The organism is Frankia sp. BMG5.60, from assembly GCF_059428125.1.
Genome location: NZ_CM182091.1, coordinates 5,409,221 through 5,466,891, shown reverse-complemented (window position 1 = coordinate 5,466,891; position 57,671 = coordinate 5,409,221). Strand labels below are relative to the sequence as shown.

General features: G+C 69.0%; 53 protein-coding genes and 3 pseudogenes (1 of these 56 cut by a window edge). 31 read left to right on the top strand and 25 right to left on the bottom strand.

The window, feature by feature from the left end; all coding sequences use genetic code 11:
• The 3 genes in view from dpdJ to AC5R91_RS22435 are tightly spaced (at most 4 nt apart) and all read left to right on the top strand, a layout consistent with a single transcriptional unit that may run on beyond the window.
• Positions 1–2,788, top strand: partial view of a protein DpdJ gene (gene dpdJ / locus AC5R91_RS22445; protein WP_495393290.1) — the 3' portion only. It extends 1,649 nt beyond the left edge of the window; only the last 2,788 of its 4,437 coding nucleotides appear in the window; the start codon falls outside the window, past its left edge; the stop codon is at positions 2,786–2,788.
• 4 nt (positions 2,789–2,792) lie between these two features.
• Positions 2,793–3,308, top strand: coding sequence for a phospholipase D-like domain-containing protein DpdK (dpdK, locus tag AC5R91_RS22440; RefSeq protein WP_495393289.1), 516 nt, complete (start codon positions 2,793–2,795; stop codon positions 3,306–3,308).
• Positions 3,305–5,353 (top strand): hypothetical protein, encoded by a 2,049-nt coding sequence (locus AC5R91_RS22435; protein ID WP_495393288.1) that lies wholly within the window; start codon positions 3,305–3,307, stop codon positions 5,351–5,353. Before dpdK ends, AC5R91_RS22435 begins: the two co-directional genes overlap by 4 nt.
• 22 nt (positions 5,354–5,375) lie before the next feature.
• Here AC5R91_RS22435 and dbpB (AC5R91_RS22430) read toward each other — a convergent pair whose 3' ends face one another.
• From dbpB (AC5R91_RS22430) to queC, 7 genes are read right to left on the bottom strand one after another with little or no spacing between them, the layout of a single operon-like run.
• Entirely contained in the window at positions 5,376–6,527 is a 1,152-nt protein-coding gene (gene dbpB / locus AC5R91_RS22430) for a DGQHR domain-containing protein DpdB (RefSeq protein WP_495393287.1), read from the bottom strand.
• Positions 6,524–7,762: a tRNA-guanine transglycosylase DpdA gene (gene dpdA / locus AC5R91_RS22425; RefSeq protein WP_495393286.1), complete on the bottom strand. Its 1,239-nt coding sequence runs from the start codon at positions 7,760–7,762 to the stop codon at positions 6,524–6,526. The genes dbpB (AC5R91_RS22430) and dpdA overlap by 4 nt, the downstream gene beginning before the upstream one ends.
• Positions 7,759–8,880 carry a DGQHR domain-containing protein DpdB gene (gene dbpB / locus AC5R91_RS22420; protein WP_495393285.1) on the bottom strand — a complete coding sequence of 374 codons (1,122 nt, stop codon included), beginning with the start codon at positions 8,878–8,880 and terminating at the stop codon, positions 7,759–7,761. Before dbpB (AC5R91_RS22420) ends, dpdA begins: the two co-directional genes overlap by 4 nt.
• 8 nt (positions 8,881–8,888) lie before the next feature.
• A complete protein-coding gene (locus AC5R91_RS22415; RefSeq protein ID WP_495393284.1) occupies positions 8,889–9,842 on the bottom strand; it encodes a hypothetical protein in 954 nt (317 codons plus the stop codon).
• A complete protein-coding gene (queD, locus tag AC5R91_RS22410; RefSeq protein ID WP_495393283.1) occupies positions 9,839–10,195 on the bottom strand; it encodes a 6-carboxytetrahydropterin synthase QueD in 357 nt (118 codons plus the stop codon). The genes AC5R91_RS22415 and queD overlap by 4 nt, the downstream gene beginning before the upstream one ends.
• Positions 10,195–10,833 carry a 7-carboxy-7-deazaguanine synthase gene (gene queE / locus AC5R91_RS22405; protein ID WP_495393282.1) on the bottom strand — a complete coding sequence of 213 codons (639 nt, stop codon included), beginning with the start codon at positions 10,831–10,833 and terminating at the stop codon, positions 10,195–10,197. Before queE ends, queD begins: the two co-directional genes overlap by 1 nt.
• Positions 10,834–10,835: 2 nt before the next feature.
• Positions 10,836–11,528 carry a 7-cyano-7-deazaguanine synthase QueC gene (gene queC / locus AC5R91_RS22400; protein ID WP_495393281.1) on the bottom strand — a complete coding sequence of 231 codons (693 nt, stop codon included), beginning with the start codon at positions 11,526–11,528 and terminating at the stop codon, positions 10,836–10,838.
• Positions 11,529–11,762: 234 nt separating this feature from the next.
• Between queC and AC5R91_RS22395 the strand changes: the two genes are divergently transcribed.
• Positions 11,763–13,019 (top strand): IS701 family transposase, encoded by a 1,257-nt coding sequence (locus AC5R91_RS22395; RefSeq protein ID WP_495392234.1) that lies wholly within the window; start codon positions 11,763–11,765, stop codon positions 13,017–13,019.
• A gap of 287 nt (positions 13,020–13,306) precedes the next feature.
• A complete protein-coding gene (locus AC5R91_RS22390; protein WP_495393280.1) occupies positions 13,307–14,335 on the top strand; it encodes a transposase in 1,029 nt (342 codons plus the stop codon).
• Positions 14,336–14,447: 112 nt separating this feature from the next.
• On the opposite strand, the gene AC5R91_RS22385 is transcribed toward AC5R91_RS22390, so the two are convergent.
• The gene (locus tag AC5R91_RS22385; protein WP_495393279.1) at positions 14,448–14,711 is read right to left on the bottom strand and encodes a hypothetical protein; all 264 of its coding nucleotides are present in this window, start codon (positions 14,709–14,711) and stop codon (positions 14,448–14,450) included.
• Between the two features lie 277 nt (positions 14,712–14,988).
• On the opposite strand from AC5R91_RS22385, the gene AC5R91_RS22380 reads away from it, so the two are divergent.
• From AC5R91_RS22380 to AC5R91_RS22370, 3 genes and pseudogenes are all read left to right on the top strand, one after another.
• Positions 14,989–15,297, top strand: a complete 309-nt coding sequence (locus AC5R91_RS22380; protein WP_495393278.1) for a helix-turn-helix domain-containing protein — start codon at positions 14,989–14,991, stop codon at positions 15,295–15,297.
• Positions 15,231–15,392, top strand: a pseudogene (locus tag AC5R91_RS22375) (helix-turn-helix domain-containing protein); the annotation flags it as partial. The gene AC5R91_RS22380 and the pseudogene AC5R91_RS22375, both read left to right, overlap by 67 nt.
• A gap of 100 nt (positions 15,393–15,492) precedes the next feature.
• Positions 15,493–15,930: an IS630 family transposase gene (locus tag AC5R91_RS22370; RefSeq protein WP_495398033.1), complete on the top strand. Its 438-nt coding sequence runs from the start codon at positions 15,493–15,495 to the stop codon at positions 15,928–15,930.
• Positions 15,931–15,998: 68 nt separating this feature from the next.
• Here AC5R91_RS22370 and AC5R91_RS22365 read toward each other — a convergent pair whose 3' ends face one another.
• Positions 15,999–16,991 (bottom strand): IS30 family transposase, encoded by a 993-nt coding sequence (locus tag AC5R91_RS22365; protein ID WP_495393277.1) that lies wholly within the window; start codon positions 16,989–16,991, stop codon positions 15,999–16,001.
• An 84-nt stretch (positions 16,992–17,075) separates the two neighbouring features.
• Between AC5R91_RS22365 and AC5R91_RS22360 the strand changes: the two genes are divergently transcribed.
• Positions 17,076–17,369 carry a transposase gene (locus AC5R91_RS22360; RefSeq protein ID WP_495393276.1) on the top strand — a complete coding sequence of 98 codons (294 nt, stop codon included), beginning with the start codon at positions 17,076–17,078 and terminating at the stop codon, positions 17,367–17,369.
• Positions 17,366–18,091, top strand: a complete 726-nt coding sequence (locus tag AC5R91_RS22355) for an IS3 family transposase (protein ID WP_495393275.1) — start codon at positions 17,366–17,368, stop codon at positions 18,089–18,091. The genes AC5R91_RS22360 and AC5R91_RS22355 overlap by 4 nt, the downstream gene beginning before the upstream one ends.
• 9 nt (positions 18,092–18,100) lie before the next feature.
• Here AC5R91_RS22355 and AC5R91_RS22350 read toward each other — a convergent pair whose 3' ends face one another.
• Both AC5R91_RS22350 and AC5R91_RS22345 read right to left on the bottom strand, forming a co-directional pair.
• Positions 18,101–18,946: an IS5 family transposase gene (locus AC5R91_RS22350; RefSeq protein WP_495392703.1), complete on the bottom strand. Its 846-nt coding sequence runs from the start codon at positions 18,944–18,946 to the stop codon at positions 18,101–18,103.
• Between the two features lie 140 nt (positions 18,947–19,086).
• Positions 19,087–19,851 carry a reverse transcriptase domain-containing protein gene (locus tag AC5R91_RS22345; protein ID WP_495398032.1) on the bottom strand — a complete coding sequence of 255 codons (765 nt, stop codon included), beginning with the start codon at positions 19,849–19,851 and terminating at the stop codon, positions 19,087–19,089.
• Between the two features lie 179 nt (positions 19,852–20,030).
• Between AC5R91_RS22345 and AC5R91_RS22340 the strand changes: the two genes are divergently transcribed.
• Positions 20,031–21,272: an IS256 family transposase gene (locus AC5R91_RS22340; protein WP_495393274.1), complete on the top strand. Its 1,242-nt coding sequence runs from the start codon at positions 20,031–20,033 to the stop codon at positions 21,270–21,272.
• A 72-nt stretch (positions 21,273–21,344) separates the two neighbouring features.
• Here AC5R91_RS22340 and AC5R91_RS22335 read toward each other — a convergent pair.
• Positions 21,345–21,638: pseudogene (locus tag AC5R91_RS22335) on the bottom strand (reverse transcriptase domain-containing protein); the annotation flags it as partial.
• Between the two features lie 706 nt (positions 21,639–22,344).
• Here AC5R91_RS22335 and AC5R91_RS22330 point away from each other — a divergent pair.
• Positions 22,345–22,599, top strand: coding sequence for an IS3 family transposase (locus tag AC5R91_RS22330; protein WP_495393273.1), 255 nt, complete (start codon positions 22,345–22,347; stop codon positions 22,597–22,599).
• 51 nt (positions 22,600–22,650) lie between these two features.
• On the top strand, positions 22,651–24,078 hold the full coding sequence (locus AC5R91_RS22325; protein WP_495393272.1) for a tetratricopeptide repeat protein: 1,428 nt from the start codon (positions 22,651–22,653) through the stop codon (positions 24,076–24,078).
• A 16-nt stretch (positions 24,079–24,094) separates the two neighbouring features.
• Here the strand turns inward: AC5R91_RS22325 and AC5R91_RS22320 are convergent, their stop codons facing one another.
• Together AC5R91_RS22320 and AC5R91_RS22315 are read right to left on the bottom strand one after the other, a co-directional pair.
• Positions 24,095–24,844 (bottom strand): SDR family NAD(P)-dependent oxidoreductase, encoded by a 750-nt coding sequence (locus tag AC5R91_RS22320; protein ID WP_495398031.1) that lies wholly within the window; start codon positions 24,842–24,844, stop codon positions 24,095–24,097.
• 83 nt (positions 24,845–24,927) lie between these two features.
• Positions 24,928–26,112 carry a helix-turn-helix domain-containing protein gene (locus tag AC5R91_RS22315; protein WP_495393271.1) on the bottom strand — a complete coding sequence of 395 codons (1,185 nt, stop codon included), beginning with the start codon at positions 26,110–26,112 and terminating at the stop codon, positions 24,928–24,930.
• A gap of 223 nt (positions 26,113–26,335) precedes the next feature.
• Here AC5R91_RS22315 and AC5R91_RS22310 point away from each other — a divergent pair, with 223 nt between their 5' ends.
• From AC5R91_RS22310 to AC5R91_RS22300, 3 genes are all read left to right on the top strand, one after another.
• On the top strand, positions 26,336–26,659 hold the full coding sequence (locus AC5R91_RS22310) for a recombinase family protein (RefSeq protein ID WP_495393270.1): 324 nt from the start codon (positions 26,336–26,338) through the stop codon (positions 26,657–26,659).
• Positions 26,656–27,075 carry a helix-turn-helix domain-containing protein gene (locus AC5R91_RS22305; RefSeq protein WP_495393269.1) on the top strand — a complete coding sequence of 140 codons (420 nt, stop codon included), beginning with the start codon at positions 26,656–26,658 and terminating at the stop codon, positions 27,073–27,075. Before AC5R91_RS22310 ends, AC5R91_RS22305 begins: the two co-directional genes overlap by 4 nt.
• Positions 27,076–27,500: 425 nt before the next feature.
• Positions 27,501–30,797 (top strand): NAD-glutamate dehydrogenase domain-containing protein, encoded by a 3,297-nt coding sequence (locus AC5R91_RS22300; protein ID WP_495393268.1) that lies wholly within the window; start codon positions 27,501–27,503, stop codon positions 30,795–30,797.
• Between the two features lie 123 nt (positions 30,798–30,920).
• Here AC5R91_RS22300 and AC5R91_RS22295 read toward each other — a convergent pair whose 3' ends face one another.
• Positions 30,921–32,135: a serine hydrolase domain-containing protein gene (locus tag AC5R91_RS22295; RefSeq protein ID WP_495393267.1), complete on the bottom strand. Its 1,215-nt coding sequence runs from the start codon at positions 32,133–32,135 to the stop codon at positions 30,921–30,923.
• A gap of 494 nt (positions 32,136–32,629) precedes the next feature.
• Here AC5R91_RS22295 and panC point away from each other — a divergent pair, with 494 nt between their 5' ends.
• The 9 genes from panC to AC5R91_RS22250 all read left to right on the top strand — a co-directional run bounded on the left by panC (position 32,630) and on the right by AC5R91_RS22250 (position 42,726).
• Positions 32,630–33,514 (top strand): pantoate--beta-alanine ligase, encoded by an 885-nt coding sequence (gene panC / locus AC5R91_RS22290; RefSeq protein ID WP_495393266.1) that lies wholly within the window; start codon positions 32,630–32,632, stop codon positions 33,512–33,514.
• Entirely contained in the window at positions 33,511–34,920 is a 1,410-nt protein-coding gene (locus AC5R91_RS22285) for an aldehyde dehydrogenase family protein (protein ID WP_495393265.1), read from the top strand. The genes panC and AC5R91_RS22285 overlap by 4 nt, the downstream gene beginning before the upstream one ends.
• A 147-nt stretch (positions 34,921–35,067) precedes the next feature.
• Positions 35,068–35,841 carry a methyltransferase gene (locus AC5R91_RS22280; protein WP_495393264.1) on the top strand — a complete coding sequence of 258 codons (774 nt, stop codon included), beginning with the start codon at positions 35,068–35,070 and terminating at the stop codon, positions 35,839–35,841.
• A complete protein-coding gene (locus AC5R91_RS22275) occupies positions 35,838–37,121 on the top strand; it encodes an MFS transporter (protein ID WP_495393263.1) in 1,284 nt (427 codons plus the stop codon). The genes AC5R91_RS22280 and AC5R91_RS22275 overlap by 4 nt, the downstream gene beginning before the upstream one ends.
• A 17-nt stretch (positions 37,122–37,138) precedes the next feature.
• The gene (locus AC5R91_RS22270) at positions 37,139–38,530 is read left to right on the top strand and encodes a histidine kinase (protein ID WP_495393262.1); all 1,392 of its coding nucleotides are present in this window, start codon (positions 37,139–37,141) and stop codon (positions 38,528–38,530) included.
• Positions 38,531–38,535: 5 nt separating this feature from the next.
• On the top strand, positions 38,536–39,543 hold the full coding sequence (locus tag AC5R91_RS22265; RefSeq protein WP_495393261.1) for a C-terminal binding protein: 1,008 nt from the start codon (positions 38,536–38,538) through the stop codon (positions 39,541–39,543).
• A gap of 62 nt (positions 39,544–39,605) precedes the next feature.
• Complete coding sequence (locus tag AC5R91_RS22260) at positions 39,606–40,466, top strand: isocitrate lyase/phosphoenolpyruvate mutase family protein (RefSeq protein WP_495393260.1); 861 nt, start codon at positions 39,606–39,608, stop codon at positions 40,464–40,466.
• On the top strand, positions 40,463–41,632 hold the full coding sequence (gene aepY, locus AC5R91_RS22255; RefSeq protein ID WP_495393259.1) for a phosphonopyruvate decarboxylase: 1,170 nt from the start codon (positions 40,463–40,465) through the stop codon (positions 41,630–41,632). The genes AC5R91_RS22260 and aepY overlap by 4 nt, the downstream gene beginning before the upstream one ends.
• A complete protein-coding gene (locus AC5R91_RS22250; RefSeq protein WP_495393258.1) occupies positions 41,614–42,726 on the top strand; it encodes a phosphonoacetaldehyde reductase in 1,113 nt (370 codons plus the stop codon). The genes aepY and AC5R91_RS22250 overlap by 19 nt, the downstream gene beginning before the upstream one ends.
• A 54-nt stretch (positions 42,727–42,780) precedes the next feature.
• Here AC5R91_RS22250 and AC5R91_RS22245 read toward each other — a convergent pair whose 3' ends face one another.
• On the bottom strand, positions 42,781–43,701 hold the full coding sequence (locus AC5R91_RS22245; protein ID WP_495398030.1) for a D-2-hydroxyacid dehydrogenase: 921 nt from the start codon (positions 43,699–43,701) through the stop codon (positions 42,781–42,783).
• An 80-nt stretch (positions 43,702–43,781) separates the two neighbouring features.
• Positions 43,782–45,002 (bottom strand): aminotransferase class III-fold pyridoxal phosphate-dependent enzyme, encoded by a 1,221-nt coding sequence (locus tag AC5R91_RS22240; protein ID WP_495393257.1) that lies wholly within the window; start codon positions 45,000–45,002, stop codon positions 43,782–43,784.
• 536 nt (positions 45,003–45,538) lie between these two features.
• Here AC5R91_RS22240 and AC5R91_RS22235 point away from each other — a divergent pair.
• Together AC5R91_RS22235 and AC5R91_RS22230 are read left to right on the top strand one after the other, a co-directional pair.
• Complete coding sequence (locus AC5R91_RS22235) at positions 45,539–46,351, top strand: ferritin-like domain-containing protein (protein WP_495393256.1); 813 nt, start codon at positions 45,539–45,541, stop codon at positions 46,349–46,351.
• A 124-nt stretch (positions 46,352–46,475) separates the two neighbouring features.
• Positions 46,476–46,742 carry an acyl carrier protein gene (locus tag AC5R91_RS22230; RefSeq protein ID WP_495393255.1) on the top strand — a complete coding sequence of 89 codons (267 nt, stop codon included), beginning with the start codon at positions 46,476–46,478 and terminating at the stop codon, positions 46,740–46,742.
• 113 nt (positions 46,743–46,855) lie between these two features.
• On the opposite strand, the gene AC5R91_RS22225 is transcribed toward AC5R91_RS22230, so the two are convergent.
• Complete coding sequence (locus tag AC5R91_RS22225) at positions 46,856–47,404, bottom strand: YbaK/EbsC family protein (RefSeq protein WP_495393254.1); 549 nt, start codon at positions 47,402–47,404, stop codon at positions 46,856–46,858.
• 147 nt (positions 47,405–47,551) lie between these two features.
• Between AC5R91_RS22225 and AC5R91_RS22220 the strand changes: the two genes are divergently transcribed.
• Together AC5R91_RS22220 and AC5R91_RS22215 are read left to right on the top strand one after the other, a co-directional pair.
• Positions 47,552–47,848 carry a YiaA/YiaB family inner membrane protein gene (locus AC5R91_RS22220; RefSeq protein WP_495393253.1) on the top strand — a complete coding sequence of 99 codons (297 nt, stop codon included), beginning with the start codon at positions 47,552–47,554 and terminating at the stop codon, positions 47,846–47,848.
• Positions 47,849–47,942: 94 nt separating this feature from the next.
• Positions 47,943–48,644, top strand: coding sequence for a cyclase family protein (locus AC5R91_RS22215; RefSeq protein WP_495393252.1), 702 nt, complete (start codon positions 47,943–47,945; stop codon positions 48,642–48,644).
• 47 nt (positions 48,645–48,691) lie between these two features.
• Here AC5R91_RS22215 and AC5R91_RS22210 read toward each other — a convergent pair whose 3' ends face one another.
• From AC5R91_RS22210 to galU, 6 genes are all read right to left on the bottom strand, one after another.
• Positions 48,692–50,536, bottom strand: a complete 1,845-nt coding sequence (locus AC5R91_RS22210) for a SepX/GlpR family protein (RefSeq protein WP_495393251.1) — start codon at positions 50,534–50,536, stop codon at positions 48,692–48,694.
• A 584-nt stretch (positions 50,537–51,120) separates the two neighbouring features.
• Complete coding sequence (locus AC5R91_RS22205) at positions 51,121–51,756, bottom strand: GNAT family N-acetyltransferase (RefSeq protein WP_495393250.1); 636 nt, start codon at positions 51,754–51,756, stop codon at positions 51,121–51,123.
• A gap of 6 nt (positions 51,757–51,762) precedes the next feature.
• A complete protein-coding gene (locus tag AC5R91_RS22200) occupies positions 51,763–52,299 on the bottom strand; it encodes a MogA/MoaB family molybdenum cofactor biosynthesis protein (RefSeq protein ID WP_495393249.1) in 537 nt (178 codons plus the stop codon).
• Entirely contained in the window at positions 52,296–52,886 is a 591-nt protein-coding gene (gene moaC, locus AC5R91_RS22195; protein WP_495393248.1) for a cyclic pyranopterin monophosphate synthase MoaC, read from the bottom strand. The genes AC5R91_RS22200 and moaC overlap by 4 nt, the downstream gene beginning before the upstream one ends.
• Complete coding sequence (glp, locus tag AC5R91_RS22190; RefSeq protein WP_495393247.1) at positions 52,883–54,196, bottom strand: molybdotransferase-like divisome protein Glp; 1,314 nt, start codon at positions 54,194–54,196, stop codon at positions 52,883–52,885. Before glp ends, moaC begins: the two co-directional genes overlap by 4 nt.
• Positions 54,197–54,471: 275 nt before the next feature.
• Complete coding sequence (galU, locus tag AC5R91_RS22185) at positions 54,472–55,404, bottom strand: UTP--glucose-1-phosphate uridylyltransferase GalU (protein WP_495393246.1); 933 nt, start codon at positions 55,402–55,404, stop codon at positions 54,472–54,474.
• Between the two features lie 380 nt (positions 55,405–55,784).
• Here galU and AC5R91_RS22180 point away from each other — a divergent pair, with 380 nt between their 5' ends.
• Together AC5R91_RS22180 and AC5R91_RS22175 are read left to right on the top strand one after the other, a co-directional pair.
• Positions 55,785–56,525, top strand: coding sequence for a 5-formyltetrahydrofolate cyclo-ligase (locus AC5R91_RS22180; RefSeq protein ID WP_495398029.1), 741 nt, complete (start codon positions 55,785–55,787; stop codon positions 56,523–56,525).
• A gap of 44 nt (positions 56,526–56,569) precedes the next feature.
• Positions 56,570–56,710, top strand: a pseudogene (locus AC5R91_RS22175) (FmdB family zinc ribbon protein); the annotation flags it as partial.
• Positions 56,711–56,724: 14 nt separating this feature from the next.
• On the opposite strand, the gene AC5R91_RS22170 reads toward AC5R91_RS22175, so the two are convergent.
• Positions 56,725–57,054, bottom strand: a complete 330-nt coding sequence (locus AC5R91_RS22170) for a hypothetical protein (protein WP_495398108.1) — start codon at positions 57,052–57,054, stop codon at positions 56,725–56,727.
• Positions 57,055–57,671: the final 617 nt, after the last annotated feature.

Below are 57,671 nucleotides of genomic sequence, written 5' to 3'. Positions count from 1 at the left end.
GGGCCGGTTCGACGACGGCCAGTCGTGGGACCTAGTCACCAGGATCGGGCACGTTCTCACGCCTTCGGCCGACGAGAACGGGCTTGTGATCTCCCGTACGACCTCCCAGGATGTCGGCGTCGACGTCGCCTCCGACGTCGTGGTGGCGACGGCGTCGTTGGAGGTCGGCTTCAACGACGAGCGGGTCGGCCTCGTCCTTCAGCACAAGGCGCCCCGCGACGCCGCCGCGTTCCTCCAGCGTCAGGGCCGCGCGGGCCGTACCCGCGGGATGCGTCCGATCACCGTAGTCACGCTCTCAGACTTCGGCCGCGACCGGCTCGCCTACCAGGCCTACGACACCCTGTTCGCGCCGGAGATCACGTCGCGGCACCTGCCGGTCGGCAATCGTTATGTGCTGCGCATCCAGGCGACCGAGGCGCTCCTCGACTGGCTGGGCCGCAGATTGGCCCGCGAGGGCACCCGGATCGATCCTCGGCAGGCCCTACGGGCACCCAAGAAACTGCCGGCACCAAACCGCCCGGGAGAGGCCGCTCTCGTCAAACTCCTCGATGGTCTGCTTAATGAACCTGATCTGCAGGACGACCTCGCAGACCATCTTCGTTACGCCCTGCGGATCGAACGTGACGAGGCGATCGCGCTGTTGTGGGAGCAGCCGCGCGCGTTGCTCCTCGGCGTCGTGCCGACGGCTCTTCGCCGGCTGCGCAACGAATGGCGGGTCAGTGCCCCCGACCTGGGCGCCAAAGCCGGAACACTTCTTCCCGAGTACCTGACCTCGACGTTGTTCATGGCGCTCAACGTGCCCGAGGTGTGGCTACAACCGCCCTTCGACGATGTCGACGCGGAGGCGATGCCCATCGAGGCAGCCCTACGCGAGGCCGTCGCCGGCCGGGTCAGCCGTCGCTACGGATATCGCTTCCAGGGCCATCGAACCTGGCTCCCGCTGCCAGATCCGAGCGCGGGCGGAGTTGTCGACCTTGGCGACATCGTGACCTCATGGGTCCGACTGGGGCAGTGGCCTGGCCCAGACGGGCCGATCAACGTCATCCGTCCGCAGACCATCGATCTCCGCCAGCCGCCGAGGACCGTCCTGGACCAGTCCCAGGGCACGCCCGAATGGATGTCCGAGATTAGGCCGCCCGTCGCCGGGATGACGGGGGGAGAGATCCCGACGCCGTCCACCTGGGCGGAGCGTGTGAGTGGGGTGGAGTTTGCCACCCACGCGGCCGGGAATCCGGCCGAGGTCCGGCGGCTAACCTTCGGTGCCCAGTGCGACACGCGCTACGAGTACGGTCGGCAGGAGTCCACTCGCGTGCGCTACGCCTTCGACGGGGAACCTGCGGCCCTGGGCTTCAGCCTGACCGTGGACGGAATCCGGTTTGATGTGCGCCCGCTGAACCTGGCCGATCCAGCTGTCGAGGCACATCTGGCCTCGCCGGCTTGGCGGCGGATCGCCTTCTCGACTGCGCTGCGGGAGGACCCCGACCTTGACGACGTCGCCAACGGGTTCCAGCGCGACTGGATCGTGCTGGTCTACCTGACAGCGTTCGTGCTCACCGCCATCGAAAGCGGTCAGGCGTCCGAGGTGGTCCACAACCGGCTAAGCAAAGGAACCTGGGCCAGCGACGTCGAACGCATCTTGCAGACCCTTTACCGGGATACGAACGGCGGTGGCCAACTCGAGCAGAGGCTGATCACGACGCTGCGGGAACTCAGCGACATCGAACGCGTCCAGCAGTGCGTCGACATGCACGCCGAGTTGCTCCACCGCGACGATACGGCGGTCCTCGCAGGTGACCTGGCCCAGCGCGCCTACCGCGACACGCTGGCCGCGGCCCTGCTCGTGGCCTGCCAGCGCGCGTGCCCCGATGCCCAAGAGAACGACCTCATCGTCGATGTGGTCGAGGGAGACGAAGGAAGTCAAATCTGGCTGACAGAGACCACCATCGGCGGCGTCGGTATCGTCGAGCAGCTCGCTCACTACTACGCGGAGAACCCGCGCCGATTCTGGGGACTGGTCGACAACGCGTTAGAGCCCGGGGACCTGGAATACGTCGACGCCACCCTGACGACACTGGTCCGGCACGTCGTTGATGTGCCGTCTGGAGACCTCACCACCGCGATGCGGCGCCTGCGAAACGCCCCAAGTTCGGAGGAGGCCGATCGCGCGCTGGCCGATCTTCGGCGTTTCTGGGCCGCTCTGGACGGCAATCCCCGGCACGCGGCCGTCGCCGCCCTGTCCACCCGCCTTCTACGGCCGGGAAGCGATGATGCCACCGACCGGAAGACCGATGCCATTGTGCGAGCGTGGGCGGGGTACGAGAAGCGGTTCGGCCTGGAGATCGATCCGCAGATCATCGCCTACATCGTGGCCGAGGGCCGGGTTCCCGGGATCTCGAAGGGCGAGTTGACCGCGGACCAGGTGTTCAGCGTGCTCTGGCCACGCGGCAACCGCGCCAGGACTGCCCATCTGGAGCACTGGCAGCCCTATGCGGGCACCGCGGTCCTCGACCGGCTGCTCGTGGCCGCCGCGCACAGCCGACCGCTGCCGTCCATCGACGTCACTGCCGAGGACTGGCGAGACAGGTACCGTGCGGCGTTGCCACACCATGGCGCGGTCGAACTGACGGCGCCGACATCTGCGGCGCCCCGGATTGCCGCAGCGGTTCGAGAAGTGCCTTGCATCGACGTCGAACACGACGTCTTGCGAACCTACGGTGAGGTCAAAGCACTCCGGCGGATCGGCACCGTACTACGGGTCCGTATCGAGTTGCGAGAGGCGGCGCAGTAGCACGATGGCTGAACGGACCATCCGGACGTCCGGAACCACCGGCATCACGGTCGAGTCGCTCCTCACAGCCGTACTCGCAGCCGAGTTGCTGGCTCCGAGCCCCGAACTGTGGCTTGTCTCGCCGTGGATCAGCGACGTCCCCGTCCTCGACAACACCCGGGGTGATTTCGACGCGCTCTTCCTTGAACCGACAGCCCGGGTGTACCCGCTCTCCCACGTGCTCGCCCAGTTGACCAGAACAGGCGCGATGGTGAAGGTGGCGACTCGGCCCGATGATCACAACCAAGCGTTCCTCAGCCAATTCAAGCGGCTTGCCGACGAGGCACATGGCTGCGTGATCCTGGTCGAGAACGTGCACGAGAAGACGCTCTGCGGACTGGACTGGATGCTGACGGGATCCATGAACTTCACGATCCGCGGCTTACGCGTGAACGACGAGGCAGTCACCTACCGAACCGATCTTGGTGCCGCTGCGGCCGCTCGGATGGACTTCTCCGCCCGGCAGTGGACGGCACAGTGATCACAGCACCCACCTCCGAGCAGATTGAGTCGTTCCTGGCCGCGTTCTTCGGGCCGGGAAACGACGTGCCGCTCATCGAGGATCAGACCACCGAATTTGGCAAGTGGCTCGCGCCGTTCCTGCGGCTCGTCCGCGAGCCGTCCGATGTCCCCGTCGTCCTACCGCGGCGTGCGCCGGACCGGCCAGATCGTCGGATGGCCTACGTAATCGCCTGGGACCAGGCGCACGCGGCGCTGACCGCCGAACTGCTGACCGCTTTCGTCGGCCCAACCTACTCCTACTTTGACGGCCTGCCCGTTCATCTCGACCGCCATGACCCGGTCGAGCGCGCCATCGCCGACTTCGTCGGACCCGACACGACGTTCAGACTGCTCAGCCCGACGCCGAACATCGAGGGCCCTGCCTGGCGCGCACTGGCCCAGATGCAGCGAACCGTTGCGCACCGGCCGGCCCGTGCCTGGCATGTCCCGAAACCGATCGGGCGGTTGCTTGGCGAGTTCGAGGTCGCGCTCGCCGCCGGCGACAGCGCCGCCTCGGCCGCCGTGCTCGAGCAGCTTGCCGAAGCGGGTGGCCTGAGCGGCGCCAACCTGAACAATTTGCGCATCAAGCGGCTCGCGCGGCTGGGCCGGGACGCCGAACTGCTACGGTTGCCGGCGCTCACCGACGTCGCCGCGACCGACCCACCCTTGCCGATTCGCGACGCGATCCTTGCCGCCCTCTACCGACGGGTCGTCGCCGACGCGCTCGACCGCGACGATCATGAGACGGCCCGCACTGGCCTTCTGGATACGGGCGGCGCGGTGCCGGCCGACCTGTGCGTCGGGCTTACGGAGTTGAGCGCGGACGCATTGTGGGTGGTCCTTCTCGCGGCCGACCTCCGTGACGACCAGCATGCGCTGGCCGCGTTGCTCGACACGGACCTACGCGCCCGCCTCGACCGTCACACGGACCTGCTCGCGTGGGTCGAGCAGCGACGGTCTGCAACGGTGCCCGCGCCCCGGCAGCCCGACACCGATCAGACGCCGGTCACTCTGGGGACGGGCGGTGAATCACCGTCAGTCGCTCCGCCGGCCGACGGCAATGGCCAGCTTCCCACATCGTGGGTCGAGTTGGCGCACGCGAAGGCTACTGGCAGCCATGCGGCGGACACGGTGCTCAGCCAGGAAACGTGGCGGTACTGGCCAAGCCCGCACGTCGTCGACCAGGATCTCGCGGACGCCATCACCGGCCTCAACGACGCCGAGTGCGAGCGGATCTGGCAACTGCTCGGCGCCTTCCTTGACGCCGATGACTTCGGTACGCCCGCCGCACACACTGCCTCCGAGTTCCTCCAGGTGGCGCTCCTACAAAACCGGTTCAGCCCAGCGGATCTTTCCGGCATTGTTGCGCTCACCGAGATCGTGCTCCGATCCGGCCCGGACCGGTTGACTTATTGCCGGCTCCTGGACGATCTGTGTGACGAGGCCGACCGGTGGGTGAGCACCGACCGGGCCGTCGTCGTGCTGGACCTCGCTGATCTGCTGGCGAGGATGCCCCACCCGGACACGGAGGCGCGGCTGCGTCTGGCGCTCCGGCTGCTCCGGCCGCTGGCAGCCCATGCCACCCGCCTTGAGGGCGACCAGTTTCAACTCGCGCGACAGCTCGATGGCGAACTCGGCACGGGTCTCGCCTGGGCCGAGCCGGCGGTCGACGATCAGGCGGCACCCGGCCAGACACTCGTCGGTGTCGTCGCGAAGGTCCTGCTCTACTCGCTCGATGAGGCGGCGCTCGACCGTGCCGAGACGGTTCTCGCCCGGATCGCGCCGGGGGCCAGCATCACGACCGCCCATGCCAAGGTCGGATCATCGCAGTTGAAGCAGCAGGCGCACCATGCGGACGTCATAGTCCTGGCCACCCGGTGCGCCAAGCATGCCGCCACCGGCTTCATTCGCGTGAACGCCGACGCTGCGGCGATCATCAGGGAAGCTGATGGCAGCGGGTCCGCGTCCCTCCTGCGCGCCGCGACCGCGGCGCTGAACGCCTGGCTGTCGCAGCGCGATTCTTGACCGGTGGTTGGTCGCCGCCGTCCTATCGGGGACGGCGGCCGGCCGCCGCCTCGTAGCGGGCGATGAGGTAATCCTGCAGGCGTGCGATGTCGCGGGACGTGTTCTCGACGCCGTTCCAGGGACGCGGGCCGTCGGCGAAGTGCCAGGTCCCCTCGGTCCAGGCGCAGTCCTCGGCGATCGACTTCAGCGGGGCGGCGAACTCCGCCTCGCTGACGATCTCGTCCGTGTCACCGACGGCGTGCGCGATTTCGTCCATGAGCGCGCCCATACCGAGGATGCCGACGCCGTGCATGAGCCGCGACCTACGCGGTGGTTTGTTCCAGGCATTCGGGAAGACCTCGGCCACCGCGCCCCAGAAGTTGTCTAGGATCGAGATCATGTAGCCGTAGTTCGGCCCTCCGGAGTCGCCACGGTAGGGATAGAGCGCCCCGTTGCTCAGACTGTTCTCCAGCATCCGCAGGATTGAATTATCCTTGATTATCCCGTCCGGATTAGTTGGCATCTGGATCATCCGGTACAGCGGTGACGTCTTCGAGAAATTCAGCCGCTCGACGAGCGTCGCAGGGATCTGCCGGCCCATGAGTTTCGCCGGCAGCGCGCCGGACGCCTCGGGGAGGAGTTCGTGGATCAGCCCCTTGGGCAGCGGCTTCGTCGCATTGACGAGGATGAACTGGGATCGCTGGTCGGCCTGTGTCCCGGCGATGAACGCGGTGACGCAGACCGGGAACTCGTCGAGCCTGGAGTCGCGGATGGCGGCGGTGCGCTGCTGGCCGTCGACGATGAACCCGGGCTTGGTTGCCTCATCGCCGTACACAACCGGGATGATGATCGTTCCGGTCCGCACGAATGCCGGGCGGTCACCGGCGACCTCGTCTGGATGAAACTCGACTCGTTCATCGAACGCTACCACGATCGCGTTGGGCAGCATCGGGCTCGCGTCCGTATCGAGATACCGGCGGATCGCGCCGACGTGGGCCTGGCTCTCCGGGCGTTGGTAACCGTGCAGCGTCGCGGTCTCGTCTCGGCGCACCCGGGAAACGGTCGCGATGTGGTCGAGGTGCTTTCCGTCGATGGCAAAGGTATAGACGCGGCGGTCCGGACCTTGCTGAATTTCCAGCGCGGGCAGGCGCAGTAGGGTGCTGATCTCCAACTGGTGCACGGGCTTCTGCGTCACGTGAGGTCCTCTCCGAGTTGGCTGCGCAGTCGGCCCCTGAATACATGCAAATTGTGGAAGCCGCGTCTCTTATTGCGTTCACTGCCGCGAAATATGATTATTTCGATACCCAGTTCCTTGCACAGCGCGCAGTCGCAGTCGCGCCAGGGCATTTCCAGTAGCGTCCGGCGGTAGGCGTCACTGCGGTCGACCTTGCCGTCCCAGACTCGACCGTAGTCTCGTAGCGCCGCCAGGGCGTGATCGAGAGTGGCGACCCCTTCTTCATAGTCGCCCAGCAGGCGCAGGGCCGCCCGCTCTAGGGATATCGCCGTCCGCTGATCGACTTCACCGGAAGCAATGCGCTTGCGCAATTTCACGTTGCCTTCGACCTGCGGCACCCGCAGGGCGATATAGGCGCCATCCGGAGTGTAATAATTGTTGCGGTCGTCTTTGAAAGACTGGCGGAACGGCGAGGTACTGTCGAAACTTGTGACGCCGTGGCTGGCGAACGTGAGGATGTCATCGAGCCGGGTAATGCCAAGCATATGCAGTTGAGTATCGGGCCGTCGAACGTCATCCACGGCACGCAAACACTCGAGGATCTCGCGTGTCTTCAGGGGCACCATGCCGCCCATTGCGATCCGCCGGTAGCCAATGCGCTGCAGGACGACAACCGCATCTGCGTAGGACTGGGGGCTCCACCCTTGGGCAACGCCAAAAGGCACGAAGTCGACCCTCCGGCTCTGGCACCGCTGCCAGAAGTCGTCGGCCAGGCTGAGGGTGATGTCCTGGCGGCGGGCCCATTCGGTGGCTCGTTCGTCATCACGGCTGGCCTGTGGCTCGTACTGGAAGATGACGTGGTCGACCGAGATGCCGAAGTCGAAGCCGCACCCGTCGTAGAAGTCGATCACTTCATCGACGCTGTAGGGCGGATATGTCTCCTTGACGTAGGAGAACGCTCCGCAGTCGCCGATGATCGGTAGCGACCCGTGAGCGTGGTCGAGGCGGAAGAACCGGCGCGCGCCTTCCCGGTAGAGCCGCCGACGCTGAACTCCGGTGTATTTGCCTGCGCTGCCGTCCGAGTACCCGTCCACGATCGACTTTGAGACCAGCAGACCATGGAAGGGCGGTGGGTCCAGCGCCTCATGGGCATAGAGATCATCCCGTTGCCGGACGCGCAGCGGGTCCCGGTACTCGGTGAGGAAATCAAAGCCAGGATCGATCTGGTCCTGGCTGTCTGGAAAGAAGAACTTCATGCCTGCGCTGCCCGCACCTCGACGTGGACGCGGACGAGATAGTTCGATAGGGTCTGGATCTGACCGGGCACGTTCTCCACCGCGTCCCAGGCCAGGTTGATCTGGTCCCAGGTGCCGGAAGTCCAGCGACAGTATGGTGCGATGAGGCCCAACTGCCGACGGATCTCGGCGGGCGCGTCGCGACCACGGGGATCCACGATGACGAGAATTCGATCCATTAGGTGACCCATCGCGCGGATTCCGGCGCCGTGCATTAGCCGGCTCTCGGTGGAGGGTCTGCCCCAGGCGTCTGGGAAGACGTCGCGCACGGCGCTCCAGTAGACGCACAGCGCCTGATGAATACCGTCAACGTCGATTTGGTTGGTGGTTAGGTTTCGGAATGAATACAGGCAGCCACCGCTGGCGAGGCTCTTTTGGATCATCGAAACGATGCTGTTGTCCGCGATGATCGCCGTCCGGTCGCCCCTGGGCCGTCCGGAAGCACGCTTGATGAGCCGATGGAAGGGCGACTGGTCGTCCGTGTTGAGCCGGTCGCAGACCACCGACGGAGCCTTACGCACGCTCAGTCGCTGCGGCACCGGCGCGTCCACGGCGGGCAGCAGTTCGGTGACGAGGCTAAGCGGCAGCGGCCGGGTGTTGTTTACCCGGACGAACTGATCCCGTTGCAGCCCGACGGTGTCGGCCACGAACGCGGTGACTGGCACCGGGAAGTCGCTGCGCGCGGCGCGGGACAACGCAAGCGCGCGCTGCTGCCCGTCGACGATCCATGCCGGCTTGGGCTCACCTGGCGCGGCCAGTGGCAGGATCAGGGTGCCGGCGGTCGCGAGCCCGTCACTGGTGTTCGGGCCGCGACTGCCGACGAAACTCGCTCGGGAGGACAATGCGAGAATGATCGCGTTCGGGAAGATCACGGAACCCCTGTTGAGGTAGTCGATGATGTCATGGACGTGACCGCGGACCTCAGGCCGCTGATAGCCGATCAGTTGGCTGGCCTCGTCGCGGCTGACACGCGACACCTCGGCAACATCGAGAACCTCTGCCGCGGCCAGCGTGAACAGATACAGCGGGTGCCCTTCGGCTTGATCGATACGTAGTGCCCGCCGCCGCAGTTCGGTCACGGGCGCTGTCATGACCGGTGCGCCTCGCAGACCTCACGGTGCAGGTTCGCGAAGCGGTGCTGCTCGCAGGATTGACCAGCACCTCGCAGCTGCCGCAACAGTTGTGTGGCACTGGCATGCGCGTTGCCGTGAATGAATGCGATGACCTCAGCGTCGGACATCCGCTTGCCGGCGGGCCGGGGCGCCGGCGGGTCGATCGGCATGGCCGTGGCCAGGGCCCGTCGCAGCGCTGTGCGGTCGGTACCGGAGCCATGGTCGAGCAGATGCCTGGCGACGCGGACGTTGAGCGCCTGCAGGCTGCCTCCGACGGCGTGCCGCATCAACGCGGTGACGGGCACGACGAGGTCGCCGAGCTGTGGATCGGTGTTCGGCGGCCCGATGACCGACAGCGCGTCGGGGCCGAGGATCTTGGCTGCGGCGAGGATGTCCTCACCACAGGCCCGTTGGTACGCCTCCGATAGCACAGCGATGACAGTGGCCTCACGGTCGCAGTCGGCCAAGGTAGCGAAACTGCGTGGCTGGTCCGGTGCCGGCCCTGGCCAGGCGCTCAGGCGCTGCCACCAGTCAGACACCTCCCTCGCCGTCGTGCCGACGGAGTCAGGCGCCGAACCGGCGAAGGTGGCGCTGTAGGCGTGGATTGCAGCATCGGCAGGGATCAGTCCGTAGCCGGCCGACGCGACCCACAACCGCACCGTTCTGCCCTTCGCCGCATCGGCCAGCGCGCGGGCGACCTGCCAGTGCTCACCGGCATAGAGATCGATCGCCGGGCAGCGGCCGGTGACGCGTGAGTCGAGACGTGCGGTCCAGACCGCGAACCTGACCTCGGGTCGCTGCTGAATGATCGTCCGCAGTCGGAGGTTGGCGGGGATGGTGTGCCGTTTGCGGTTCGTACACGTGACGACCAGATGCAGCGGGCCTTTCCTTGCACTGGTCATCGCGCGATCCCACGCGAGTCGGGTCACCGCTCACCTCGGTACACGCAGCCGGAGGTGCACGTCTCCCGGACGACGATTTCGGAGAGCGGCAGGGTGTCGGCCAGTCGGTCCCACGCCCAGCGGGCGAGATTCTCGCTGGTCGGGTTCTCCAGACCAGGAATCTCGTTGAGGTAATAGTGATCAAGCTGGACGATCAACGGGTTGACGACGGCCTTGAGATCACCGAAATCCATCACCCAACCCAGAGTCGGATCGACCTCGCCGGAGATGTGGACCTCAAGCCGATACGAATGACCGTGCAGCCGGGCGCACTTGTGCCCTGCCGGCACGTTCGGCAATCGATGCGCGGCCTCGAACGTGAACTCGCGAAAGATCTCCATCACGGGATTCCCAGGTACTTGTGTGTCTGCAGACTAAGCTGCCACTGCGGGTGCGCCAGGCAGTACGTCACCGCTGCTGCCGTGTTCGCGTCGCGGTCCGGACCGTCCATAGGCTGCAACAGCAGCCGGGTGAAGGCCAGGTGCTCGAAGCGTGCGGGCATGGCGCCGGGCTGGGGGAACACCAGCTTCAAGTCGTCCCCTGAGGTGATGGCAAGGTTGGTGCCGGCCTTGGGGCTCACGCATACCCAGTCGATGCCTGCCGGCGCGGGCAGTGTGCCGTTCGTTTCGACGGCCACTTCGAATCCCTCGGCGTGCAGCGCCGCCACGGCGTCGTCGTCAAGTTGGAGCAGTGGCTCCCCACCCGTGCATACCACATAACGACGCGTCCGCGGATGGTCCGCGCCCTGCCAGGTCTTCGCGACCGCGCTGGCGAGTTCGGCTGCGGAATGAAAACGGCCGCCGCCAGGGCCGTCCGTACCTACAAAGTCCGTGTCACAGAATGTGCACACAGCCCGGTGACGGTCGGCTTCGCGACCGGTCCACAGGTTGCAATTGGTGAACCGGCAGAATACCGCCGGCCAGCCGGTATGACCGCCCTCGCCCTGAAGCGTGTAGAAGATCTCCTTAACCCGGTACACGATCAGGCCGCTGCCATGGCCGGATCTGTCATCCCGAGTTCCGCAAAGCCCCGGATACGGAGTAGGCATGAGTCGCAGGTCCCGCACGCCCGCCCGCCGACCGGGTCGTAGCAACTGTGAGTCAGGCTGTAGTCCACGCCAAGATCCAGCCCGCGGGCAATCGTCTGTGCCTTCGTCATCGCCACCAGCGGGGTGTGGATCTTGAGGTGCTGGGTCCCCTCGACGCCCGCCTTGGTGGCGAGGTCGGCCATGCGCTCGTAGGCCTCAATGAACTCGGGCCGACAGTCCGGGTAGCCGCTGTAGTCCAGGGCGTTCACGCCGATGAAGACGTCCGTGGCGCCAAGCGTCTCCGCCCAGGCAAGCGCGAACGACAGGAAGATCGTGTTGCGGGCGGGCACGTACGTCACCGGGATCTCCGGTCCGAGGTCTTCCGCGTTGGTGTGGTGTGGCACCGCGATCTTGTTGTCAGTGAGGGCCGACCCGCCGAACACCCGCAGGTCGATGTTGGCGATGACGTGACGGGCGGCGCCGAGCACCTTGGCGACCCGCGCGGCGGCCTCGAGTTCGACGGTGTGCCGCTGGCCGTAGCGAAAGCTCAACGCATATGGCTCGAACCCTTCGCTGCGCGCGATCGCTAGCACCGTCGTCGAGTCCAGACCACCGCTGAGCAGCACAACCGCCTTCGGCTTACCCATCGCCCGCCCCTAACCCAGGAAAACTGTATGAGAGGTGAAGTTGACCTCGGTGCAGTTATTGCTCCGGACTGACACGGTATCACGCGGGCGATCAAGGCCACTCGCCGCTACGACTCCGCCACGTTTGTGTCCTGTTCAAGCCGACAGTGCCGGTCGCTGGAGCTAGTAGGACTTTGTTAGGTCTTTGATCGTCTGGTTTGGCTGTTGGGATCTTCGCCTGGTTCGCTGCCTGCTGTGACGCCGGAGGAGATGGAGCAGGTGCGTCCGGTCGTGGAGGAGTTCGCGGCCCGGATGTTCGCGGACCTGCCGCGTAAGGACCAGCGGGCCAAGGGCGAGGCGTATCTGCGTGGGCTGATGCTGGACGGGAAGCGCAAGAGCCTGGTCCCGATGGCCGAGCGCCTCGGGGTGGATCATCAGGGGTTGCAGCAGTTCCTGCGGAACTCGACCTGGGAGCATGGTGAGGTCCGTGCCCGGCTGGCGGGCTGGGCGGTGGACTTCGTGGCCCCGCAGGCGCTGGTCGTCGACGACACCGGTTTCCCGAAGGACGGGCCCGCCTCGCCCGGAGTGGCCCGGATGTACTCCGGGACGTTGGGCAAGGTCGGGAACTGCCAGATCGGGGTGTCCGTGCACGCGGTCACCGACTGGGCGTCGGCGGCGCTGGACTGGCGACTGTTCCTGCCGGCCAGCTGGGACGACACATGCTGCGATGATCCGACCGAGGCCGCGGCGGTCCGCGCTCGCCGGACCCGGGCCGGGATCCCCGCCGACGTCCGGCACCGAGAGAAGTGGCGCCTGGCGTTGGACATGCTCGACGAGTTGGCCGGCTGGGGCGTGCCCGCCCGGCCGGTCGTCGCTGATGCCGGGTACGGCGACGCCGCGCAGTTCCGCCAAGCCCTGACCGACCGGCACCTGGTCTACGTGCTCGGGGTGACCCCCACCGCCACCGCGCACCTGGCCTCGGCCGCACCGGTGACCCCGCCGTACTCCGGGACCGGACGCCGCCCGGTCCCGGCCTACCCGGACCCGCCGTCCACCCTGAAGGACCTCGCCCTGGCCGCCGGCCGGGCCGCGCTGCGCACCGTGACCTGGCGGCACGGCACCCACCACAGCGCGAACAACCCGACCGCGGCGATGCGGTCGCGGTTCCTGGCCCTGCGGGTCCGCCCCGCCGGCCGGTCGGTCACCCGCGCCGACGACCGCAGCCTGCCCGAATGCTGGCTGCTGGCCGAATGGCCCCCCGGCAAGACCGAACCCACCGACTACTGGCTCTCGACCCTGCCCGCCGACATCCCCCTGCGCCAACTGGTACGCCTCGCGAAGATCCGCTGGCGGATCGAACACGACTACCGCGAACTCAAGGACGGCCTCGGCCTCGACCACCACGAAGGACGTTCCTTCCTCGGCTGGCACCGCCACGTCACCCTCGTCTCCGTCGCCCAAGCCCTGTGCACCCAGCTACGCCGCACCCCAAAAGCCCCTGCGCCGGCCTGACCCTCTACGGAGTCCTCCGTAGCCTCCAGACCCTGCTCAACGTCTGGACCGGCGCCTGCCGCACCTGCCACCGCCCCTACGACCCGTCACAGGGCAAATCGCCACAACTCCTCGGAGTCACCTAACAAAGTCCTACTAGGCTGTCGCGCTGGGCTGGCCGCTCCAGTGGCCGCCGTCGGGTGGCGCCCAGCCGATGCCCTCGCGGAGGTGCGTGCCATCACCTGGTGCCGAACCAGCCGTCACGGTCGTCATCGCTCCCTCGTTCGTACCCGGTCGAACTGCCTGGTTTGTCGCCGCGACAACTGGCCGCGGACCTGCTCGCCGGGGACCAGGACGTCCGGCCGCGGTGCGCTGGCCTGCTGGCCCGGGCATTGGCGAACTTGCCCGCCGCCCTCAGCGCGCCGCCGCTGGTCCGTGCGGACTCGGGGTTCTTCACCGGTGACCTCGCCCACGCCGCGGTCGCGGCCGGCGCGGACTTCGCGATCGCCGCCCCGCGTAACGCCGCGCTGTGGCGGGCCTACGCCGCAGTGCCCGAAACCGGCTGGGCCGACGCCCGGGACATGCACGCAGCCCAGGTCACCGCCGTCGGCTACGCCCCGGCCGGCTGGCCACCCGGCATCTACACGATCATCCGCCGGGTGAAGGTCCCCGCCGCCGAGATCTCGACCGACCCCCGCTCTCGGCGGCGGCGGACCATCCCGCAAGGCCGGCTCACCCTCGCGTTGGACGGTGTCACCGACCATGTCTGGGCCGTCAGTTTCCTTGTCACGAACATTCCCGCCGACGAACCCGACGGCATCGTCGCCCTCGAGTGCTGGTTCCGCGGCCGCGCCGACATCGAAACCCAGATCAAGGATGTCAAGCTCGGTGCCGGCCTGCGCCACCTGCCCTCCGCCGACCCGACGGTCAACACGGTCTGGATGTGGGCGGCGATCCTCGCCGGCTGGCTGTCGACGATGCTGCAGTCCCTGACCGGGCTGGACCAGCACGCCGGACGCGCCCACGGTGACCGCCTCCGCTACCAGCTGATCGCCATTCCCGGCCGGCTCACCCGCCACGCCGGCACCCTGACCCTGCGCCTGCCACCCGGCCGCGACCAGTACCTGTCCCTCGCGCTCGCACGGCTCCGCGCCCTGCCCGGCGACCGTCTGACCAGCCCCGACAGCAGACACAACCACCCTCCGGGCCGTGGACCCGGCGCCCACCCGGCACGACAGCCGGGCCCTCACCCTACCCACACCCCGAAAACCCTGCCGACACCCCCGAGAAAGAAGATCAAAAAGTGCAGGGCGCACCGGAAACGATCCAACCGCTGATACTGGCGAATCTAGGTCAGAAAGGGCGGAAGTCAAGGGGATACGGTGCCTTGATGTCGCTCACGAATAGCTATTTCTGCCGTGTAAGCGCCAGATCCGGAGAGTAGGTCCTTTACAAGGGCGGCGGCGAGCCCCAAATATCTTGCCGCGGTATTTTATTCGGTGAGCCGGCTTTTTCCCAGGCGACAATGAGGTCGGCGAGTGCGTCGACTGCTTGTTGATATTCTTCGGGGGTCATCGGGACGGTCTCGATCCTATCGATGACCGGGCGCATAGCAGGCTGCCGTCGACGTCTCGTGGGCAGCCTGTCCTCGGCATCGCCTGTCGACGCGCTGGTCGCGGCGCCGGTGACGTCGTTGCCGGTGTCGTCCGCCATGCGTGGTTGTCGCCCCGTCGGTCGCTGCTCTCCGCCGTAGCCGGCATGCCCTGTTCCGCTTGGGCAGCGAGATGCCGGAAGCGCCGGCACCTCGCAGTCGACGCCGCCCTGGACGCCAGGCGCCGGGTAAACCTCAACTTCGAGGTGTCTCTCGCTACCAGGATCGTGCTCGATTCAGGGCTGCGACCTGATCTCGCAGCAGCAGACCACACCCCGGCCACTTACTGACGTTGAATGCGTGGGGTGATGATGGAATCCCGCGGGTAGCACCCGGCACATGAGGTACCCCGACGGCGGCGGCCTGACGGATGCGGACCGTGCCCGCCGTGAACAGATCCGCCTGCAGGCCGCGGCGATGTTCACCGATGGTCTGTCTCCACCGCGGGTCGCTGTCCGGCTGCGGGTGTCGAAGAAGTCCGCCTACGCCTGGCACCAGACCTGGCGGACCGTGGGCCCTGCGCGTTGCGCTCGACCGGGCCGGCCTCCCACTGCCGCCTCGATGACCGGCAACGTGACCGGCTGGCCGCCGAACTCGACCGGGGCCCGGGTGCCCACGGCTGGACCGGCGACCAGCGCTGGACCCTGAACCGGGTCGCCATCCTGATCAACCGGCTGTTCGGGCAGTCCTACACGCTGACCGGTGTCGCGAAACTGCTGCACCGCATGGGCTACACCGCCCAGCGTCCCGCGCACCGGGCGGCCGAACGTGACGAGGCGGCGGTGGCGACCTGGCGGCAGGAGGGATGGACGCAGGTAAAAAACCGCGGGGACCGGCGGCTGGATCTGCTTCGTCGACGAGGCCGGCCAGGCCCTGAGACTCCCGAAGGCACGGACCTGGGCCCGCCGCGGCCACACCCCGGTCGTGACCGTGTCCGCACGGCGGTCCCCACGGGTGTCCATCGCCGGCATGCTCTGTCTGCGCCCTGGCCGCCGACCCCGCCTGTTCTACCGGCTCCTGGTCCACCGCGGACACCGCGGCGAGCAGAAGGGTTTCACCCCCGCCGACTTCATCCGGTTCCTGACCGCAGCCCACCACCAGCTCGACGGGAAGATCGTGGTGGTGTGGGACAACCTGCCCGGCCATCACGCCCGACGCACCCAGCAGTTCATCGACGACCACGCCGACTGGCTGAGCGTGCACTGGCTTCCCGCCTACGCTCCCGAGATCAACCCGGTGGAGTCGGTGTGGGCCTGTCTGAAGACCGGGCCGCTGGCCTGAAGTTGACCCGTTTCTGTTCACACCTGGGCTCTTTGGGATAATGGTGGCGATCTCAACTCGTCAGTGCATCAACCGCTATGCGATAGTAGCAGCTGATCCAGCCTTTCGGCGGGCGTTTCCCACTCCAATGTCTGACGCGGCCGCCGGTTGAGGAGGTCGGCTACGCGGTCGAGCTCCGCCTGTGTGTGCTCCGACAGATCAGTGCCTTTCGGAAAGTACTGGCGGAGCAGTCCGTTGGTGTTCTCGTTGCTCCCTCGTTGCCACGGAGAATGCGGGTCGCAGAAGTAGACCGGAACGCCGGTGGCGACGGTGAAACGGGCGTGGTCGGCCATCTCTGTGCCCTGGTCCCAGGTGAGCGACCGGAAAAGTTCCTCGGGTAGCGTCCGGACTTTCTGGGAGAGGATGAGCGCGACCCGGTCGGCATATCGGTCGTACGGCACACGGGCGAGCATGACGAAACGCGTCTGGCGTTCAACCAGCGTGACGATCTGGCTCTTCCCGCCCTTTCCGATGATCAGGTCGCCTTCCCAGTGCCCGGGCACCGCACGGTCGGAGACCTCGGCCGGGCGCTCGGAGATGCCGACCATGCCGGCGATCCTGGCCTGCTTCAGCCGGGTCGACCCCCGCGGCCGGCGCTCCGCTCGGCCCGACCGCAGCGCGAGCTTCAGCTGCGTGTTCAGCTCGCCGCGCGCCTGGACAAAAAGCGTCTGGTAGATCGTCTCGTGCGACACGCGCATCTCCGGGTCGTCCGGGAAGTCCTTCCTCAGCCGATTCGACACCTGCTCCGGCGAGAAGTCAGCCGCCAGCCGCTCGGCCACCACGTCGTGCAGCCGGACGTGCGTCTCCAGCTTGAACGCCTTCGGACGCCGACGCTGCCCGTCGGCGCGCTTCTGCGCGTCCGCGGCGCGGTACCCGGCATTGCCACCGTTGCGCGAGACCTCACGGCTGATCACCGACTGGTTCCGGTCCAGCCGCACCGCGATCATCCGGTGTGACAGTTTCTCAGCCAAGCCCCTGGAGATCGACTCCCGCTCCTCCAAGGTCAACTCGACGCCGCGCACTCAGCCCTCCAATCAGTGGATCACCTTTCTACCAGGACTGATGCACTGATCATCTGAGACCGCCGGTCCCAGGGAGGAGTGCAGGTGTCGAGATCACAACCGCCGTACACGGAGGAGTTCCGCCGGCAGATGGTGGAACTTGTCCGGGCTGGCCGCTCACCCGAGGCGCTGGCCAAGGAATACGGCCCGTCGGGGCCGTCAATCCGTAACTGGGTACGCCAGGCCGAACAGGAGGAAGGCGCACGGGCCGACGGGCTGAGTGCCGCCGAGCGTGAGGAGTTGAAACGGCTCCGGAAGGAGAACCGGCAGCTCCGCGAGGAACGTGACATCCTCCGCAAGGCAACAATTTTCTTCGCGACGGAGACCGATCAGAGATGACGTTCGCTCTGATCGACGCGGAGAAAACACACCATGCAGTCTCCGTCCTGGCCCGCGTGCTCGGTGTGTCACGCGAGGGCTACTACGCCTGGCGTCGCCGCGGCGGCCTGTCCGCCCGCTCCGCCGAGGATCAGACCCTGACCACAAAGATCACCGCGGTGCATGCGGCGTCCCGGGCGACCTACGGCGCCCCACGGGTCCACGCCGACCTGGCCGCCGCCGGCGTGCGGACCAGCCGTAAGCGGGTCGCCCGGCTGATGAGACAGGCTGGCCTGCAAGGGGTCCACCGCCGCCGGCGGGTCAGCCTGACCCGCCGCGACCGGGCCGCCCATCTGCCGCCTGATCTGGTCGGACGTGACTTCACCGCCCCGGCCCCGAACCGGGTCTGGACCGCCGACGTCACCTACATCCCGACCGGGCAGGGCTGGCTCTACCTCGCGGTCGTCCTCGACCTGTACTCCCGCAGGATCGTCGGCTGGTCCATGGCAGACGAGCAGAAAACCCCGCTCGTCGCCGACGCGCTCACCATGGCACTCCGACACCGCCGTCCCGCCCCCGGCGTCATTCACCACTCCGACCAGGGCGGTCAATACGTTTCTCGAGAGTTCGCCAGGATCTGCGAGCGGCACCAGGTCCGGCGCTCCGTCGGAACCGCCGGCGACTGCTACGAGGTGAGTCAGCGGCGGGAATTTCACCCGCCGCTGCTCTCAGAAGGTGTTTGAGATCGTCGGTTAGATGATTCTCTGTAGCGGTCGGGGACCGGGCCGGTGGGCGGGGGTGCGCCGGTCGATGCGACGGACCATGGTGCTGATCATGGCCCAGCGGATGAGGGATTCGGCGTGGTCGGGGCGGCGTTCGTAGTCGCGGGCGTGCCGGCGATGCGCGGTGATCCAGGAGAGAGTGCGTTCCACGACCCAGCGCCGTGGCAGGACGGCGAAGCCCTTCTGTCCGGCCGGCTTGCGTACGACCTGCACGGTCAGAGTCAGGATGCGGGCGGCCCAGTCGACGAACGTGCCGGCGAACCCGCCGTCGGCGAACACCAGCCGTAACCGCCGGCCGGCGAAATAGGTGTCGAGGAGAAGCCGCCGGCCGCCGACGGTGTCGTGCGTGCTCGCGGGCACGACCAGCACGGCCAGCAGCAGACCCAAAGTGTCCACGACGACAAACCGCTTACGGCCGTTGATTTTCTTGCCCGCGTCGTAGCCGCGGGAGACCGCGGGAACGGTGTCGGCGCCCTTCACCGACTGGGAGTCGATGATCCCCGCCGTCGGTTCCGGGTCACGTCCGTCCTGCCGGCGAGCCTGATCCCGCAGGGCGTCGTGGACACGTTCGGTCACACCCAGATCGTGCCAGCGGGCGAAGTAGTAGTAGACCGTCTGCCACGGCGGATAGTCCGACGGCAGCGCCCGCCACGCACAGCCGTTGCGCACGACGTACAGGATGGCGTCGACGAGATCGCGACGGTCGTGCTTCTCGCGGCGGCCGATCGACGCCGCCGGCGGCAGCAGCGGCTCGACCAACGCCCACTGGGTATCGCTCAGATCAGACGGATAGCGGTGACGGTGACGTCGCGGCATCCCCTGACCGTCACCCGCCCAACGACCCGGTCAGGCCCCTTCCCGGTGAGTGCACACCCATTGCACACCCCGAACATCACAGCCAGCTACCAGCCGGAGATCTCAAACACCTTCTCAGAACCCGGCGTGACAGTCTCCCGTCACCGGGCTCCCACCGTCGAACCAGTAGGCATCGCGCCGTGCTTCCAGTGAGCAAACATCGCCGGGAAAGCCGATGCTATCTCGGCCAGTTTCCGACGGGCTTTCCCTTTGGCGCGGCGCAATCGTTTGTATTTCCGCATCGCCCACTTCACAAGGAAGGGATTGATCCGCTGGCTTAGGAAGTGCATCAGCCTGGACTTGTAGAAGCGTCCGTAGTAGCCGATCCACCCGGCCACGATGGGATTGACCATCGCGGCGAGACCCCGGAAACCCAGACTGGTCCTGCGACCCAGCTTCCATTGCCGGATGACCCGTGCCATCGACTTCCGCGCCGCCCTGCCGACTAGCGGGACGAACCCGCACATCAGCACACCGTCACGCCGCCGGATGGGCGCACGACGAAAGTCGAAACCCAGGAACGTGAAGCTCGTTACCGGGTGTTCTTCGCCGCGTCCGTCCTGCTTGCAGTAGACGATCCGAGTCTTGTCCGGGTGACAGCGTAACCCGAACTCCAGCAACCGTTTCTCAACGACGTCGCGAATGTACTTCGCCTGCCGCTGACTGTAACAGTGTAGGATGATGTCGTCGCAGTATCTCTCGAACCGCACCACTGGAAACCTCCTGGCAAGCCAGGAGTCCAAAGCGTAGTGTAGGAAGAGATTCGACAACAACGGTGAGATCGCCGAACCTTGTGGAGTTCCCTTGATGGGAGTGACACGGCTTCCGTCCGGGTGCTGAACCGGTGCGACCAGCCACCGTTTCACGTACAGCACAACCCATGCCAGATTCGTGTGCTTCTCCACTGCGGAGTTGAGTCCACAGACGTGGTGTACGGGTTGTGATCGTCTGACGACTCGCCGGAGTGGCGGTCCGTGACGTGGGACGGCCACCGCGTGATCCTCTCGAGAAACATGCGAAGGCAACTCGATGAGGAGGAAACGCGATGGCCGTGCGTCCGACTGTGACCGACGCCGACGGGCTGGGCAAGGAACTGGTGGCGGCGAGTCCGGATCTGTTGGGTTCGATGGTGAAGGCGTTTGCGGAGGCGTTGATGGGCGCTGAGGCAGATGGGATCTGTGGTGCGGAGTACGGGGAGATATCACCGGATCGGACGAATCGTCGGAATGGGTACCGGATGCGGGAGTGGGACACGCGCGCCGGGACGATTGATCTAGCAATTCCGAAGCTGCGGTCCGGTTCGTACTTCCCGGAATGGCTGCTGACACGCCGGCGGCGGGCGGAACAGGCGTTGATCTCGGTGGTCGCGACGTCCTATCTGCTCGGGGTTTCCACGAGAAGAGTCGACAAGCTCGTGGAACAGCTCGGGGTCGCGCATATCTCGAAGTCGCAGGTGTCGGAGTTGGCGAAGCATCTCGACGGCCAGGTCGAGGCGTTCCGCTCGAGGCCGCTGGACGCCGGGCCGTACCGGTTCGTGCAGGCGGATGCGTTGACGATGAAGGTCCGCGAGGACGGCCGGGTCGTGAACGTCCACTGCCTGCTCGCGGTCGGGGTCAACGGCGACGGGCACCGGGAGATCCTCGGCCTCGACGTCGTGTCCAGCGAGGACGGGGCCGGCTGGCTGGCGTTCTTCCGCGGCCTGGTCGCCCGCGGCCTGTCCGGGGTCCGCCTGGTGACCTCGGACGCCCACCGGGGCCTGGTCGCGGCGATCGGGTCGACGCTGCCGGGCGCCTCCTGGCAAAGATGCCGGACGCATTACCTGCGCGACTTGTTGACGTTCACACCGAAGTCGTCGCAGCCGTGGGTCGCAACATTGGTCCGGACAATCTTTGATCAGGCGGACGCGAACGAGGTGGCCGTGCAGTTCGACCGGGTCGTCGACGCCCTCACCGAGAAACTACCGCGCGCCGCCGCACATCTGGAAGAGGCGAAAGCGGACCTGCTCGCGTTCACCGGCTACCCGCGGGAGATCTGGCGGCAGATCTGGTCGTCGAACCCGCAGGAACGACTGAACAAGGAGATCCGCCGGCGGACCGACGTCGTCGGTATCTTCCCCGACCGTGGGGCCATCATACGACTCGTCGGCGCCGTCCTGGCCGAGCAACACGACGAGTGGATCGAAACCCACCGCTATTTCGGCCTGGAAATCCTCGGGAAAGCCGACGCGGGGAACACGCCGGCCGACACACCCGAGATCAGCGTGACACCAGAAACACTCACCGCATAAACTAAACCAAGGATCACGCGGAGTCACCCTCCGTACACCACGCCACCGGACGTGACCCACTGCGGCGATGATCTGCGCGTGCGGAACGTTGTCGAAGAATCCTTGGATGTCCAGGTCGACCACCCAGGGACGCCTCCAGCACCGCTGCTTGCACACCTCCACCGCGTCCAGCGCAGACTTCCCTGGACGATAACCGTAGGAATCGGCGTGGAACACTGGATCCACGTTCGGCTCCAGGATCATGGCCACGGCTGTCTGCGCTATTCGGTCGGCGATAGTGGGCACGCCGAGAATCCGCGTGCCACCATCTGGCTTCGGGATGGAGACGGCCTTCACCGGCTCCGGGAAATAACTCCCCGACGACATCCTGTTCCAGAGCTTGAACAAGTTGTTCCGACGATCCTGTTCAAATTCCGCTAGAGACTGCCCGTCGACCCCTGCCGCACCCTTGTTGCCGCTGACCTTCAGGTATGCTTCCCATATCAGCATCTTCGGAATATCAAACGACTTGCCCGCTGGTCTTGTCTCGTCCACGCAATTCCTCCCGTTACTGGTTGATCGCTGGACGACACTCGACGGCACGCCCCCTTCGCTCCGCGCCCATTACAGGTGCATCATCACTACTACGGGACGTTCCGCCCTCCTGGCCCGCACCCGGTACTCTTTGGCTCGCGGATTAGCCGCTTGCCGGTCTCCCGGTGGGTTCCCGCCCCAATCCGCGGGGCCCATGTCGTGCCGAGGAGTTCTCCTGTTCCGTTGCAGAGCCCAAGCCAAGCTCGCGCCATCTTCATGCCGGGCACCGCCAGAGCAGTAGACAGGTTTCCCTCTGGCTTATCCCAGGACAGCATTAAGGCCCTGGTTTTGATACCACCTGGCTTAACGACACGTCATCGATGGTTCACTCTCGTTCGCCTTCTTGGCTCATACCTGCCGCCTCTCACGACGGCTTTTCCACGGACGTTCATCACCATGGCTCATTCACCACAGCAACTCGTGGCGGTTTGACACCAGCACCTGCATGCCGATGCCGAAGGGCCTACCTTCATCTCTGCAACAGCATGGTTGCTGTTGAGTGCTCCTCCTTCCATCTCAGAACCTCATCCAGCTCCCTTCAGGACACACCAATGCAGTCACCGAGTCATTCTTCGCCACCCTCGAATGTGAACTTCTTGACCGCACCAGCTTCGCCACCCACGACCGGGCCCGGACCGCCATCTTCGACTTCATCGAAGGCTTCTACAACCGGCGACGCCGCCACTCCACCAACGGATATCTCAGCCCCCACGAACACGAAACCCGCTTCTACGAGTACCATGAAGCCGCATAGCCGTTCAAAGCCCTACCTGTGAACGAAACCGGGGCAGCTTCACAGATCGTGATGCGCCTGATGGAGGACCTCGACGATCCGCAGTCCGATCTGCTGCGCGCCGCCGCGTTGCTGCGCGTCTTCGACCGGCGCACGCTGCGCGTCGCGCTACCCGAGCTCCGTTCCTCCGCGGTCGAACACTTCCTCGACCGCAGCTTCGTCCTGCACCGCGAGGACGACATCTTCTCCATCCACGAGCTGTTGCAGGCCTCCGTCCGACTACAGGACTCCTTCACCGCCAGCCCGTGGTCCGCCGAGGAATGGGCCGCCGTCGCCAGCCGCCTGGTCGCCTACTGGTCCGCGCTGTTCAACGATCCCGAGTCCGCGCTCTGGCAGGACCGCCGGACGCAGGCCCTGGCCTTCTGGCAGCTCGTCGGGCTGTACAGCACGCTCGGGACCAGCATCCCCGAGCTGGCGTACATCATCATGCAGGTCCAGCTCCGCGGTGTCTGGGCCACCATCGACGCCGGCCGCGACCAACCCGAGGCACTGCTCACCGAGCCCGGCCGCAGCCTGCTCACCCTGCTCGACGGGATGATGGAACGCCAGATCGGCGACCTCCAGCGCACCATCGACCTTCTCGCACCGTTCAGCACCGACTCGCCGGAACCGATCGAGAACAACCTGCGCCGCCTGGCCCTGTACTACCTCGGCGAGACCTACGACCTTCGAGGCGGCGGGGACGCCGCCGCGACCTTCCAGACCCTCGCCACCGGGCACGACGACCGCCTCGCCCACGAAGCCCTCATCGCCCTGGCCCACTCCCGATCACGCGACGGCGACAACGTGGCCGCACTCGCCCTCGCGCAGCGCTTCGACCCGGACCTCCGCGACGGGGAGCTGCGCTACCGCCTCCATGAACTCCTCGGCCACATCTGGTGGTGCGCCGGCCAGTTCGACCGCGCCGCCCACCACTTCGCCCTCACCCGGCAGACCGCCGAGGAACAGGACTCACCGCTGCTGCTCGCGCCCGCCCGGCGCCACCTGGCCCTCGCCCAGTGCTGGAGCAATCCCACGCTCGTCCTCGCCGAGATCGACGAGACCGAGCAGCTCAACCGCGACCTCGGCCTGCCTCCCGGCATCGCGCAGTGTCAGATGTCCCGCGCCGCGGCCCTCATCGGCCAGGCTCCGCTGGTGACCGTTGACGAGCTCCTTGGCGCCGCCACCGACACCTTCACCGCCGGGGGCTACCTGGACGACGCCATCGGCCCGGTTGCCATCGGGGTGTTCGCCGCCGCCGCCCACGGCGATCTCGAACTCGCCAATGCCCGCAAGACAGTGCTGTTCGAGCGGGCCGAAGGCCGCCGCGTCCGGCACTGGCTCGCCGCCGCCGACATCTGGACCCTCGGCGCGGATCCCCACGGTCGAGTCACCTGGCCGGAAGGGACAGAGGCCAGCGTGGCCGCCTGGACGGCGCCACTGCTCGCCCGGCGACGGTGAGCCGCCACCTCCACCTCTACCGGGTGCGGTCCCGTTCGGCCGCCGCGCTGCCATACAGGTGATGCAGCCAGTTGTAGTGGAACAACCCGCCATCGACCCGAACGTCCGTCCCGGTCACATAACCGGCCTGCTCGGAACACAACCAGGCGATGACCTTCGCGACGTCCTCCGGCTCACCCACCCGACCCAGCGCTACCAGCGCCGCGCTGCGCTCCCGGTGACCCTGCGCCTCCTCGGTCGGAACCTGGCCCGTGTCGATCGCCCCCGGCGACACCGCATTCACCCGGATCCCGGCCGGACCGAGCTCCACCGCCAGCTCCTGCATGAACATCGCGAGCGCCGCCTTGCTCATCGAATAGTCCGGACACATCCTCACCCGAGACGCGTGCAACGACAAATTGAACACGATCGACCCGCGCACACCCCGGGCCAGCATGTGATCCACCACAGCGCGGGTCACCGCCCACGACCCGACGATGTTCGTCTGCAGCACTCTGGCGGCGTCGGCCACCGGCAGTTCCAGAAACGACCGGCCGTCCATGACCCCGACGTTGTTCACCAGCACCCCGACACGAAGATCTTCGGGGAGCGTCGCGAGGACGTCGGAGTCCACATCGGCGAGGTCGTGCTCCACAAGAAGCGAGCCCGCAGGAAGATCCGCCTTCGCCAACGCGCCACGGTCCTTGTCGACCGCCACGATCTTGTAGCCGTCGGCGGCGAGCGCCTGCGCCGTCGCCAAGCCGATCCCATGACCCGCACCGGTCACCACCGCGGCGGACACTGAAGCATCATCGATGGACACAGGTGCCGATCCTAGAAGTGCCACTCGGCACGAGACCGTAGCCCTACCTACGGCTCCACCCCGACAAACCTCGCCAGCTCCGCCAGCCCCGATTGCTTCGCCCGCCGCACACTCGTCGCGTCCAGCAGGTCCGTGAGGATGTGGTGGGCCAGCTTCTGGTGCTTCAGCCACTCCGGCGTCAGCTGGCGGATGTCCTGTACCGCCCGGATCGCCCCCGGGTAGTCCCGGGTCGCCGTCCGGGCCTCCGCTACGGCCAGCACATGCCGGGTCCAGGTCGCCAGCGGCAGGTTCTCGTCCCGCGCTACCCCTTGGGCCAGTCGAAGCGCCTGGGGTGCGTCGCCCGCCGTCATAGCGTTCTCCACAGCCATCGCGTCCACGCTCACCGGACTGAAAGCCGCCCAGTACCGTGCGAAGTCCAGGCGCTCATCCGCCACCCGGACCGCCGAGGCCCGGGCAATCGACAGCAGCTCCTTGGCCCGGGCCGGGCGGTTGTTACGCGCCGCCGCCGCTGATGCCCCCTTCAGCAGCCGCCCCCAGACCGCCAGGTGCGTGGGCGACGCCGAGGCGATCGACGGCTCAATCGCTTCCGCCGCCCGCACGCAGATGTCTTCCGCATCCCCGAATCGGCCCTGCCGGATGAACGCCCAGCGGTAGCGGTCCACCGCGCTCGCCGCCAGCACCGGGTCGCCCGCGGACTCCGCCGCCTGAGTCGCCTGCCGCACCGCCTCGCAGGCCAAGTCCTCGTGCCGAAGCTGCATCAACACCGAGGCCGTCATCATCAAAGCCTGGGCCAGATACTGCCGGGCGGTCGCCTGCTCCTCGTTCGCGTACATCCCGGCCGCCGCAGTGAGATCCGAGACCAGCTCCGGCAGCGCCTGCACCGCCTCCAGGTACCGCGCCTGGTGGTAGGCCCGCGTCACCGCCAGCACCCGCCCCCGTAGCGACGCAAGCAGCAGACTCGGCCCCTCCGCCCGGCTCACCGCCGGACCCGGCACCAACATCCGCCGCAGCGGCAGCACCGCCAGGTCTCCCGCCTCCATGACCGGACCCTCCCGCGCCTCCAGGAACGTGGCCGTCGGCACCGCCAAGGCCCGAGCCAAAGCGTGCAGCGAACTCAGCCGTACCCCATCTTTGGAGCCTGCCTCCAGTTTGCAGACTAAATCCACCGATACGCCAGCCGCTTCCGCCAACTCCGCCTGCGTCAGCGACCGCCGCCGCCGGACCTGCGCCACCCGCGCTCCCAGCGCCCAGCGCCCAGCTCTCCATTCCCGTGGCCACCGCCAAATCCTGGACGTTCCGTCATGGTAGCTACGCACAGTAACCCCATCATATGGCGCCACGTCCGTTCCGGGGCCATTCGACCCGTCCCAAGCTTTCCCCATGCGCGGGACAGAGGCAATGCCGTGGCATCGGGCCCAAAACGCCACAAAACTACCGCGCGGGATGGGGAACCACATGACAACTGCCCGGACAGCCGCGTTCGGCTACATCGCCGTCCAACACACCGATGAAGCCGAGATCGAGCAGTTCCATGACCAGCTCATGGCCTACGCCAAAGACCACGCCCTCGCCATCGTCGAAATCTACGTCGACCGCCGCATCATTCCCGGCAGCCTCCTGCGCCCCGGCCTCGACATCCTCATTCGCAGCCTGAAGGAATACGACAGCGCCCGCGTGCTCGTCCCCACCGCCGACCATCTCTCGCCCGCTGCCAGCGTCCGCACCGCCATCCTCGCCCACCTCACCGCCCTCGGAGCCGTCGTGGTGGTGACCGCGTGACCATCTCCGGCCCGACTCACCCATCTACTCCCGACCCCAACCGCCACCCCCTGGCCCAGATCCGGGCCACCCGCGGCTGGAGCTACCAGCAGCTCGCCCGCCTCATCGCCGCCCGCGCCCGTACCCAGGGCATCGGCATGGCCGCCGAACGACAGAAAGTCTGGCGCTGGGAACATCGGGGCGTCACCCCCGACCGCGCCACCCAACGCATCCTCGCCGACATCCTCGGAGTACCGCCCGAGCAGCGCGCCGCCCGTCCCTGGCCCACCTGGCTCCCCACCGCCGAATCCGCCCCCTGCGCCTGCGACAACGCCGAGCTGCGGCGGGAGCTGGCGGAGGCCCGCGCCCGCCTTGCCGAGCTCACCTGCCAGGCCCAGCAGCGGCCGGCGTGCCGCACGTTGCAGCGGCAGAGGTAGCAGAGGAGACCGGATGACGTGCTGGCAGCAGAGCTGGACCCCGGCGAGCTGGTCGTCGTACTGGTGCCAGCCGGCGTAGTCATCGCGCGTCAGGTAGCCGTGCCAGCCGGCGAGTACTCCGGCGGCATCGATCGCCTCCGACGAGTACTCAGCTCAGGACGGGTGAATGGATGAGTCGAAGCTCGAAGTGCGCAGCCGCGCCCTCGTGGCCGGACGGGTCGGCGGGTGGTCCGAGCTCGGCGTAGGGCGTGTATGGCGCACTCGTCCGGCCGTCGGGAGTGTCCGGCTAGGCCAGGCGCCTCGACCAGGTCCATGCCTCGACAGCGGTCGGGATCCGGTCACCGTGGGTACGTCTCGAGATGCGATGAGTTCGGGGCGTCCCCGGCCCGCGACGCCGTCGTCCCCGCGCCTGACAGGGAGCTGTGATGGTCACCTCGATACCGGCCCGCGACATCGCCTCGGCCCGGGCGGAGGCGGCGCAGGAAGCGAGTCGCGGCCTGGCCGAATGCGGTGCGCCGGGGGTCGCGCTGCGCGAGGTCGACGGTGACCACCCGCTGGGCCTCTGGCTTGCCTGGCCGGCCACGGGACCGCCGCTGGCGGACGTCGTCCCGCTCCTGGTCAACCTCGGCCTGCGCGTCGCCGACCAGCGCACCCTCGAGATGTTCGAGGGTTCGGCCGCGGTGACCGTGGATGAGTACCGGGTACTCGGCTCCCGAGACCTCGCCCGGCACGCCGTCCGCCAGGTTGACGCCCTGCAGGAGACCCTCCAGGCGATCTGGTCGGGCCGGGCCGACAGCGACCCGCTGGATCAGCTGCTGCTGACCGGCCCGCTGCAGGCCCGGGAGGTCGGCCTCCTGCGAGCGTTGCTGCGCTACCTGCTGCACGCTGGCCTGCCGCTGAGCGAGGCCTACGGCCACCGGGTGCTGACCACCCGACCGGCCCTCGCGCGAGATCTCGTCCGGCTGTTTCATGCCCGGCTGGATCCGGAGCGGGACGACGCCGAGTTCGCCGCCGGGCTGGTGGCCCGGATCGACCGGGAGCTGCGAACGGTCGACGGCATCGACGAGGACATGCTGCTGGCCCGGTTGCGTGACGTGACCCTCGCGATCGTTCGGACCACCTACTACGTGCCTGGCGCCGCACTCGCGGTGAAGCTCGACCCCAGCCGCCTGCAGTGGCTGCCTCGTCCCGTCCCGGTGGCCGAGGTGTTCGTCAGCACCCCACGCTTCGACGCCCTGCACCTGCGGGCCGGGATCCTGGCCCGGGGCGGCATCCGCTGGTCGGACCGCAGCGAGGATCTGCGAGCCGAGATCCTTTCTCTGATGAAGGCGCAGCGGGTCAAAAACGCCCTGGTCGTCCCCGACGGTGCGAAGGGCGGGTTCGTGTTGCGCCGGCCACCGCGCGATCCGTCCCGGCTCGACGCCGAGGCGCGGGCCTGCTATGCCGACTTCGTCGGGTCGCTGCTGATCCTGACCGACGACCGGACCGATGCGGGCATCACCCGCTGGCCGGGTCTGCGGTGCCGGGACGGCGAGGACAGCTATCTCGTCGTCGCCGCGGACAAGGGCACCGCCGGCTTCTCGGACCTGGCCAACACGCTTGCCGTCGAGACCGGGTACTGGCTGGGGGACGCGTTCGCGTCGGGGGGGCGCACCGGTTACGACCACAAGGCTCTGGGGATCACCGCGCGGGGGGCCTGGGAGTCCGCTCGTCGTCACCTCGCCGAGATCGGGATGGACGCCGACCGGGATCCGATCAGTGTCGTCGGGATCGGCGACATGTCCGGGGATGTCTTCGGCAACGGCATGTTGCAATCCCGGCACCTGCGCCTGGTCGCCGCCTTCGATCATCGGCACGTCTTTCTCGATCCCGACCCGGATCCGGAAGCCTCGTACACCGAACGCCGGAGGCTGGCCGCCCGGCCGGCGAGCAGCTGGGCGGACTACGACCGCGCCGTGCTGTCGGCCGGCGGCGGGGTGTTCCCGCTGTCGGCGAAACGGGTTTCCCTCACCCCCGCGGTGCGGGCGATGCTCGCCGTCGCAGACGAGTCGCTGAGCATGGACGCGCTGGTCCAGGCGATCCTGTCCGCGCCCGTGGATCTGCTGTGGAGCGGCGGCATCGGAACCTGGGTGAAGGCTTCGCATGAGGATCACCACGCGGTGGCGGACAAGGCGCGTGACCGTCGTCGAATCGACGCCTCCCAGCTACGGGCCGCCGTTGTCGTCGAGGGCGGCAACCTCGGGCTCACCGGGGCGGCGAGGGTGGAGTACTGCCTGGGCGGGGGACGTTGCAACAGCGACTTCATCGACAACTCGGCCGGTGTCGACTGTTCGGACCGGGAGGTAAACCTCAAGATCGGGTTGGATATGGCCGTACGTGACGGGGCGATCGATCACACGAGGCGTAACCGGATGCTGGCGGATGTGACCGAGGACGTGGCCAACCAGGTGCTCGCCGACTCGGCCCGGCAGGTGCTGTCGCTGAGCGTCTCGGAGCAGCAGGCCGCGCTGTCGCCCGAGGGCATGGTGCGGCTGGCCGCTCATCTGATCGAGTCCGGTGACCTCGACCCGACCGTCGACGAGGTCCCGACCGAGGAGGTGGTTCGCGGCCGGATGGGGCACGGGCCGACCTTCACCCGCCCTGAGATCGCGCTGCTGCACGCCTACGGCAAACGGATGATCTATGAGAAGATCGTCGACTCGGACCTGCTCCAGGAGCCGATGGTCGGGCCGACCCTGGACGCCTACCTGCCCGCGGCGCTACACCCCGTGGTCGGACCGCGGATCTCGCGTCACCCCCTGTGGCGCCAGATCGCCGCCTCGCAGTTGACCGACGACGTCGTCGACCGGGCCGGGCCGGGATTCCTGTTCCGGCTCACCGAGCTGTCCGGAGCGCATCCACTCGACGGGGTTCGCGCGTTCGTCATCACCCGTGACCTGTTCGGGCTGTCCTGGGTGTGGGAAGCCGTGGACGACTACTGCCGTAGCGGCGGAAGCGTGGCGATGGCCACCGGTCGTGACCGCGCCCGCGGGCCGGTCCGGAGCACCCCGGCCGATCCGGCCGTGGAGATCCTGCTGCGGTGCCGTGCCCTGCAGGAGAAGGCCGCCCAGTGGATGGTGCGCCGACGGCCGAGGCCGCTACGGCTCAGCTACGAGACGACGCGGTACCTCGACGGGGTCAGCGACATCGCCATGGCCCTGCCGGACACCCTGAGTCGGCTGGGCGCGCGGGAGGAGCTCGACGCCGTCGAGACCCTGCACGAGCGGCTGATGGCGGCCGGGCTGCCCGCGCGCACCGCGGAACAGGTCTCCCGGCTCGACGGGATGGTCAACGCCCTCGACATCGCCGACGTGGCGCTGCGCCACGACGCGGCGGTGACCGACGTCCTCGCCGCGTACGTCGATCTCAGCGTCCGGCTCGGCCTGGGTCGGCTCGCCAGTCGCATCGTCGACCGGCCGGAGGACTCCTACTGGGAGGTGATCGCGAAGGCGTCGCTGCGGTCAAAGCTGGCCAGCAGCCAGGCCCGGCTGATCGAGAGACTGCTGGCGACGGCGGGAGACGACCTGAGCGGCACCCTCGGCCGGATGGCCGCCAGCGACGGTGCCTCCCGGGTCCGCGCGGTGGTGGTCGAGGCGGACCGCGCGGCGTCGGTGAACAGCGCCATGGTCACCGCTGTCCTGCTGCGGCTCGACGACCTGGCCGGGGTTGCGGAGGCAACGTGAACGATCCGCGTCGGGGTGGCCCGCGTCGGGGTGGCCCGCGGTCCCACCGTCTCCTCCCGCTCCGCCGTACTCAGCCGACCCGACTCGCAGCCACGCAGGATGGCGCACGCCTTTCCCAGCCGGCTAGTCGATCACGGCCTGGTACACGAGATTCTTGAATACCCGTTGGTAGTGCCTGGCCCGCCAGTATTTCTGGGTCATGAACAGTCCGATCATATCCTCGGCCGGGTCGACGAAGAAGCTGGTCGACCCGCGGCCGAGCCACCAGTAATCGCCCGCGGAGCCGAGGACCTCGGAGAGTCCCGACTGCTTGCGCACCGCCACGCCCAGGCCGAACGTGTACCCGTCGCGCGGCATGTAGTCGGGGCCGGTGCCGTACAGCGAACCGAGGTGGTCGGAGGTCATCAGCTCGACCGACTTCCGGCTGAGCACCCGCTGGCCGTCCAGTTCACCCATTCCCAGCAACATCCTGGTGAACCGGAGGTAGTCCCGGACGGTTGAGAAGGCGCCGCTGCCGCCGGAGAGGAAGGTCGGACGCGAGGTGAGGTCGCGCATCACCGTGTCCGCGGCGAAGGGCTCAGCCGGCTGCACGATCAGGTGGGCACGTTCCGGTGGGACGAAGAACCCGGTGTCGGCCATGCCGAGTGGGGTAAACACGCGATCCGCGAGCAGAGCGTCCAGCGGCTGGCCGCTGGCCACCTCCAGGAGGCGTCCCACGACATCACCGGATCGGCCATATTCCCAATGAGAGCCCGGTTGCATGGCCAAGGGCAGCTTGCTGAACGAGGTGACGAGGTCCTGTGTGGACGTGGTATAAGCGACGTCCGTGTGGTCGAACTCCCTGATACCGGCCTCCTTGTACAGTTTCAGGATCCAGGGGGTTCCGAAATACCCGCCGACGATGCCGGAGGTGTGCCGCAGCAGATCGATAACAGTGATCTCGCGTTCCGCGTCCACAAGGCGGTATCCGCCGTCCGACGAGGATTCGCCCACCCGCAGGTCGGCCAGTTCGGGCAGAAACCGCCCGACGGGATCGCCGAGGTCGAGGAGTCCCTCCTCGTGCAGGCACATGGCGGCCACGCTCGTGATCGGCTTGGTCATCGAGTAGATGCGGAAGATCGCGTCCAGCGGCATCGGTGTGCCGGTTGCCGGCGTCACGGTGCCGGCCTGCGCGGTGTACGCGACCTGACCCCGGCGGTACACGAGCGCTACCGCGCCGGGCAGCCGGCCGTCGTCCACATGCGACGACAGCATCCGGTCGATCCTGGCGAGCCTGCTGGACGACAGGCCGACCTCTTCCGGTATGGCGCGGTCACCGAGATCCGTTTCTGGTTCCACCGGGTTCCTCTTCGTTGGAGAGAATGCCTGCTCCCCTATCAGGGCTGAACCGACCGCGAGCGGCCCGAGCGGTGCCGGTTCGCCTGGTTGCGACGCACTGCGTATCGTCAACTTCCGCGTTTCCCGGTGCACGAGACTCCGGCTCGATAGTCGCCGGTGTTGTTCCGGGCCGCGTTTGCTGGAGAGGTGACACCCGGCAAGATTTAATCTTCATACCAGATTCCGAGCGGGCCGGCAAGCTCTCGCAACGGCCGATCGAATAGGTTCCAAGCCGGGTGTCGTTGCGCCGTAAGGCTACGCCCGCGCGGCGGCCCTGCGCTGCCGATGTATGGACGATCGAGGAAATCTCGATCGAGCGATAGGAGATGCGGGCGGCAGCCGCGCCTGCCCATTGACATGTCGCCACGATCCGGTTAGATCATCACCACACGGATTCTTGGTCACGCTGCGGGTGCGTGGTCGATCAGGCCTGAATCGGCTGTGGAGGGGGCACGTTGCTAAGGGTCCTGCACACGATCGAGGACGTACGTCAGCAAACGCGTGAATGGCGCTCCGCCGGTTCCTCCATCGGCTGCGTCATGACCATGGGCGCTCTCCACGAAGGGCACCTGAGCCTTGTCGACGCCGCTCGGAGAGAATGCGACAAGGTCGTTCTGACCTTGTTCGTAAATCCGATTCAGTTCGGACCCACCGAGGACTTCGACCGCTACCCCAGGACCGAGGAGGCGGATTTCCGCGCCCTGCGCGACCGGGAGTGCGACGCGGTCTTCGCACCGGCCACGGAAACGATCTTCCCCTTGGGCGAGCGGCGCATCGAACAGGTGCGTACCAAGGTCGTCGTGCGCGGGTTGACCGATGTGCTGTGCGGCCCGCAGCGCCCGGGACACTTCGACGGGGTCACCACCGAGGTCCTCAAGATGTTGCACATTGTCGACTGCGATCGGACCTACTGGGGCGAGAAGGACTACCAGCAGTTCGCCGTCATCCGGGCGATGGTGGAGGATCAGGGGCTCCCGGTGAAGGTAGTGCCCTGCCCGACCATGCGCGACGTCGACGGCCTGGCGTTGAGCAGCCGCAACACGTATCTGGACGCCGGCCAGCGGACGATCGCCCCGCGGCTGTACGCGGAGTTGCGGCGCGGCGCGCGTCGGATCGCCGAGCACGGCATCGACGTCATCGGCGAGACCACGAAAGATATCGCGGAGACCCTGCTGGCGCGCGGATTCGACCTGGTCGAGTACGTCGAGGTGTACACCGGTTCGCTCGGCCCGGCCGTCGCGGGCACAGCAGTGGAGGAGTTGCGCGTCTTCGGGGCGGTGCGCCTGGGTGGCGCACGCCTGCTCGACAACGCCGCCGTCGCCGACGAGGTCGGCCGATGAGCGCAGAAAAGGGTCTGTTCTCCGGTGGCCGGTGGTCGCCCGGCGTGGGCGTCACGGAGGTGCGCAACCCCTACACCGACGAGGTGGTAGGGACGGTGGTGCGCGCAAGTCCGGAGCAGGCGCTCAAGGCGGCGCGCGGGCTTGCCGGAGTCAGGTCTGAGCTCACCGCATACGACCGAAGCGACATCCTCACCTCGACAGCGGAGCTTCTCCACCGCGAACGGGACGATTTCGCGAGCACGATCTCCCAGGAGTCCGGTCTCGCCATCATGGACGCCCGGCGCGAGGTGGACCGCGCCGCCACTCAACTCCGGTACTGCGCGGAGGAGGGCAAGCGCATCACCGGCGAGGCGATCCGAACCGACGTCACCAGTGCTCGGCAGCGGCGCCTCGCGATCATGACCCGGGAGCCGATCGGCGTCGTGTGCGCCGTCACGCCGTTCAACCGACCGCTGAACCAGGTCGTCACCAAGGTCGCCCCCGCGATAGCCGCCAACAACAGGGTGATCGTCAAGCCGTCGGAGAAGACCCCGCTGAGCGCGATCCGCTTCGTCGACGCGCTCCTGCGAGCCGGCCTGCCACCCGACCTGATCGCGTTGGTGTGCGGCGAACCCGGTGAGCTCGTGGACGCGCTCATTCATTCCGGACACATCGACATGTTGACGTTCACCGGCAGCACCAGAGTGGGCCGGCTGCTCGCCGCGTCAGCCGGGATGATCAGGCAGACCTACGAGCTCGGGGACAGTGGCGCGCTGGTCATCATGGCGGATGCGGACATTCCCGCGGCCGTTGCGGCGGCCACCGCGGGCGCATTCGCCACCTCCGGACAGTCGTGCCGCGGGGTCAAACGCATCATCGCGCACGGGGACGTCGCCGACGAGTTCGTCACGGAACTCGCCGCCGCTGCGTCGGCCCTGGTGGTCGGCGATCCGGGGGACCCTGCGACCGACATCGGCACGCTGATAGACCGGGACGCCGCCAGCGAAGTGGAGGCCCGCGTGGCTCGTGCCGTGGCCGCGGGCGCGCGGGTGTTGTGCGGGGCCCGGCGGGTGGGCGCCCAGTACTGGCCGACCGTTCTCGACCACGTGCCACGGGACGCGGATCTGGTGCGCCTCGAGACCTTCGGCCCGACGGCGCCGGTGATCAGAGTGAAGGACTTCCCCGAAGCGGTGGAGGTCGTCAACAACACTCGTTACGGCCTGCAGGCAGGAATCTTCACCAACAATCTGGACCACGCGCGCCGGGCCGCCGAGCTTTTCGACGTGGGCGCGGTCGTGGTGAACGGAGGACCGCAGTTCGAGTCGCCCAACATCCCGTTCGGCGGGGTGAAGGACAGCGGTATCGGTCGTGAGGGTGCGAGATACGCGATCGAGGAGATGACCAGGGTCAAGACCCTTGTCATTTAGTACTTCTACCGGATCAGAAATCTGCGCGAACCCGAGAACACGGTGCGTTCTCGAACCGAGGAGGAAAGGTGACCGCTCTCACCGCCGGCCGTGCCACCGCCGGCCGTGCCACCGCCGACCGGCGTGGCCGCCCCCGGGGGGACCTCCGTGATCGCTGACCACGAGATCACCAACTCGAAGGCGGGCGCCTGGGACCGGCTGGGTAGCGCGTACTGGAACCGCAACTACGACGGCGGTCCGAACCCCGCGGCGTGTGCCCAGTACCTCGAAGGTCTCGCCGCTGGCGAGCGGGTGCTTCTGGTGGGCGCCAGCACCGTTGCACTCGCCCGTGCGGTGCTCGACGCCGGCGCGGAGCTGGTGGTCGCGGACTTCTCCGCGGTGATGCTTGCCGAGCTGGAGAACCTGATCCCGGGAAGGGCCGAGTTCGTTCGGGTCGACGTCACCCGCGCCGACTCGCGGTTCGACGCTGCGTTCGATCTCGTGGTGGCTGATCGACTTGTCAACAGGTTCGTCCGCGCCGAGCTGCGCAGCGCCCTGCGTACCCTGTCCGCCGCGGTGCGCCCCGGCGGGAAGATGCGGCTGAGCTACCGGTTGGGGCTGTACGAGCGGGACGAGGCGGTGCTCTCCGAGGCCGCTCGACGCGGCGTGCTGTCCACCGTTTTCGACGAGGCGGAGTTCGACGTCGACTACAGCGCCGCAGCGGAATGGCTTGGCACGGTGTTGCCGCGGCACGGGGACATCCCGATGGACGTGCTGGTCGACTTCTACGTGGCCAGGGGACGAGAACACCGGATCAGAGCAGGCGAACTCGACGAGCTGGCCGCACAGGATGTGCCACGCGGCCTCCGCTACGAGACCGCACACCTACGGGTGCCCGGCCAGAGCGATGACTTCCTCCTCCAACTCACCCGCCTGGCATGACCGAGGACACCGGGCCGCGCGACTTCCGCGTCCTGTGGCGCGGTGAGTCGATCAGCCTGCTCGGCGACCGGGTGGCCACGTTCGCCGTGCCGACCATCGCGATCCTGACCCTGCACGCGACCACGTTCGATGTCGGGCTGTTGACGATGGCCACGTACATCGCGTACCCGGTTGCCGGTATCGGTGCGGGGCTGCTCGTCGATCGGTTCACCCGTCGGCGGATGATGGTGGTGGCCGGTGCCGCGCGCCTCGTATTGTTCATGAGTATTCCGGTCGCGGAGCGGTTCGGTGTGCTCACGATCGAGCAGCTACTCCTGGTCGTCGCCGTGAGCGGCTGCTTCACCCTGCTGTACGACGTGGCGTTGCAGGGGTATCTGCCAATTCTGCTACCCGGCGACGATCTGCCGCGAGGCAACGCCGCGGTCGAGGCCTCGCGGAGCACCTCGCAGGTTATCGGACCTGCGCTCGGCGGGGCGCTGTCGAGCGCATTCGGGGCGACCTATGCGGTGGCCCTGAACGCGACGTCCTTCCTCGGCTCCATTCTCAGCGTGCTGTCCGTGCGGACGTGCGAACCACCGGCCGAGCCGCGCTCACCAGGGGACACCATGGTCGGCAGGCTCCGGGAGGGTTTCTTGTTCGTGTTGACCCACGACCTGCTGCGACCTCTCACGCTCTGTGCCGCGGTGCGAAACCTGGGCATCACGGTGACCAAGACGGTGATCTTCCTGTACGCCTACCGAGCGCTCCACCTCTCCGTCCACGCCATGGGAGTGATCCTGGCAACCGGAGCGGTCACGGCGGTGCTGGGCGCATCGGTCGCGGGGCGCGCGGTGCGGAGATTCGGATACGGCCGGACGCTGCTTTTCACGGTCGCCGAGGGGGTGATGTGGCTACTGGCGCCGCTCGCCCTCCTCGGTCACCCGGCCCAGGTCCTCGGGGTGGTCGTCGCGCTCGCCTCGCCCTGGCTGCCGATCTGGAACAGCCAGGTGGCCGTCGCGCGCCAGGTGTTGGCACCCGTCCAGCTACAAAGCCGCGTGCTCGCCTCGATACGGACGATCGGTTGGGGCACCCTGCCGCTGGGATCGCTGCTGGGTGGCGTGCTCGCCGTCGTCTTCGTCGGCGCGTTCGGTGAACGGGCCGGGCTCGCCCTCACGATTGTTGTGGGTGGCCTTATCGCGACGAGTGCGGGCAGTTGGCTGCTCGCTCCGGCCGTGCGGAATTCGCGGCAGGTTCCTCGAGCACAGTGGTCCGCCAGTCGGCCGGCCGTCGAGGTTCCTTGAGCAAGGAGCGACTAGAATTGCTGTTGGATACATTCAAGATCGTTCACTGGATGAACGCCAGGAAGATCACCAGTCACGATCTCGCGGTTCGGTTGAAAATCGGCGAAGAGGAGTTCGGTCAGCTACTCGCCAATGATGAGTTCGACGTGTCGGACGATTTCGCCGAGTTGGTGGTCAGGCAGCTCGAGGTCGAACTCCCACAGATCTCCGGGGGGACCGGGAAAAACCTCGTGGTGATCCGTACGACGGCCGAGATGCGGGCTACATGTCGTGCCGTGCGGCGCGACGGGATCCATTTCTACAACTACTACACGATGGCGGCGCCGGCCGGCAGGGTGGCGCCGGTCGTCCTCGACATACTGTGTCCCGGCGACCGATTGCCCGCGTTGAACAACGGTCACCTCGAGCCCGCGATCACGGTGAACCTGGGCCCGGGTGACATCAACGGCCGCTGGGGAACCGAGCTCACCGAGGCGACGTGGCGGCGGATGCGTGCGGGGACTTCAGCCGTGCCGTGGGTGGCCGGCGACTCCTATGTGGAGCCTTCCTTCTGCCCACACACGTACTCCCTCGCGACGGACGTGTCCGCTCGAATCATCTCCTACACCGGAATGTCCGGGCTTCAGGCCCTGGTGGGGGAGACGAACTCCTGGGCCGACCACGCCTTCGAGGCGATGGTGGAGTCGGTGTCCGACGGCTCGCCCGCGGCGGTCCTGCGCAGCGCGCTTGCCCGTCGTGGTCACGACATGACCAGCCTGGCCAGGGACACCGGTATCCCGCACGGGCGTCTCGCCGACGTCGCGGACCTGACCCTCGACGAGGTGCGCGCGGTTGCCAGGGTGCTCGCGACGGACTACCGGACCCTGCTCCCCGCGATGCGCGAACACGACCAGGTCGGCAAGACGTTCTGCTCGGTGGAGAGCAGCGTGGCGAGCATCCGCCCGTTTCGCAGCTACGAGGTCGCATCCCTCGCCGCCGCATCGCACCTGCCCGACCTGACGGGGCTGTACCTGCACGTTGACAACGGCACGCCGGAGCCGGTGCTCGATCTCTGCGACTTCGCGGAGACTCACTACTTCGTGCTGGACGGCGAGATCACGCTCTGGTGGCGGCAGGAGAGCGGGCGTCATCAGGAGAGCCGGCGTCATCAGGAGAGCGGGCGTCATCAGGACGGCGATGGGATCGGCTCCGCACGGCTGACCGGGGACGGCAGCGCATGGGTGTCGCCGTTCGTCGCGCACGGCTGGTCCGGCTCCGGATCGGTGGTGAAGCTGGGCAGCGGGCGGCATCTGTCCTATGTGGACTACATCGAGCTGTCCAACACGTTCCAGGCGCAGCGGGTGCTGCGCCGAGGGCGTCGCGATCGGCTCGGCTGGGGCTACGACGCCCAGAAGGGGGCACCGAGCTGATGCGGGTGGTGTACACCGATCCGGCGTGGGCCGTCGACGGGCACGGTGAGCTCGATCCGTCGCTGGCGACGATCGAGCGCGAGACCTACGGGGAGGATGTCGAGCTCGGGCTCGGCGTCCGTCGGGACGGCCGGTTCCTCGTCGACGGTGCGGAGTTCGACAGCCACGTCGCTGGTGCGGACGCGCTGGTGGTCTACCGTGCCCTGGTTACCCCGCGGCTGCTGGACGCGGTGGGTCCGTCCTGCCGGGTCGTCGCACGTCAGGGGGTGGGGCTGGACAACCTCAACGCCGAGTTGTTGCGGGCGCGGGGGCTGTGGGGCTTCCACGTCCCCGACTACTGCGGCGACGAGGTCAGCACCCACACCCTGGCCCTGGCACTCGCCCTCGAACGCGGCGTCTGTGTCCAGGACGGGCTGGTGCGCAACCGCTCGTGGAACATCCACGCCGGTCGGATTCCCCGGCGCACCGCCGGGTTGACCGCGGGCATCGTGGGTTTCGGCAGAATCGGCCGTGCCACCAGCCGCAAGCTGCACCCCTTCTACGGGCGGATCGTCGCCTACGACCCCTACGTTCCGGCGGACCAGATGGCCAGCCACGGCGTGGCATCCTGCGCCTCGCCGGCCGAGCTCTTCGCCGTGTCGGACGTCATCGTGCTGCACCCGGAGCTGACCGCCGAAACCGAACGTCTGGTCGACCGGACCCTGCTCCGGTCGTGCGCGCCCGGTGCGTTGCTCGTGAACACTGCTCGCGGCGGTCTCGTCGACCTCCCCGCGGTGCTGGACGCCCTTCGCGACGGACGCCTCGGCGGGTTTGCCTCGGACGTCTTCTCGCCGGAGGACCCCAACGACGACGAGGTCGGTCGTGAGTTGTTGTGCAGGCCGGACGTCATAGTCACCGCTCATCGGGCGTTCCTGTCCGCCGAGTCGGAGGTCAGCCTGCGGCAGCGGGTCGCCGCCGGAGTGCGGCACGTGCTGCGAGAGGGGCAACCGCCGCCCTCAGGCCGGGTCGCGTGAGCCTGCTGTGCCCGAATGAGGCGCGGCCCCGAATGAGGCGCGGCCGATGTGGAGGACATGAGATGCGGAGAATCACGAACAGGACCTTCCGGGAGGTGCTGGCGGAGGGTCGGGCCGTGCGTGCCGCGGGGGTGCACGACGCGCTGGGAGCGATGCTTGCCGAGCAGGCGGGCTTCGCCGCGGTCTGGGCGTCCAGCCTGGGAATCTCCGCGGCGCGTTGTCTACCCGACGCGAGCCTGCTCACAATGACCGATTACCTCCAGGCCGCGGTCCAGATCCAGCGTCGGGTGGGAATCCCGGTCGTCGCCGACTGCGACACTGGTTTCGGCAACAACCTCAATATCGCCTATCTGGTGCACGAGTACGAAGCGGCGGGAATCAGTGCGGTCTGCATCGAGGACAAGCACTATCCGAAGATGAACAGCTTCGCCCCCGGCAATCACGACCTGCTCGAAACCACCGCCTTCGCGCGGAAGATCTCCATCGCGAAGCGGGTCCAGAGCGGCGACGACTTCTTCGTCATCGCCCGCACCGAAGCCCTGATCAGTGGACTCAGCGTCGACGAGGCGCTGAACCGCAGCTACGCGTACGCCGAAGCCGGCGCGGACGCGCTGCTGGTCCACTCCAAGCAGCGGACCAGCGCCGAGGTGCAGGCGTTCCTCGAGCAGTGGGACGGACGCAAGCCGGTCGTGCTGGTGCCGACCACGTACCCCGGGTGGCACTTCGACGACGCGGTCAAGGCGGGTGCATCCGTCATTATCTACGCCAACCAGGGACTTCGGGCGACGATCGACGCGCTGCGGGCCACCTTCCACACGATCATCACGCACGGGAGTTCGGCCGACCTCGAGGACGACCTGGCGTCATTGAACGACGTGTTCGAGCTTCAGCGGCTGCGGCAGTGGCAGGAGCTGGACCGGTGATCGACGCCGACTGGTTCTGTTCGCGGTTGATCGCGCGCGGTTTCAGCTCCGCCACCGGTGTGCCGTGCTCGTATTTCGCCGGTCCGATCGAGTGGCTGTCGCGCGACAAACGGTATGTGCCCGCGGCGAACGAGGGCGCTGCCCTGGCCATTGCCGCGGGTGCGGCCCTCGCGGGCTCGCGCACCGCGGTCTTCGCACAGAACTCCGGGCTGGGCAACCTGATCAACCCACTCGCCTCGTTGCAGATGACCTATGACATTCCGGTGCTCGCGTTCGTGAGCCTGCGAGGCTGGCCCGACCCGTCGCAGGACGAACCACAGCACGCCGTCATGGGGCAGGCCACGGCACGGCTGCTCGACGCGCTGGGCGCGGCCAGGTGGTTGTTGACCGCCGCGGCGAGTGACCTCGACGGCATCCTCGACGAGGCAGAGCGTGAACTGGCCCGCGGACGTCCGGCGTTCGTCCTGGTCGAGAAGGGAGCCATCGCCGGGGTCGTCGAGGATGGGGAGGTCGTCGAGGGCGGTGAGGGCGGTGAGGGCGGTGAGGGCGGCCTTCCCCCGCTGTGCACCCGGGCCCAGGTACTCCGTGCGATCCTGCCCGACCTGGGTGACCTGCCGATCATTTCCACGACCGGCTACACCTCGCGCGAGCTGTTCACTCTTGGCGACGCGGACAACCATTTCTACATGCAGGGCTCCATGGGGCACGCGGCGGCGATCGGCCTGGGGCTTTCGCGCACGTTGTCCGACGCGCGGCCGGTGGTCGTCCTGGACGGCGACGGCGCGGCGCTGATGCACCTGGGCACGATGTCGACCATCGGTTTCACCGCCCCCGCCAACATGGTGCACGTCCTGTTCGACAACGGCTCCTACGAGTCCACCGGCTCGCAGGCGACCACCTCGCCGATGACCGACTTCGTCCAGATCGGGCTGGCCTGCGGGTACCGCCACGCGCGCGAGTGCTCGGAGCTCGGGGAGGTGCAAGCCGCGCTGCGCATGATGCTGTCCACTCCTGGACCGCACCTGCTGGTTGTGCGCGTGGCGTCCGGTCGCGGCACCGCTCCGCCCCGGGCGACCTCCGCGATGAGCGCACCGGAGATGCACCGGCGCTTTCGTGCCTGGGTATCCAGCCGTGCGGCGGAGAAACCGTGCACCCGCCGGACGTGATCAGCGCGGCCGGCTGCGTGTCGGTGCTACCGCGGCTGGTGGGTGCGGGCAGGCGTGTGCTGGTGGTGGCCAGCGCCCGAGCGTTTCGAGCGACCGGGATCGAGGAGTTGCTGGCGGTAACCGAGGTTGCGTTGTTCTCCGGCTTCACCCCCAACCCCCGCCTGGACGATGTGGTCGCTGGGTGTCGATTGCGGGACCGATGGCGGCCGGAGGTGATCGTCGGTGTCGGTGGCGGCAGCGCACTCGACGTGGCGAAGTTGGTCCGCCTGCTGCCCGCCGACGTCGAGCACGCTCGCGGGTCGCTGCACGCGACGCGGTACGAGCCACCCGCGGAGCGAAGGCCGCTCGTGCTCGTGCCGACGACCGCCGGCCCGGGCAGCGAGGTCACCCGATTCGCGACGGTCTTCGAGGGCGACACCAAGCTGTCGCTGGACCACCCGTCGGTGCTGGCCGACGTTGCCGTCATCGATCCCGACCTGGCGGCGTCCTGCCCACCGAGCCTTGTCGGAAGTTGTGGCTTCGACGCACTGTGCCACGCCGTCGAGTCGTGGTGGAGCAAGCGGTCGACCCCGCATTCCCGCGAGTTCGCGAGCGAGGCGCTGCGCGCCCTCGTCCCCATGCTGCGGCGACCGGTGTCCGAACCGGACGCCGCCGGGCGGAGCACGTTGGCGGCCGCGGCCCTCGCCGCGGGCCGAGCCATAGACATCACGAGGACGACGGCGGCGCACGCCTTCGCGTACCGGTTGACCACGCGGTACGACGTGCCGCATGGCGTGGCCTGCTTGCTGAACCTACGGTGGCTGCTGCGCCACAACCTGGCGATGGCCGAGCGGCCCGGCGTCGAGCCGCGGGTCATCGAGCAGCTCGCGGCCATCATCGAGGTGCTCGGCCTCGGGGACAGGGAGCCGGCGGACTACTTCACCGACTACCTCGCCGGATTCGGCTGGTCGCCGCGGCTGAGGGACTACGGGATCAGCCGCGAGGCGCTTGGGTCCATCGTGGATGCGGGGCTGAGGTCCCGGGCCAGGGTGGAGAACAACCCGTTCGAGCTGGACCGCCATGAGGTGTTGCATGAGCTTTCTGCGATCTTCTGAGCGCGAATCCACGACCTGAGCACCCGCCGGACGGTTCTCACATCGTCGACTGGGTCAGCCACTCGAGGCCCCGGTGGGCACATAACCCAGCCGCTTGTCGACGACGTTGCGGAGGGGATCTCCGGACAGCCAGCGCCGGTAATTGTCGACGAACAACTCGGCGAGCGCGGGCAAAGAGCCGACGAAGTCGCCCGACATGTGCGGCGACACCAGCACAGCGGGCATCGCCCACAGCGGTGAGGAGGTGGGAAGGGGTTCGGTGTCGAAGACGTCCAGCGCCGCGCCCGCGATGACACCGTCACGCAGGGCCTCAACCAGGTCCTCGGTAACCACGAGCGCCCCCCGGCCGACGTTGATCAACCGGGCGGACGGCTTCATCGCGGCCAACGTCGAGGCGTTGAACATGCCCGCGGTCCGCTCGGTCAACGGACTCGCCGCGACCACGAAATCCGCGTGCGGCAGCCGCCGCGTCAACTGGTCGAAGTCGCGTACCACGCCGAAGTCCGGATCGTGGTCGCGACAGGTGCGCCCGATGCCCTCGACGCGCATGCCCACCGAACGCAAGGTCCGTGCAACCGCGCGGCCAATGGGCCCCGTGCCCGCGATCACCACGGCACCCCCGTCGATCCGCTCGGTCTCCCTGTGCTGCCATCGGCGTTCCCGCTGTGCCGCGAACGTGCCGGCGAAATCCTTGGCGAAGGTGAGCACGAGCCCGAGCACATACTCGGCGATGGGGCCTTCGAAGACACCCCGTGAATTCGTCAGCACCACGTCGCCGTCTCGCAACGCAGGGAAGAGCACAGCGTCCACGCCGGCGCCGGCGACGTGCACCCATTGCAGCGCGTCCGCGGCGGGCCAGGCCGCCTCGACCCCGGTACACCGGAAGTCCCACACGAAGAGCGCGTCCGCTCCGCGGAGGTCCTCGGGAAGTCGTTCAGCCGTGGTGTAACGGACCTCGGCGCTGGATTCGACCATCTCCAGGCCGGGTGGGCGTCGGCCAGCACACAACACCGCGACCACCGGACGCCCCGCCCGACCACGCCTCGTGGCAGTGCTCACGTCCCACCGGCGCGGCCACCGGCGGCCGACCAGACCAGCTCTATGCCTTCGACCAGTTGCGCGTCAGGAATGGTCAACGGGGGCGCCATGCGGATGCGTTCACCGTGCCGGCCCCCGCTGAACACGAGCGCGCCACTGGCGAACGCTCGGCGCACCAGTTCCCGGCTGACGACCGCGGTCGGCTCGAAGGACAGTGCGGGGCCGGTCGCGTACACAGCGCGCGCCAGGCCGGCCGCCTGAAGCCGGCCGGCGAGTTCCTCCAGCCGGGCGCCGACGGCCGCGCCCATGGCCGCCACATCGTTGCCGTCGATGTAGCGGGTCACCTCATACGCGGCGGCGGTGCCCAGGGTGCCGGTCTGGAAGGTGTGCGCCAGATACACCGGATCCGCTCCCGCCTCCAGAAAGCGCTTGTACACCACGGCCGACAGCGGGTACATGCCGTTGGTGAGCGACTTGCTGAACAGGACGACGTCCGGGTCCAGACCCCAGGCCGCGGACGGGCTGAAGACGCCGTGCCGGAAGAACCCGCACTGGATCTCGTCGGACACGGTGACCACCCCCGCCGACGCCGCGGAGGCGGTCACCTCGCGCAGCCACTCGCGGTCGAGAGGCACGTACCCGTTGGCGCCCTGCACCGGCTCGTAGATCATGCATGAGACGCCGTCCCAGTTCCGTGGCACGGCGCCGGGAGTCAGGTGGATCACCTCGGGCGCGAGCAGGTCGACGAAGCCGGTGTCGTGCAACGAGAACCGCCGCTGCACGCTGGTAAGTGCCGCCGCGTCGACACCGAGGCCGTGGAACGCACCGTCGATCGACATCACCCGGCCCGGACGGGTGCGGCGGGCCAGGGCCAGCGCGGCCGCCACCGCGAAGCTGCCACCCACCTGGTACAGGACCCGCCGGCTGTGCGGTTCGGGCAGCCGGGCACACAACCACCGCGCCACCCCGTCCGCCTCCGGGCCGTAGAACAGACCCGTGAGGTCGGACGACCGGGCCAGTGCCCGCTCGATCGCCGGATTGCGGTGGCCGAAGTTGACAGCGGCATAGGCCGACATGAAGTCGGTGCACCGGTGCGGTCTGCCCGCCTCGTCGATCAGCTCCAGGGTGGCGTTGTCGGCGTGGACCAGGATGTACCGCTGGTCGAGCACGCCCGCCTCGTCCAGCCGGCTCTGAAACAGCCGGTCCTCGGTACGCGGGGCCGAGTCGGCGATAGTCACCGCAACTCCTCCAGAACAGCCGCATCCGATCGAGGACCGTACGAAGCCGATGCGGTGGCTGCGTAGAGGCGATCCGCTTCGAGTGTCCGTGGCGTGATGCCGAAACCGGCACACCGACCACACCTGGCATGGCTCCGCCTTTGCTGAGCTACTATGATTCGCCTGACCGGCCGCCACCACCCTGACGTCGAATCACAATCGGTCCATGCGCGGAAATTATCGCGAGAGTGCGAGACTCCACGAGGGTGTCTTTGGTAGCTTTGTCGGAACGGTCCGGAAGCGGAATCGAGGATCTCTTCCCCTTTCCGCGGCGGCGTGCTCCCCGTGATCCAGGACCCGCCGTGGCACCCCGCCTACCAGGCGGACGCCGAAGGACCGATCTTCCCAGTACTCTCCTCCCCCACTGGTCGACCGAGTCCGGCGATAACCGGTCGCGATGGGCCGATTGAGATCCGAATAGCGGGTTGTCGCTGCCGCATGAAGACTCAATAGTGAGACCGGAAGGTCTGGCCAGGAGAAGCTCGGAAGGAGCGCAAATGCCGACCGCCACCTCTGAGGACGCCCACAGTTTCGAGGTTTTCCAACATTACGAGCGCCTTCAGTGGAAGGTTTCCGAGCTCGGGTTGGAAAACGTCCGCCGCGATCTGGTCGATCCCGCCTACATCTCGCTCGTCAAGGGTGTCGTCATGGGCGAGGCGACCTCGCTGCCCGGGCTGCACGGATTCCTCAGCGAGTTCGACGACGACTACGACTGCTCGGCCTTCGTGGCCGTCTGGGCCTACCAGGAACTCCAGCACCACTACGCGTTCCGGGCCTGGCTGAAGGCGATCGGCGTGCACATCGACCAGGCCAAGATCGAGGCGTTGCGCGAGCCGTACGAGCGTGGCATCACGCCGAGCGCCACCCTGGCCACGAACGTGATCTCCGAGATCATCGTCAACACCGCCTACCGGGCTCTCTCCGCCTGGGTGCGTGAGCCCGTCCTGTCCGACCTTTTCCTGCGGGCGAGCCGCGACGAGGCCGGCCACGCCCGCGAATTCCTGTACTACCTGAAGCGGCGGCTCGACCAGCACCCCGAGGAACTCACCTCGGTCCTGGAACGCATCCACTTCTACGTGACGAGCTCGCGGCTCAACCACCCGGTCGGGGTCTACAAGCATCAGCTCGTCGAGGAGATGCGGGGATACGAGACCGTCGACGACGTGATCGACGTCTACCTGCGGTTCTCGCCGCCGGACGAGCAGGACCGGCTCCAGGCCAAGCTGCGCCGCGCGCTCGGCAGCGCGCTCGGCCGGGACCTGACCCGGAACTCCGACATCCGGCAGGCCCTCGCCGACTCCATGGCGTGACGCCTCGGGCTTAGCCGGGCCGCCGTCGCGCCGTCGCGCCCCGGCCTCGCCGACCGGCGCGGCCGGGGCGCGCCCGTCGTCTCATCCGCATCGAACCGCCGACCGCACGATCCGAGGAGTTCCGATGTCGTCTGCCCACGCCGAGATCGTCAGCACGGTGACCGAGATCGTCGCCGGCGCGCTCCGCCTGCCCGCCGAGACCCTCGACGCGGACCGCAACCTGCGGACCGTCGAGGGCACGGACTCGGTGAAGGTCCTGCTCGCGATCGCCCGGATCGAGCGCGAGTACGGAATCGAGATCGAGGACGAGGACGTCTTCACCCTGACCACGATCAACGACGTCGTCCGCATCGTGCAGGCGCAGCTCGCCGAGACGACGACGACGGTCTGACGCCGAGCCCGCCAGCCGACCAGCCCGCCGCGTTCACCCGCCCGGTCGCCGGACTTCCCTGTCTTTCCAGAGTGTTGGGCGTCCGATTCGTCCCTCTGGACAGGCGAGGAACGTCAGGTGCCGAGGGCGTCGAGGACCTCGGCGGCGGGGAGGGCGGCGAGCGCCGCTCCGGGCAGCCACAGTTTGGAGCGGCGCAGGCCGGAGCCGACGACGACGCGGGGATGCTCGGCGACCACGCGGTCGATCAGCAGCGGCCAGTCGGCGGGCAGCCCGACCGGGGTGATGCCGCCGTACTCCATCCCGGTGCTGGAGACGGCCATGTCCATCGGCGCGAACGACACCTTACGGGCGGCCAACCGGCGCCGGACCAGCCCGTTCACGTCCGCCCGGGTCGTCGCGAGGACGACGCACGCCGCGAGCGTGGTCTCGGCCCCGCGCCGGGCCGCGACGACGACGCAGTTCGCCGAGTCGGCCGGCTCGACCCCGTAGCGCGCGCAGAACGCGGCCGTGTCGGCCAGCTCGGGGTCGATCTCCGCCACCTCGACCTGCTCGACGGGCGGCGCGGACACCGCGTCCGGCCAGGCCGCCAGCGCCGCCGCGGTGGCCGCCGCGAGCAGGTCCGGTCGGTGCAGGGCCGGCACCGGCTGGAGAACCTCGGTCATGGCAGCGAGCGTACGGCGCCGCCGCGGGCCTCGATCCATCGACTCGTTCGCGCCGACGCGCCCCCGCGTGTGGAGCGCGACGCCGGTCGGAAGCCGCCGGGCAGCACGACGTCAGGACGCGTCCTCGTAGCCCTCGCGGACGGCGACATGTCGCACACACCACCGCAGGCCAGGACCACGACCGTCTTCTTCGTCCAGGCGGCGCTGTCGTTCGCCGTGTCGCTCAGCGCCGTCACGTACGCGATCGCCCGACTGCCCGGCGACTCCTGGCTGCGCGCCTTCCTCTGGCTCGGCCTGCTCTACATCGTGACCTCTGCGTTCACGCTGGCCAAGTGCGTGCGCGACCAGCAGGAGGCGGCCAGCGTCGTCAGCCGGGTCGACCAGGTCCGGCTGGAGCGGCTCCTGGCGGAATACGACCCGCTGAAGACGCCGGTCCATCGCTGAGTCGACGCCGGCCACGGCAGCCGGAACGGGGACCGGCAGGCATGGTGGTGAGACGGCCCGCCGCGCGCGGGAATCCCCACCGCCGGAGGTCCCCATGCCGAGCATCCCCGTCGAAGGCGGTGCGCAGGGCTGCGAGCTGGTCGACCTGTCCGTGCCGATCGTCAGCGGGATGCCCGTGTACCCGGGAGATCCCGAGGTGGCCGTGGCGCCGGCGCTGCGCGCGGCCGAGGATGGCGTGAACGTGCAGCGCCTGCACCTGGGTTCGCAGTCGGGCACGCACGTCGACGCGCCCTGGCACATCGACGACGCGCTGCCCCGGCTCGACGAGCTGCCGCTGGACCGTTTCACGGGTCCGGCGGTGCTGGTCGACGTGCGCGGGCAGGCTGCGCAGGGGGCGATCGGGCCCGCCGCGCTCCCGGCGGGGCTGCGCCCCGGCGACGTGGTCCTGTTCGTGACCGGCTGGTCGGACCGCTGGGGGCGCCCCGCCTACCTGCGCCACCCCTACCTGGCGCCGGACACGGCCCGGGCGATCGTCGACGCCGGGGTGCGGACCGTCGGCATCGACGCTCTGAGCGTGGACCGCACCCCCGGGCCGGGCCAGGAGTTCAGCCTGGCGGCCCACCGGGTGCTGTGCGGCGCGGGGGCGGTGATCGCCGAGAACCTCACCGGCCTGGCGAGCCTGCTACGGGCCCGGGCGCAGGGGCGGACCGTCGAGATCTTCCTGTTCCCCCTGCCGCTCGCCGCGGCCGACGGCGCCCCGGTCCGCGCGGTGGCCCGGCTGGGCCCCCTGCCCTGAGCGGGCGGGTCCAGCGCCGCTCGGCGCTGTGCCCGGGCGGTGCCCGCTCAGCTCCCCACGGCGTGGCGATGCAGCAGCGGGTCGATCTCGACAGGGTTCTCGCCGGCCGTGGAGCCGCCGGCGGGTGCAGCCTCCGGGGACGCGATCAGCCCACCGTGGGTGCCCGGCGGGTTGATCTGGACCCGGCCGGGACGCGAGGTGGTCGGCCGGTTGGAGGGACGGACCACCGGACGGGCGGTCATGCGTGGGCCGGATGCCGCCGCGACCTCCCCGGCCTCCATCTCGACCTCCATCTCGACCTCGGTGCCCACCTCGACCTCGTCGTACTCGACCCCGTCATAACCGGCACCGCCGTAAGCGGCCCCCTCGTGGGCGGCCCCCTCGTAGGCGGCACCGTCATAGCCGGCACCGTCATAGCCGGCGGGCGCTTCGGGGCCGGCGGGCGGCGCGTAGCCGTGCAGGACCTCCGCGTGGCCGCCGCTCGCCGCGCGGCCCGGGGCGGCGTCCCACCCGGTCGCGGGAGCGTAGTCACCCGGCTCCTGCTCGCCGGCCGCGGCCAGCCCCCCGGGATGGGCTCTGCCGCCCGTCCACCGGGTCGGCGCGGGCTGCTCGTCCTGCCCGGCGTCGCCGCGATACCCGTGCTGGGCGGCCAGCAGACTGCCGAGGTCGATCGTCTCCGCCCGGGCGTGCGCGAGCTCTTCGGGGGTGAGCTCCTCCGCCGGCCGGGGACGCCCGCGCCGCTCGCCGGCGCTCGAGCCGGGCCCCCGCTCGTGTTGGGCGCCGGGGTCCCGCTCGTGTTGGGCGCCGGGGTCCCGCTCGTGTTGGGCGCCGGGGTCCCGCTCGTGTTGGGCGCCGGGGTCCCGCTCGTGTTGGGCGCCGGGGTCCCTCTCGTGGTAGGCGAAGGACGAGCCGATCGGACGGCGGCGGCGGCGGGCGACCCGCTCGGCCTCGATCCGGCGCTCGATCGAGACCCGGGTGATCGCCAGCCGGCGCTCGATCTGAGCGGCGCGCCGCAGGTGGACGAGATAACCGGCGAGCCCGAGATCGGCCAGGAGCTGCACGGCGATCCACATCCCGCCGAACACGGCGGCCAGCACGACGGTCACCGGGAACACCGCCGCCAGCAGGATCAGCCGCTGGCGGCGGACCCGCATCAGGGCCGCCCGCTCGGCGGCCACCCGGTGCAGGGCGATGGTGCGGCGGGAGTCGACCCGCTCGCCGCCGCGGACCGCGCCGTCGTCGCCGGCCGACCCTGGCCCGCCCGAGGCTCCGGACCGCGCCGACGATCCCGGCCCACCCGAAGTCGCAGGCCCACCCGAAGTACCCGGCCCACCCGAAGTACCCGGCCCACCGGGAGTTCCCGGCCAGCCCAGGGTCGCCGGCCTACCCGCAGTCGCCGGCCCGCCCGAGGTCCTGGGCGCGGCCTGCGCTGCGGGACGCAGCGGCGGCGCAGGGCTGGGCTGCGGTCCGACCGGGCCGGCCGGCGCGGCGTCGTCGGAGTCCACGGGAGCGCCGGGGCGCGCGGACACCCGCGCCGCGTAGGAGTCCCGCGCCGTGCCGGGCGGCGCGTCACGCCAGCCATCGGACTCGCCCTGCGCGGCCGCGAAGCCCGCCGGCGCAGACTCCACGGCGGCGTTGGGATCGCGCGAACGGGGGGACTCCGCGTGCGACATACCCGTTCCTCTCACCCCGCTGAGACGTTCATGGTCACTGTCGAATCGATCGGGATCGGCCTCGTCGTGGCCCGATGGGCGGCGGGAGAGCACCCGCATCGCCACCGTGAACCGCTCGGTGGAACGCTGCTCCGACGCCGAGTCGTGGCGGCGCAGCCACATGGGGATCAGGACAAATCCCCACACCGCGACAATCGCCGCCCAGATCAGGGCGCTCACCGGAGCACCGCCGTCCGGCCGGTGTGGATCCCGCGATGGACCGGCGGCGGAACCGGCACGATCCCCGCGCCGGACGCCGAGCACACACCGTCCGCGCAGGGCGCGGCGAGCGCGGAGGTGCTGACCATGCGGGGCCTCTTCTCGACACCAGCGGATAGCGATTTCGCTGTTGACGCTAGTGAGCGAAATCCACGTGGTCACCGACCCGAACCCCGCGTGTCGCATCCGCAATCGGATGGGCGATGGTCGTCCCCCCGTCGTCTAACCGACCCCGCGCCCCCTGTGTGGGCTCGGCTTGGCATACGGAAGCACTCGCAGATAGCACGCGCCTCCAGCAGGTCGCTGCGAATGAGCTCGGGCGTGTGTGTCAGAACAACGCGCCGTGACGACGACGGGCGGGCGTCCGGTTGCCGACACCCGCCGCCGAGCGGAGTGGAACTCGTCACCCCACCCACGGCATAACCCGGAAGCGGGCCCCCGGTCCCGCTCCGGGCCACCGCGGATCGGGGCAGGTGGCGGCGGGCAGCCGAACGGCGGGCAGCCGGGCGGGCCTGGATCGCGAGCCTGGCCCCGACCGCGGACGGTCAGGGCCGGCTGTAGCGGCTCTCCCGCCAGCGGCGCACGAGTCCCTCGGGAACGTCCTCGGTCGTCAGCGCGAATCCGAGGTGGTCACGGTAGTGGCCGTCGATGGCGAGATAGTGCCGGTGCAGGCCCTCCTCGCGGAAGCCGAGCTTGGCCAGCACCCGCTGGCTGGCGGCGTTCTCGGGCCGCACATTGGCCTCGACGCGGTGCAGGCCGACCGGGCCGAAACAGTGGTCGACGACGAGCGCGAGGGCGGTCGGGGTGATGCCCCGGCCGGCAAAGCCGCTGTCCACCCAGTAGCCGACCTGCGCGCTGTTGAAGGCGCCGCGGACAATCGTCGACACCGTCACCTGGCCGACGAGCCGGCCGTGGAAAACGACCCCGAACGGCAACGCCATGCCGATCCGCGCCTGCTGACGCAGCCGGTGCAACATCTGCCGATACACCAAGATGGTCTGGCGCTGCGCCCAGGTCTCGCGGACCATGACCAGGCCGGGCGGGGTCGCCTCCCACGGGGCCAGCCAGTCGGCGTTGCGCAGCCGCACCTCCACCCACGCGGAGGCGTCGCGCAGCCGCAGCGGCCGCACCGTCACCGGTCCCTCGGACAGCACCGCCGGCCAGCCCGCAGCCCGCACCATGACGTCCTATTCCGCCGTCCCGGCGACGCCGGGCACAACCGTGTGGTCATCGCCGCCGCGGATCTGGGCCACGGCATGTCCGACGACCCCGGCGAGCACGCCCAGCCCGTCGCGGACGCCTCCCGTCGAGCCCGGCAGGTTCACCACCAGCGTCGCCGCCGCGGTCCCCGCGAGACCGCGGGAGAGCACCGCCGCGGGGACGGCGTCGCGGCCCGCGGCCCGCAGCGCCTCGGCGAGCCCGGGGATCGGCCGCTCGATCACGTCCCCGGTCGCCTCGGGGGTGACGTCCCGCGGCCCGAGGCCGGTCCCGCCGGTGGTGACGACCAGGTCGATCCCGTCGACGACGGCGGCCCGCAGCGCGGCCGTGATCCGCTCCCGCTCGTCGGGGACGACCTGCGCCGGGCCGACGGCGAAGCCGAGCTCGGCCAGCCCGGCGACGAGCAGCGGGCCGGAGCGGTCCGGGTAGACGCCCCCGTACGCCCGGTCGGACACGGTGACGACCTGGGCCCGCGCTCCCGGTGGAAGGCTCGACGAGCGGCTCACCGGACCGCCCCCGCCGGGCCCGCGGCCGCCGGAGCACTCGGCTCATCCCGCGCGGCGGGTCCGACCGCCGCGACCGGTCCCGACGGAGTCTGCGGCCCGATCTCCCGCGAGGGCCCGGCGCGCCACTCGCCGTGGCGCCCACCCGTCTTGGTCAGCACCCGCACGCCGGTCAGTTCCGCGCCGGGGTCGACCGCCTTGACCATGTCGTGCAGGGTCAGCCCGGCCACGGTGACGGCGGTCAGCGCCTCCATCTCGACGCCGGTCCGGTCGGCCGTCCGCACGGTGGCGGTGATCTCCACTCCGTCGTCGCGGACCGTGAGGTCGACGGTGACCCCGGAGATCGCGATGGGATGGCAGAGCGGGACGAGGTCGGGCGTGCGCTTCGCGCCCATGATCCCGGCGATCCGGGCGGTCCCGAGCGCATCCCCCTTGGGCACCCCGGTGCCGCGCAGCAGCCCCACCACCTCGGGGGTGACCCGCAGCAGGCCGGTGGCGGTCGCCGTGCGGGCGGTGACGTCCTTGGCCGTGACGTCGACCATCCGGGCCGCCCCGTGCTCGTCGACGTGGGTGAGTCGGGGCGTGGTCATCGGACGATCGGCTCCGACGGCCCGGCGCCCGTGTCCGACCTGTCGGTCTCCGTCCAGCCCATGCCGGAGAGGATGGCGCCTGCGTCCCCGCCGAGCAACAGTGCCGGCAGCCGGGCGCCGGCCGGTACCTCCGTCACGTCCTCGGGAATGACCAGCAACGCCTGGGCGCCGGCCAGCGAGGTGAGCTGGTGGGAGCCCTGGCCGCCGGCCGGGCGGGCGACGGTGTCCGGACCGGGCCGGCCGTCCTCGCCGAGGCGGTCGAGGCCGACCCGCACGAACGTGCGCCGGCCGGGCGCGGAACGCAGTGCCGTGCCGACCGTCACGACGATCCGCGGCAGACCCGCGGCTGTCAGCCCGCGCATCCGGCGCAGCGCCGGGCGGACGAACAGCTCGAAGGAGACCAGCGCACTGACCGGGTTGCCGGGCAGCGCGAAGATCGGCACGCCCTCGACCAGACCGAAGCCCTGGGGTTTGCCCGGCTGCATCGCCACCTGGTCGAACCGCACGCTGCCGGTCCCGGTGAGGACCTCCTTGACGACGTCGTAGGCGCCGACGCTGACCCCGCCGGTGGTCACCACCGCGTCGACGTCCCCCAGCACCCCGTGCAGGGCCTTGGCGAAGGCGTCGGGCTCGTCGGGCACGCCGGTGAGCCGACGGACGACCGCCCCGGCCTCGCGGGCGGCGGCGGCGATGCCGTGGCTGTTGGAGTCGACGATCTGCCCCGCGCCGAGCGGCGAGCCGACCTCGACGAGCTCGGTGCCCGTGGACAGCACCGCCACCCGCGGCCGCGGGTGCACCGGCGGGCGCGCCACGTTGACGGCGGCGAGCAGGCCGATCTGGGCCGAGCCGATGACCGTCCCCGCCGTCAGCACCAGCGCGCCGGGGGTGACGTCCTCGCCGGCGCGGCGGATGTGCAGCCCGCGGGCAGCGGGCCGGCGCACCGCGACCGACTCGCGGCCGCCGTCGGTCCACTCGAGCTGGACCACGGCGTCCGCGCCGCGGGGCAGCGGGGCGCCGGTCATGATCCGCACCGTCGTGCCGGGTTCCAGCGGCGCCGGCATGCCGGGCCCGGCCGGGATGTCGCCGACGACGGGAAGGGTGGTGGGGGCGTCCTCGGTGGCCGCGGCGACGTCGGCGGCCCGCACGGCATAGCCGTCCATGGCCGAGTTGTCGAAGCTGGGCAGGGCCACCGTCGCCCGGACGTCCGCTGCTAGCACGCAGCCGTGGGCCTGCTCCAGCCCGGCGCGCCGGGGGCGGGTCGGCGCCACCTCCGCGAGAATTCGCTCCAGGTGTTCATCCACCGTCGTCATGGGCGCCCGTCCCCGTTCCTGTTGCCCTTTGATGCCGGCCCGGCGTGCCCGGCCGACATCATCCGGGCTACGGCCATCGGAGCCCGGACACCTTCACTGCATCGGCGGCCGGGCGGGCGCCACGCACCCGTCGACGTCCGCCGATCCATGCCCGACCTGCGCGCCGATCGCGCCCGGGCCGATCCCGGGAGCGTTCCTGCCCGCGCCGGAAGCGTCAAGGTTAGACGAATGCAACCAGGTTAATCAGGGGATGACGGTCGAAGAAAACGCGCGAATTAGGACAAACTTCCCTTGGGTCCGCCGGCGGCGACGTACTCCTCGAGCCACGGATAGAGGTCGGGACCCAGATCGGCCCGCTCGCAGGCCAGCCGGATGACCGCCTTGAGGTAGTCGACCCGGTCCCCGGTGTCGTAGCGCCGGCCCGTGAACACCACGCCGTGCACCGGCTGGGCGTCGGCGCCCCCGGCCGCCGCGCGCAGCGCCAGCGTCCGCAGCGCGTCGGTGATCTGGATCTCCCCGCCCCGCCCGGGCTCGGTGTGCCGCAGCACCTCGAAGATCTCCGGAGCCAGGACGTAGCGGCCGATGATCGCCAGGTTGCTCGGGGCCTCCGCGACCGGCGGCTTCTCCACCAGGTCCAGGATGCGCACGATCCCGTACCGGTCGTCCGGCCCGGTGGGGACGGACTCCACCGTGGCGACGCCGTACATCGAGACCTGCTCCTGCGGGACCTCCATCAGCGCGATGACGCTGCCGCCGAAGCGGGCCTGCACCGCGAGCATCTCCGCCAGCAGCGGGTCACGCTCGTCGATGAGATCGTCACCGAGCAGGACGGCGAAGGGCTCGTCGCCCACGTGCGCGGCTGCGCACAGGACGGCGTGACCGAGCCCCCGTGGCGAGGGCTGGCGGACCGAGTGCACCTCGGCCAGCTCCGCCGACGCGCGGACCCGGCGCAGGCGGGTCTCGTCGCCCTTGCGTTCCAGCGCGGCCTCGATGTCCGCCTCTCGATCGAAATGGTCCTCGATCGCCTTTTTGGTGCGGCTGGTTACAAGGAGGACGTCGCGCAGGCCGACCCGAGAGGCCTCCTCGACGACGTATTCGATAGCCGGCCTGTCGACGACCGGCAGCATCTCCTTGGGCACCGCCTTCGTGGCCGGCAGGAAGCGAGTGCCCAGACCCGCGGCCGGAATAACCGCCTTCGTCACTGGCATGGGGAAACCTTAGCCGGACCGAAGTGCACGAGCACCGCGGCGGCCGCCTTCACGGGCGATGCACAGCTCAGACGGTATCCGGCCGAGTGCCGGGCGCCACCGGCACGACCACGACGTCGCCGGCCCCGCGCGCCGCGCGCCCATCCCACCCACCCGCCGCCCACGGCTCCCACGGCCCGGACGACCCACCCGCTGCGCCCCGCGCGCCCCGTCCGCGGACCGTGGAGCCTCCCGCCGCAGCCCCCGACCACGGCCGGCGGTGCGACCCGCCGTGGCTGCGCGGGCCGGTGACCTGCTCCGCTGCGCAGCTCCACGGCATCATCCGAGGTCAGAGACCCGGCAACCGCCCCTGCGGCGCCGACCTGCGGGAGGCTGTGCACGTGCAGGGAAACCACCTACCACCCGATCGCCCGCGGGAGGCGCCCGCCGCCGAGCCGCCGGCCTTGCCGGCCTCGGGGCCGGTGCCCGGCGCGGGACTCGGATCGGCGGGTGATGCCGTGCCGGGCGGCGCCGCCAAGCAACGGCTGCGCGCGCGGCTGCTCGCCCAGCGACGAGCCTCCCTGGCCCTGCGCCACGAGCCCTGGTCACCGGCGGACACGGCGGTGCTGGCGACGCGGATCCTGCAGATCCCCGAGGTCACCGACGCCCGGTGCGTCGCGGCGTACGTGGGGCTGCCCGGCGAGCCCGATCTCGCCGACCTGCTGGCCCGACTGCTCGCCCGCGGCACCCGGGTGTTGCTCCCGGTGGTGCGCGCCGATCTCGACCTCGACTTCCGCGAGTACGCCGGCACGCTGATTCCTGGCGCCCTGGGCACCCGGGAGCCACCCGCGGCGGCACCCCCGGGGGACCTTTCCGCGGCCGACGCCGTGATCATCCCGGCACTCGCCGTCGATCGGGCGGGACGGCGGCTCGGCCGGGGTGGCGGCTCGTACGACCGCGCGCTGCGCCGGGTCGCACCCGACGTCCCCGTGATCGCCGTGCTGTACGACCAGGAGCTGCTCGATCTCGTCCCCACGGAGGAGCACGATCGCAGCGTGAAGATCATCGTCACGCCAAGTCGTACGCTACGGTGCGAACCGACTGACGGCACCCGGGAACATCCGAGGCCGTCCACGAGCTAAAGTTGGCAGTCGCCACTTCTGAGTGCCAGCTCCGGGAGGAGTACGTGCCTACCTACCAGTACCGCTGCACCGACTGCGGACGTGACCTTGAAGTCGTGCAAAGCTTCAGCGACGCGTCACTGACGGAGTGCCCGACCTGCGCCGGACGACTTCGTAAAGTGTTCGGTTCGGTGGGCGTGGTGTTCAAGGGCAGCGGCTTCTACAAGAACGACAGCCGGTCAAGCTCCGCCGGCGGTTCCACGCAGCACCGCCCGAAGGACACCGCGGACGCCGCGAGCGCCAACGCCAGCAGCTCCGCCGGCGGAAGCGACTCGTCGTCCAGCTCCGAGTCGTCCTCGGCCGCCACGGCGAGCAGCGGCTCGTCCTCGCCGGCGCCCTCGACGTCGAGCACGGCCTCCAGCACCGCGGCGGCCTGACCGACCGAAGCACGTTCACCGTCTGCCGAAGGCGTCCGGGCGCTCGTCGCCTTGGACGCCTTCGGCATGCTCGGGGGCGGCGCCGGCCCTGCACGCCCGGATGGACCACGCACCCCGATGGACCACGCACCCCGATGGACCACGCACCCCGATGGACACACCCCGTAGGGCACGCACCCCGTAGGGCCACGCACCCCGCCTCCCGCCTCCCGCCACCGGCCCGTCACGACCCCCCGCCCTCGGCGCCGGCTCCAGGGCCTGGGCGGCGCGTTGCGGTGCGTCCCGCCCGCTTTCGGCGCCGGACCGTACCCGACGCACCGCACCGCCCCAGGCGTCCCGGACGAGATGAGGCCAGAACGGGGCGGCAACCATGACCGATGCCGGTTCCGACGAGGCCGTGCGACCGGACGCGCCGGTCACAGTCCGGCGGTCGGGCAGGCCGGGTGCCACGGAGACGGGCGTCCCGTCCTACCCGTCGGCCTTCCCCACGGTGGTGACCGGCGACCGGCGACCGGCGCTCCGCTCAGGACGGAGCTCCGCGCACCGATGAACCGGGATGGGAGCGGACGTTCCGTTTCGTACAGCTCCCCGAAATGCGCTGTTAGTGCGATTCAGCACGGCTGGCAGGCATTTCCGTTCGCCTCCGGACGGCAGGCGCCGACGAGGCCGACGACGGCGGCGGGCGCCGACCCGGATCGACTCCGGATCGGGTCACGCGCCCGCGCCGTCG

Excerpts from the sequence above, each read along its gene's own strand:
- dpdK (WP_495393289.1), top strand. The coding sequence starts at position 2,793 with ATGGCTGAACGGACCATCCGGACGTCCGGAACCACCGGCATCACGGTC.
- dpdA (WP_495393286.1), bottom strand. The coding sequence starts at position 7,762 with ATGAAGTTCTTCTTTCCAGACAGCCAGGACCAGATCGATCCTGGCTTT.
- queD (WP_495393283.1), bottom strand. The coding sequence starts at position 10,195 with ATGGAGATCTTTCGCGAGTTCACGTTCGAGGCCGCGCATCGATTGCCG.
- queC (WP_495393281.1), bottom strand. The coding sequence starts at position 11,528 with ATGGGTAAGCCGAAGGCGGTTGTGCTGCTCAGCGGTGGTCTGGACTCG.
- AC5R91_RS22385 (WP_495393279.1), bottom strand. The coding sequence starts at position 14,711 with ATGGCGGACGACACCGGCAACGACGTCACCGGCGCCGCGACCAGCGCG.
- AC5R91_RS22380 (WP_495393278.1), top strand. The coding sequence starts at position 14,989 with ATGAGGTACCCCGACGGCGGCGGCCTGACGGATGCGGACCGTGCCCGC.
- AC5R91_RS22355 (WP_495393275.1), top strand. The coding sequence starts at position 17,366 with ATGACGTTCGCTCTGATCGACGCGGAGAAAACACACCATGCAGTCTCC.
- AC5R91_RS22350 (WP_495392703.1), bottom strand. The coding sequence starts at position 18,946 with ATGCCGCGACGTCACCGTCACCGCTATCCGTCTGATCTGAGCGATACC.
- AC5R91_RS22340 (WP_495393274.1), top strand. The coding sequence starts at position 20,031 with ATGGCCGTGCGTCCGACTGTGACCGACGCCGACGGGCTGGGCAAGGAA.
- AC5R91_RS22325 (WP_495393272.1), top strand. The coding sequence starts at position 22,651 with ATGCGCCTGATGGAGGACCTCGACGATCCGCAGTCCGATCTGCTGCGC.
- AC5R91_RS22310 (WP_495393270.1), top strand. The coding sequence starts at position 26,336 with ATGACAACTGCCCGGACAGCCGCGTTCGGCTACATCGCCGTCCAACAC.
- AC5R91_RS22300 (WP_495393268.1), top strand. The coding sequence starts at position 27,501 with ATGGTCACCTCGATACCGGCCCGCGACATCGCCTCGGCCCGGGCGGAG.
- AC5R91_RS22285 (WP_495393265.1), top strand. The coding sequence starts at position 33,511 with ATGAGCGCAGAAAAGGGTCTGTTCTCCGGTGGCCGGTGGTCGCCCGGC.
- AC5R91_RS22275 (WP_495393263.1), top strand. The coding sequence starts at position 35,838 with ATGACCGAGGACACCGGGCCGCGCGACTTCCGCGTCCTGTGGCGCGGT.
- AC5R91_RS22260 (WP_495393260.1), top strand. The coding sequence starts at position 39,606 with ATGCGGAGAATCACGAACAGGACCTTCCGGGAGGTGCTGGCGGAGGGT.
- AC5R91_RS22245 (WP_495398030.1), bottom strand. The coding sequence starts at position 43,701 with ATGGTCGAATCCAGCGCCGAGGTCCGTTACACCACGGCTGAACGACTT.
- AC5R91_RS22235 (WP_495393256.1), top strand. The coding sequence starts at position 45,539 with ATGCCGACCGCCACCTCTGAGGACGCCCACAGTTTCGAGGTTTTCCAA.
- AC5R91_RS22230 (WP_495393255.1), top strand. The coding sequence starts at position 46,476 with ATGTCGTCTGCCCACGCCGAGATCGTCAGCACGGTGACCGAGATCGTC.
- AC5R91_RS22225 (WP_495393254.1), bottom strand. The coding sequence starts at position 47,404 with ATGACCGAGGTTCTCCAGCCGGTGCCGGCCCTGCACCGACCGGACCTG.
- AC5R91_RS22220 (WP_495393253.1), top strand. The coding sequence starts at position 47,552 with ATGTCGCACACACCACCGCAGGCCAGGACCACGACCGTCTTCTTCGTC.
- AC5R91_RS22215 (WP_495393252.1), top strand. The coding sequence starts at position 47,943 with ATGCCGAGCATCCCCGTCGAAGGCGGTGCGCAGGGCTGCGAGCTGGTC.
- AC5R91_RS22205 (WP_495393250.1), bottom strand. The coding sequence starts at position 51,756 with ATGGTGCGGGCTGCGGGCTGGCCGGCGGTGCTGTCCGAGGGACCGGTG.
- moaC (WP_495393248.1), bottom strand. The coding sequence starts at position 52,886 with ATGACCACGCCCCGACTCACCCACGTCGACGAGCACGGGGCGGCCCGG.
- glp (WP_495393247.1), bottom strand. The coding sequence starts at position 54,196 with ATGACGACGGTGGATGAACACCTGGAGCGAATTCTCGCGGAGGTGGCG.
- galU (WP_495393246.1), bottom strand. The coding sequence starts at position 55,404 with ATGCCAGTGACGAAGGCGGTTATTCCGGCCGCGGGTCTGGGCACTCGC.